Source organism: Streptomyces sp. NPDC085866, from assembly GCF_044541035.1.
Classification (GTDB): Bacteria; Actinomycetota; Actinomycetes; order Streptomycetales; family Streptomycetaceae; genus Streptomyces.
On the sequence record NZ_JBITSQ010000023.1, the window covers coordinates 57,672 to 115,157 of the forward strand.

Below are 57,486 nucleotides of genomic sequence, written 5' to 3' on the forward strand. Positions count from 1 at the left end.
GCGGGTGACAGCGCGTTCGCCACCATCTCGGCCGGGTCGTCCGACCAGTCGACGATGTCGATCTTCTCGCCGTTCAGCTCGCCCATCACGTTGCGCACCCGGCCGCCCATGGGGCCGATGCAGGCACCCTTGGCGTTCAGGCCCGCACGGGTGGACCGTACGGCGATCTTGGTGCGGTGACCGGCCTCACGGGCGATGGCCGCGATCTCGACCGACCCGTCGGCGATCTCCGGCACCTCCAGGGCGAAGAGCTTCTTCACCAGATTGGGGTGCGTGCGGGAGAGGGTCACGGACGGGCCGCGCACACCCTTGGCCACCCGGACCACGTACGAGCGCAGCCGCATGCCGTGCGGGTACGACTCGCCGGGCACCTGCTCCTGCACCGGCAGGATGGCCTCCAGTTTGCCGATGTCCACGAGCACGTTCTTCGGGTCGCGGCCCTGCTGGACCACTCCGGTGACGATGTCGCCCTCGCGCCCCGCGTACTCGCCGAGCGTGGCGTCGTCCTCGGCGTCACGCAGCCGCTGCAGGATCACCTGCTTGGCGGTGGTGGCGGCGATCCGCCCGAAGCCCGACGGGGTGTCGTCGAACTCGCGCGGCTCCTGCCCCTCCTCCAGGTCCTCGGGATCCTCCTTCGCCCACACGGTCACGTGGCCGGTCTCCCGGTTGAGCTCCACGCGCGCGTGCCGGCGGCTTCCCTCGGTGCGGTGGTACGCGATGAGGAGGGCCGACTCGATCGCCTCGACCAGCAGGTCGAAGGAGATCTCCTTCTCCCGAACCAAGCCCCGCAGGGCGCTCATGTCGATGTCCACGGCTACGCCTCCTCCTCTTCCTTCATGTCCTTCTTGTCCTTGCGGTTGAACTCGACCTGAACGCGTGCCTTGGCGATCTCGGGGAAGCCGAGCCGACGGGTGGTCGCCTTGCGGCCCTTCACCCCGGGCACCTCGACGTCGAGACCGTCCTCGTCGGCCTTCAGGATCCTGGCGACCAGCTCGTCGCCCTCGGCCAGCTGGAACTTCACGAGCCGGTCGGTGGCGCGCACGAAGTGCCGGTACTCGCTGAGCAGGCGCTCCGCGCCGGGCGTTCCGACCTCCAGGTCGTACGCGGCGTCGCCCATCGCGTTGGTCTCGTCGAGCTTCGCCGAGAGCGCGCGGCTCACATCGGCGATGGCGTCCAGATCAGCTCCGGTGTCGGAGTCGACGACCACGCGCAGCACCCGCTTGCGTCCGACGGAGTCCACGGCGATCTCCTCGAGATCCAGCCCCTGGGAGGTGACGAGCGGTTCCAGAAGCTCTCGCAGCCTCTCGCTCTGGGTGGTGCTCATCCGGGTGACTCCTCGGCCGCGTGTGCTGTTGTGGGATGGGTCGCGTGTCTGGTCAAAGGGTATCCGGTCGAGGGGAGTGTTGCCGTCCACCTGTGTACGCGCGGTGCCGGTGAGTGGCGTGCACGGGGTGCGCGGGTACCGTGATCACGGGCGTGCCGCCCTTTGGCTGTCTTCCTTTCGAAGTTGTTCCTTTCGTACGAGTTCCCCGAGGACGTCTGCAGTGCCGTACCCTCCGCCGCCGCGCACCCCCTCGGGGCCGCGCAGAAGAACCCTTTTCGCCTCGGCCGCCGGAGCCGCCCTGTTGGTGGGCTGTTCGGCCGATCCGGGCTCCGGGGACAGCGGCGACTCCCCCTCGGCGACCGAACGGGCACGCGCGCGTGCGGCCAAGGACAGCGCGGGGCTGCTGGAGCGCTACGACGCCGTGCTCGCCGCCCATCCGACGCTGGCCGGGCTACTGCGCCCGCTGCGCGCGGAAGTGGCGGCGCACGCGGAGGCGTTCGGCGGCACCGCGGCCACCAGGTCCCCCTCCCCCACGGCCACCAGGTCTCCTTCCCCGGCGGCCGCCACGGCGACGCCCGAGGCCGTGCCGGCCACCGAGAAGGGCGCCCTCGCCGATCTCGCCGCCGCCGAGCGCGGCCTCGCCGACCGGCGGACCAAGGCCCTGCTGGACGTGCCGGGCGAACTGGCCCGGCTGATGGCGTCGGTGGCGGCGGCCGGGGCGGCCCACGCGTACCTGCTGACCGAGGGGGCCAGGTGAGCGACGAGACCCGGAAGGCCGAACTGACCGCCCTGCAGGCGGCACTGGCCGCGGAGCACGCGGCGGTGTACGGCTACGGCGTCGTCGGCGGGCGGATCGACGAGCGGCGGCGGGCCGACGCCCGGGGGGCGTACGACGCGCACCGGGCCCGTCGGGACGCGCTGGTGCGCGAGGTGCGCGACCTGGGCACCCAGCCGGTCGCCGCGAGCGCCGCGTACGCGCTGCCGTTCCAGGTGCCGGACGCGGCCGCCGCGGTGCGGCTGGCCGCCGAGTTGGAGGAGCGGGTGGCCGGGGTGTACTCGGACCTGGTGCGGGCGGCGACCGGCGCGCGGCGTGCCTCGGCGGCCGCGGCGCTGCGCGAGGCAGCGGTGCGGGCGGTGCGCTGGAGCGGGGAGAGCGTAGCCTTCCCTGGGCTCGCCGAGCGGGCCGGTGACGAAGCAGGTGCGGCTGGACCCCGTACCTCGGCGTCCCCGACGACGTGATCGTGTAGCCGCCCCTACGGCAGGCCCAGGAGGAAGGGAACAACTCGCGCATGGCTTTCGAACCGCCCCAGCGGCTGGTGCGGGCACTCGGTGAGACGGCACCGGCCGGGGACGACTGGCTGACGCGGCTGCCCGGGACTGCCGAGCGGGCGGTCGCCCGGCGCGAGTTGGCCGTGGAGCGGGTCCAGGTACCCGGCGGGCGCAGCAGCCTGGTGGTGCTGGTCCGGCGGGCGGACGACAGCCCGGCGGTACTGAAGCTGGCCCCGCCCCGGGCCCGCCCCGAGAGCGAGCGGGCGGCGCTGGCGCACTGGGCCGGCCTGGGCGCGGTACAGCTCCTTGAGACGGATGCCGAGGACGCCGCCGAGGGGGTGCTGCTGCTGGAGCGGCTGCACCCGGACGTGTCGGTGCGATCGCTGCCGGAGGCGAAGGCGCTGCTGGAGGCGGCGGGGACGCTGCGGCGGCTGTGGGTGGAGCCGCCGGGCGACCACGCCTTCGAGACGGTGGCCGAGCGGACGGGTCGGCAGGCGGAGGCGATGCGGGCGACGGCGTCCGCGTACGCCGAAGTGGCGGAGCTGGTCGACGCCGCTGTGGGCGCGCGCGAGGAGTTGTCGGCGTCCGCGCCTGAGCATCGGCTGCTGCACGGCACGTTCCGGCAGAGCAAGGTGCTCGCCGGGGAGCGGATGCCGTGGCTGGCGGTGGGGCCGGATCCGGTCGTCGGTGAGTGTGCGTTCGATCTGGCTCGGCTGGTGCGGGATCGGGTGGAGGATCTGATCGCGACGCCGTCGGGGGCGGCGACCACTAGGCGGCGGATCAAGCGGCTCGCGGAGTCGTTGGACGTGGATCTGGAGCGGCTGCGGGGGTGGACGTTGTTCCGGGCTGTGGAGTCGGGGGTTCGTGCGCTTCGGGTCGGGCGGCCGAAGGATGCGGAGCTGTTGTTGGAGTTCGCGGGCTGGCTCTAGGGGCGGTGCAGGCGCTCTGTCACCCGCGGGCCGGTGGGGGCTGCTCGCGCAGTTCCCCGCGCCCCTCCGTAACGCGTCCCAGTTTGAAAGCGAGCACCGGACAGTCCGAAGCCGCCCTGCGGGCCCGTTTCACCGTGCGGGCCGGTAGTGGGTGGCCGTCGACGAGTGGGTAGCCCCACTCGTCCAGGGTGGTGTGCTCGGGGAGCAGTTCGGCGCACAAGCCCCGCGCGTGGGCGTCGAGTTCGGTGGCGAAGGCGGTCAGCGCGCTGCGGACCAGGCGGCCCGTTCCGTCGGGGTGGCGGCAGGCGCCGCCGCCCTGCCACCGGGCCCGCCCAGCGGGCGATGTCGGCACGGGTGGAGCCCCGGGGGCTCGGGGTGGCCAGGATGCGGAAGGCGACGGCGATCCGGGACAGGCCGTTGAGGCAGGGGCCGCACTGGCCGGCCGACTGGAGCCCGTCCAGCACGAGGTGGGGCGACCGCCTCAGGATGCGGTGCTTGTGGCTCGTGGGCTCGCTCTCCGCGCCGTTGGCCACGACGACGGGCGCCCGCCCGGTGCGCCGGGCCGCGTCGGCGACCGCCACGCACTTGCGGTACGCCGGGAACGCCGCTCCCCCGCGCCCGGTCATGCTCGGAGTCGTCCCGGAAGCGGTTGCACGCCGCGTCGACCACGGTGAGGTGGCGGGCCAGGAGCAGGGTGCAGGAGTCGAGCAGGGCCGGGTCCGTGACGACCATGCGGACGGTGGTGCCGAGGGCGCGCCAGTCGGCGGCGGCCGTGGTCACGACGCCCCCGAGGTGGCGTCGGCGGAGCCGGCGGTGGAGGAGGTGAGACCGTTCGAGGACTGCAGGCTCGCGGAGTCGTCGGAGCTGTTGCTCGACGCCGTGCTGCTCGACCCGCTGTCACTCGTGCCGGTGCTCGTGGTGGTGCCGGTGCTCGCCGCCGTGTCGGTCGCCGCGTGCATGGTGCCGATCAGGGCGAACATCCCGGCGGCCGCCGACAGCGTGATCGCGGCCGCGACGGTCGCCGTCCGGCGCGCTCCGCCGCGCACCGCTGCCGCGGCGCCCCGTTCCCTGGTGTCCATGACCGTTCCCCTCCCGTGGGGATCGTGACGCTGTGTCACGTCCCACGGTCGGGGAACGGGCTGGGAGAACCCTGTGAGGCGCCTGCACGCCTCGGGAGAACTACTCTGGGGGTTTCCTTTACTGCGCCGTCAGGCGGGCGATCGCGTCCTCGACGGACAGCTCCTCGCGCTCGCCCGTCTTACGGTCCTTCAGCTCCAGCACACCCTCGCCGGAGCGGCGGCCGGCCACCAGGATCTGCGGTACGCCGATCAGCTCGGCGTCGGTGAACTTCACGCCCGGGGAGACCCCGGCCCGGTCGTCCACCAGGACGCGGACGCCCGCGGCGGCCAGCTTCCCGGCGACGTCGAGCGCCAGCTCGGTCTGCAGCGCCTTGCCGGCGGCGACGACGTGCACGTCGGCCGGGGCGACCTCCTTGGGCCAGCACAGGCCCTGCTCGTCGGCGGTCTGCTCGGCGAGCGCGGCGACGGCGCGGGAGACGCCGATGCCGTAGGAGCCCATGGTGACGCGGACCGGCTTGCCGTTCTGGCCGAGGACGTCGAGCTTGAGGGCGTCGGCGTACTTGCGGCCCAGCTGGAAGATGTGGCCGATCTCGATGGCGCGGTCCAGTTTCAGGCCGGTGCCGCACTTGGGGCAGGGGTCGCCCTCCAGGACCACGACGACGTCCACGTACTCGTCGACCTCGAAGTCACGGCCGGCGACGACGTTCTTGGCGTGCGTGTGCTCCTTGTTGGCGCCGGTGATCCAGGCGGTGCCGGGGGCCACGCGCGGGTCGGCGATGTACTTCACCTTCTCGCCCAGGCCCTGCGGGCCGACGTAGCCGCGCACCAGGTCCGGACGGCCCGAGAAGTCCGCCTCGGTGACCATCTCGACGACCGCCGGGGCGAAGTGCTCCTCGACCTTGCCCAGGTCGACCTCGCGGTCGCCGGGCACGCCCACGGCGACGATCTCACCGTCAACCTTGACCAGCAGGTTCTTCAGCGTGGCGGAGGCCGGGACGCCGAGGGAGGCGGCCAGGGTCTCGATGGTCGGGGTGTCGGGGGTGGGGATCTCCTCGAGCGCGGGCACGGCCGAGCCGTCCACCGGCTTGAGCTCGTAGGTGATCGCCTCGGTGTTGGCGGCGAAGTCGCAGTTCGGGCAGTCCGCGAAGGTGTCCTCGCCGGCCTCGGCCGGAGCCAGGAACTCCTCGGACTTGGAGCCGCCCATCGCACCGGCGGTGGCGGCGACGATGCGGTAGTCGAGGCCGAGGCGCTCGAAGGTGCGCCGGTAGGCCTCGCGGTGCAGGGCGTAGGACCGGGCGAGGCCCTCGTCGTCCAGGTCGAAGGAGTAGGAGTCCTTCATCTGGAACTCGCGGCCGCGCAGGATGCCGGCGCGGGGGCGGGCCTCGTCACGGAACTTGGTCTGGATCTGGTAGAGGATCACCGGCAGGTCCTTGTAAGACGTGCACTGGTCCTTGACCAGAAGGGTGAAGATCTCCTCGTGGGTGGGGCCGAGGAGGTAGTCACCGCCCTTGCGGTCCTTGAGCCGGAACAGCTCCTGGCCGTACTCGTCCCAGCGGCCGGTCGCCTCGTACGGCTCCCGGGGCAGGAGGGCGGGCAGCAGCACCTCCTGGGCGCCGATCGCGTCCATCTCCTCGCGGACGATCCGCTCCACGTTGGAGAAGACCTTCTTGCCGAGGGGCAGCCAGCTCCAGATGCCTGCGGCGGTGCGACGGACGTAGCCGGCACGGACGAGGAGCTTGTGGCTGAGGACCTCGGCGTCCGCCGGGTCGTCGCGCAGCGTCTTCGCCATCAACTGGGACATGCGCTGGACCGGTGCGTTCGCCATGGTTCTCGTACTCCTGCCGGGTAAGGGTGATGGCATAGGAGGTTAGCCGGGCTGGCTGTTCCGGTGGAAATCGGTTAACGCCGACGCAGTGGCAGAGGTGCGCCCATCACGGCGTACGGCCGGGGAGCGCTCGGGAAGTGGACCTGGCGGGCGAGGTCGACGTAGCCGAGAGAGTGGTAGAGGCCGCGGGCCGGGCTGTCGGTGTCGATCGCGGAGAGGATCGAGCGGGGTTCGGCGGCGCCGTCGGTGATGGTGGTGATCAGACGGCGGCCGACGCCGCGGTTCTGGTGGTCGGGGTGGACGTGCAGCTCGGTGATGACGAAGGAGTCGTCCAGCCAGAGGTCGTTGTGCTGGGCGCGGAGGTAGGGCTCCACGACCGTGGACCACCAGTGGGTGCGGGAGTTGGGCATGCCGTAGACGAAGCCGACGAGCAGTCCGCCGACGGTCGCGCCGAGGGCCCTGGCGCCCGGGTACTGCATGTGACGCTGGACGATCTGGCGGCGTACGGCGACCTCGTCCGGGCCGAGTCCGAAGGCGACGGCTTGGACGGCGAGGGCCTCGTCGACGTGGGCTGAGAGGTCCAGGGGGCCGATCACGAGGTCCATGCGGGGAGCGTACAGGGGGGTTCGCGCTGTGTGCGGGGTGCGGGTGATCCGTGGGTGCTCGCGCCCACGCGGCGGAGCCGCACATCGATTCGGCCCGCGCCCCCGGGCCGGCCGCCCCCTGGATGTCTCGGAAGAGCTGGACGTCTCAGAAGAGAACGCTCATGAAGGCGCCGACCTCCTGGAAGCCCACGCGCCGGTAGGTCCGCCTCGCCGCCGTGTTGAAGTCGTTGACGTAGAGGCTCACCACCGGAGCCACGTCGGCCAGCGCGTAGCGCAGGACGGCTGCCATGCCGGGCGTCGCCAGGCCCCTGCCGCGGTACTCCGGTGCCACCCACACGCCCTGGATCTGGCAGGCCTGGGACGTCGCCGCGCCGATCTCCGCCTTGAAGACGACCTTGCCGTGTTCGTCGAGGCGGGCGAAGGAGCGGCCGGAGCCGACCAGTTCGGCGACCCGGGCCTGGTAGAGCAGACCGCCGTCGCCGGCCAGCGGCGAGACACCGACCTCCTCGGTGAACATCGCCACGCACGCCGGCATGATCGTCTCCATCTCGTCCTTGCGGATGCGGCGGACGTAGGGATCCGGGGCGATGTCGTCGGGCATGCGGTCGGTGACCATCAGGGGCTGGTGGGCGCGGACCTCGCGGGCCGGGCCCCAGTGCGGTTCCAGCAGGCGCCACAGCTGGGTGGTGGGTTCGGCGGGCCCGACGATGGAGGAGCAACGGCGGCCGGCCCTGCGGGCGCGGTCGGCGAAGGCGCGGACGGCGCGCGGGGAGGCACAGATCGGGACCAGGTTGGCGCCCGCGTAGCAGAGGGACGTGAGCATGCCGTCCTCGTACCAGCCCCACATCTCGCCGCCGAGGCGCCAGGGGTCGAGCCCGGCGATCTGCACCCGGGACGTCACGAAGGCGTTCGCGACCGGCTCGCGGTCGAGGACGGCGAGCGCGGCATCCAGGTCGCTCGGTTCGAGGACCCGGGAGGTCGTCTGGGTCAACACGGGCGGGGCCTCACACTGGGGTCTGCTGATCTCCGCACTTTACCTGCCGAATTTGTGCCGCGCTGCCTCGTCGAACTCGGCCCTGACCTACAAACGTCGCATGATCTTGACAACCGAACGCGCCGACGCCCGCAGCCGCCCCGAGGAGCAGCTCGGGGAGCTGTTCAGTGAGGGATTTCCGCAGTTCATCACGGGCGATCGGCTGGTGAAGGAGTACCTGGGCCGGGTGCGGGAGTTCTCGCGGCCCTGGATCTGATGCTCGTGGACGCGGACGGGGTGCCGGTCGCCGCCGGGTGGGGTGTGCCGGTGCGGTGGGACGGGCGGATCGACGGGCTTCCCTCGGGATACACGGACGCGCTGGTGCGGGCCGTTCAGGGGCGGGAGCAGGGAGTCGAGCCGGACATGCTGGTGACCTGCGGGGCCGTCGTCACCCCGTCGATGAAGGGGCGCGGGCTGGCGGGCCGGACACTGACCGCGCTGCGGCAGACGGCCCGGGAGGCGGGGCTGGGCCGGGTGATCGCGCCGGTGCGCCCGACGACGAAGGCGCGGTGTCCGGTGACGCCCGTCGAGACGTTCATGCGGTGGCGGCGGCCCGACGGTGCCGCCCTCGACCCGTGGATACGGACGCACGAGCGTCTCGGTGCCGAGATCCTGGTGGCGGCGCCGGAGTCGCAGACGATGACCGGCCACGGTCGCCGAGCGGGAGGGCTGGACGGGCCTCGCCCTCCCGGAGTCCGGTGCGTACGTGATCCCGGACGGGCTGAGCCTGCTGCATGTCGACCGGGACACGGACGAGGGCCTGTATCGGGAGCCGAACGTCTGGATGCGCCCCTGCTGAGAAGCCGACGGGGCGATCGGCCTCGCGGGAGGTCGACCGCCCCCGAAGCGGTACCGCGTCAGTCCGCGACCGAGACGGACGGTTCGCCGGAGGCGATGCCCTCGGCCTCCATCTGCTCGGCGAGCTTCATGGCCTCTTCGATGAGGGTCTCCACGATCTTGGACTCGGGGACGGTCTTGATGACCTCGCCCTTGACGAAGATCTGGCCCTTGCCGTTGCCGGAGGCGACGCCGAGGTCGGCCTCGCGGGCCTCGCCGGGGCCGTTGACGACACAGCCCATGACGGCGACGCGCAGCGGGACCTCCATGCCGGTCAGGCCCGCCGTGACCTCCTCGGCCAGCTTGTAGACGTCGACCTGGGCGCGGCCGCAGGACGGGCAGGAGACGATCTCCAGGCCGCGCTGCTTGAGGTTCAGCGACTCCAGGATCTGGATGCCGACCTTGACCTCCTCGGCCGGGGGCGCGGAGAGGGAGACGCGGATGGTGTCGCCGATGCCCTGGCTGAGCAGCGCGCCGAAGGCGACCGCGGACTTGATCGTGCCCTGGAAGGCGGGGCCGGCCTCGGTGACGCCCAGGTGGAGCGGGTAGTCGCACTGCTCGGCGAGCTGGCGGTAGGCCTCGATCATCACGACCGGGTCGTTGTGCTTGACCGAGATCTTGATGTCGCGGAAGTCGTGCTCCTCGAAGAGGGAGGCCTCCCACAGGGCGCTCTCGACCAGGGCCTCGGGGGTCGCCTTGCCGTACTTCTGGAGCAGGCGGCGGTCCAGGGAGCCGGCGTTGACGCCGATGCGGATCGGGGTGCCGTGCTCCTTGGCGGCCTTGGCGATCTCCTTGACCTTGTCGTCGAACTGCTTGATGTTGCCGGGGTTGACGCGGACGGCGGCGCAGCTGGCCTCGATGGCCGCGAAGACGTACTTCGGCTGGAAGTGGATGTCGGCGATGACCGGGATCTGCGACTTGCGGGCGATGGTCGCGAGGGCGTCGGCGTCGTCCTGGGTGGGGCAGGCCACGCGCACGATCTGGCAGCCGGACGCGGTCAGCTCGGCGATCTGCTGGAGGGTGGCACCGATGTCGGACGTACGGGTCGTGGTCATCGACTGGACCGAGACGGGCGCGTCTCCGCCGACCGCCACGGATCCGACCTGGATCTGCCGGCTCTTCCGGCGCTCGGCGAGCTTGGTCGGAACGGACGGCATGCCGAGAGAAATCGCAGTCATCTGCTGTGCAACCCCAAGTCGTGGATCAAGGTCCGGTCCCGTGAACGGCGGGCTCCAGGCTTCGAGATTACGGCACCGGCCCCGGGCCGAGCACATCCCACCCGGCAAACCCACTCAATGGAAGGCGGCCCGGGACACAGGGTCCCGGGCCGCCTTGAACGTCGGATGACTACGAGATTTTCACCGGGTTGACCACGTCCGCGATCAGCACCAGGATCGTGAAGCAGACGAAGATCCCGGCCACCACGTACGCCACCGGCATCAGCTTGGCCACGTCGAACGGACCGGGGTCCGGCCGGCGCAGCACCCGGGCCACGTTCCGCCTGAGCGACTCCCACAGGGCGCCCGCGATGTGCCCGCCGTCGAGCGGGAGCAGCGGGAGCATGTTGAACAGGAACAGGGAGAGGTTGAACCCGGCGACCACGAAGAGGGCCATGGCCAGCTGCTGCGAGGCCGGGATGTCCAGGGTGGCGATCTCGCCGGTGACCCGGGCCGCGCCGACGATACCCATCGGGGAGTCCGGCTCGCGCGGGCCGTTGCCGAAGGCCGCGTCCCACAGGGCCGGGATCTTGCCGGGCAGGGCGACGAGGGAGTCGACGGCGTCGCCGGCCCGGTCGGTCATCCAGGTCACGGACTGGCCGAAGTCCTGCTTGACGACACCGTGGGCCGCGCTGAAGCCGAGGAAGCCGGCCTTCACGTACTGGCCCTGGACGTAGGTGCCGCTGGAGTCCTTCTTGGCGACCTGATTGGTGGCGATCTTCGCGTGCAGGGTCAGCTCCTGGCCCTTGCGGTCGACGACGATCGCCACGTTCTTGCCCGCGCTGTCCCGGATCAGGTCCGAGAGGGTGTTCCAGTCCTTGGTCGGTACGCCGCCGAAGGAGACGATCTTGTCGCCCGCCTTCATGCCGGCGTCCGCGGCCGGGGAGGCCGGGTCGGACTTCTTGCAGCTGTCGCGGTGCTGGCTCTGCGCGATGACGCAGGGCGAGACGGACTCGACGGAGGTGGTCTCCTGCTGGATGCCGAAGCCCATCAGCACGGTCAGGAACAGGCCGATCGCGAGGATCAGGTTCATGAACGGGCCCGCGAACATGACGATGACGCGCTTCCACGGCTTGCGCGTGTAGAACATCCGCGTCTCGTCACCCGGCTTGAGCTCCTCGAAGGCCGCCGAGCGGGCGTCCTCGATCATGCCGCGCCACGGGGAGGTGGAGCGGGCGGAGACCCGGCCGGCCTCGTCGGGCGGGAACATGCCGATCATGCGGATGTAGCCGCCGAGCGGGATGGCCTTGATGCCGTACTCGGTCTCGCCCTTCGCGCGCGACCAGACGGTCGGGCCGAAGCCGACCATGTACTGCGGGACGCGGATGCCGAAGAGCTTGGCCGTGGACAGGTGCCCCAGCTCGTGCCAGGCGATCGAGACGAGCAGGCCGACCGCGAAGACCACTATGCCGAGGATGAACATCAAGGTCGTCATGCACGCGCCTCCGCGGTCCGGTCTGTCAGTTCGCGCGCCCGGGCCCGTGCCCAGGTCTCCGCTTCGAGGACGTCCGACACGGTGAGTGAGGTTCCCGTGACCGGGGTGCCGTGCTCCTCGACCACCCGTGTGACGGTCTCCATGATGCCGTTGAAGGGCAGTGCGCCGGTGCGGAAGGCCTCGACACACTCCTCGTTGGCCGCATTGAACACCGCCGGGGCGGTCCCCGCGAGCTGCCCCACGTGCCGGGCGAGGTTCACCGAGGGGAAGGCCTCGTTGTCCAGCGGGAAGAACTCCCAGGTGGAGGCCTTGCTCCAGTCGAAGGCGGGCGCCGCGTCGGGAACACGTTCGGGCCAGCCCAGACCGATGGCGATCGGCCCGCGCATGTCGGGGGGCGTCGCCTGGGCGATCGTGGATCCGTCGGTGAACTCGACCATCGAGTGAACATACGACTGGGGATGCACGACGACCTCAATGCGGTCGAAGGGAATGTCGTAGAGCAGGTGCGCCTCGATGACTTCCAGACCCTTGTTGACGAGGGTCGCGGAGTTGATCGTGATCACCGGGCCCATGGCCCAGGTGGGGTGCGCGAGGGCGTCCTCGACGGTGACGTTCGCCAGCTCGGCCTTGGTGCGGCCGCGGAAGGGGCCGCCGGAGGCGGTGACGACCAGCTTGCGCACGTCGGCGCGGGTGCCGGAGGCGAGGGCCTGGAAGAGCGCGGCGTGCTCGGAGTCGACCGGGATGATCTGCCCGGGCATGGCGAGGGCCTTGACCAGCGGGCCGCCGACGATCAGCGACTCCTTGTTGGCGAGCGCGAGGGTGCGGCCCGCCTCCAGGGCGGCCAGGGTGGGCGCGAGGCCGATGGACCCGGTGATGCCGTTGAGCACCGTGTGGCAGTCGGAGGCGGCGACCTGGGTGGCCGCCTCCGGTCCGGCGAGGATCTCGGGGAGCGGCTCCCCGGCGCCGTACCGCTCGGTCAGCGCCTCGCGCAGGGCCGGTACGGCGTCCTCGCGGGCGACCGCCACGGTCCGCACCCGCAGCCGGTGCGCCTGCTCGGCGAGCAGGGCCGTGCGGGCGCCGTTCGCGGAGAGGGCGGTGACCCGGAAGCGGTCGGGGTGGCGCAGCACGAGGTCGATGGCCTGGGTTCCGATGGACCCGGTGGAGCCGAGGATCACCACGTCCTTCGGGCCGTCTCCCGCGAGGGGGTCGTACACGAGGTGCGGGTCGGCGAGGGGTGCGGGACTGGCGGGACTGTCGGTCATCCCTCCATTGTGGCCGCTGGCCGTGGGCGGTCGGACAGGGCATCCCTCGGGCGGGTGCGTTAACAGCTTTCGTTGCCGGATGGGGTGGTTTTCCGTTTGTGAAGTCGGAGTGAAGATCATGTGATAACACTTCAGTCGGGCCGGTGGTCGACCGGTCCGGGTACGACTTCGCGGACGACATCCTGGGGGGATCTCTCCATGCGTACTGTGCGCATACGCGCCGCCCTGCCCGCCCTCGCGGGCGCGGCTCTGCTCACCGGAACCCTGCTCAGCACCCCGGCCCAGGCGGCCGGCGGCGTGCACATCCACCACGTCTGGTTCGACAGCCCGGGCCGGGACGACCGCTCCAACAAGAGCCTCAACGCCGAGTGGGTGCAGATCAAGAACAGCGGCGGCTCGGCGGTCTCGCTCAAGGGCTGGATCCTGAAGGACGCCTCGAACCACAAGTACGTCTTCCCGGACGTCAGGATCGGCGCCGGGAAGTACATGAAGATCCACACCGGCAGCGGCTCGGACACCGCGTCGAACAAGTACCAGGGCCGCCGTGCCTACGTCTGGAACAACGACAGGGACACGGCCACGCTGACCAGGGCGAGCGGCACCAAGGTCGACTCCTGCTCCTGGACGACGCGGGATCCGAGCGACACGTACTGCTGAGCTACCCGCCGTACGGGCGGCGCGCGTTCTCGCGGGTGGCGGGTCCGGGGGTCGCGTCGGCGATCCACGGGCCCTCGCCCGACGGGTCGACGATCCCTTCCTCCAGCCACTCGTAGGCCCCGCCGAGCACACCCTTGACCACCTTGCGGTCGAGGTCGTCGGTGTTGGCCCACAGCCGGTTGAAGAGTTCCTCGACACGAAGGCGGGACTGGCGGCAGAAGGCGTCGGCGAGCTGGTAGGCCTCGCGGCCGTGCTCGCCCTCGCCGCGCAGCCGCTCGGCGCGCACACAGGCCGCGCTCATCGCGAACAGCTCCGCGCCGATGTCCACGATCCGGCCGAGGAAGCCCTGCTTGGTCTCCATCCGGCCCTGCCAGCGGGACATGGCGTAGAACGTGGAGCGGGCCAGCTTGCGGGCGTGCCGCTCGACGTAGCGCAGATGCCCGGAGAGGTCCGTCTCACGCTTGAACGCGTGGTACGAGGAGGGCAGTTGACCGGGCCCGGCGACCAGCTTCGGCAGCCACTTAGCGTAGAAGACGCCCGCGTTGGCGCCCGCCCTCGCCTTGTCCGACAGGGACTTGTCGGGGTCGATGAGGTCGCCGGCGACAGAGAGGTGGGCGTCCACGGCCTCGCGGGCGATGAGCAGGTGCATGATCTCCGTCGAGCCCTCGAAGATCCGGTTGATGCGCAGGTCGCGCAGGATCTGCTCGGCCGGGACGGAGCGCTCGCCGCGCTCCTTGAGGGACTCGGCCGTCTCGTAGCCGCGGCCGCCGCGGATCTGGACCAGTTCGTCGGCCATCAGCCAGGCCATCTCGGAGCCGTAGAGCTTGGCGAGGGCGGCCTCGATGCGGATGTCGTTGCGGTCCTCGTCGGCCATCTGCGACGACAGGTCGAGAACGGCCTCCAGGGCGAAGGTCGTGGCCGCGATGAAGCTGATCTTGGATCCGACGGCCTCGTGCAGCGCGACCGGCTTGCCCCACTGCTCCCGCTCGGCGGCCCACTCGCGGGCGATCTTCAGGCACCACTTGCCGGCGCCGGCGCACATCGCCGGGAGCGACAGCCGGCCGGTGTTGAGGGTGGTGAGCGCGATCTTCAGGCCCGCACCCTCGGGGCCGATGCGGCTGGCGGCCGGGACCCGGACCTGGTGGAAGCGGGTGACGCCGTTCTCGATGCCGCGCAGGCCCATGAAGGCGTTGCGGTTCTCCACGGTGACGCCCTCGGCGGTGGCCTCCACCACGAAGGCGGTGATGCCGCCCTTGTGCCCCTCGGACTTCGGCACCCGCGCCATGACGACCAGCAGGTCGGCGACCACCCCGTTGGTGGTCCACAGCTTCACCCCGTCGAGGACGTAGTCGTCCCCGTCCGGGACGGCCGTAGTCGCGAGGCGGGCCGGGTCGGAGCCGACGTCCGGCTCGGTGAGCAGGAAGGCGGAGATGTCCGTGCGGGCGCAGCGGGGCAGGAAGGCGTCCTTCTGCTCCTGGGTGCCGAAGAGCTTCAGCGGCTGGGGTACGCCGATCGACTGGTGGGCGGAGAGCAGGGCGCCGACCGCGGGGCTCGCGGAGCCGACCAGGGCGAGGGCCTTGTTGTAGTACAGCTGGGTGAGGCCGAGACCGCCGTACTTGGGGTCGATCTTCATGCCGAGCGCGCCGAGTTCCTTCAGGCCGGCGATGACCTCGTCGGGGATGCGTGCCTCGCGCTCGATGCGGGCCGAGTCGATCGTCGCCTCGCAGAAGACGCGCAGCTTGGCGAGAAACTCCTCGCCGCGGCGCACGCTCTCGGGCTCCGGGAGCGGATGGGGATGGATGAGGTCGAGCCGGAAGCGTCCGAGGAACAGTTCCTTGGCGAAGCTGGGCTTGCGCCAGTCCTGTTCCCGGGCGGCCTCCGCCACCTGGCGCGCCTCGCGCTCAGTGACGGTTTTGCGTTGGGTGGTGGGGGCGGACATGAGGCTCACCTCGCCGCAATAGGGATGTTGAGGACCGATCCTTACCGACCAGTGCTACTGGATCGTTGGTACCCGAATCCGGCCGACCCCACCAGTCCTCGCGCGCCGTTCGGTCGACGCCGACGGACGGGTTCAGCCGATGTCGACCGAGTACGACTTCGCGTCCAGCCGCCCGGAGCCCTTGAATACCTCGGTTCCGGCCTCGATGCCGGAGACGTACTTGTCGTCGCTCAGCAGCTTGCGCCGAACGAGTGCCTGGGTGAAGTCGTCCAGGTTCAGCATGGCACCGGTGGTGCACGGCCCTTGGCGTCGGAATTGCTGTCGAAGCGCTTCGACAGCCTATGGACACCCACCCCCGCTGAAGCTACTGTCAATACACCCTCACTCGCCCTTGTCAGCAATGCGCAGTGTCGAAGCGCTTCACAAAGCTTGGAGAGCTGGATGGTCACCCTCGCCGAGGTCGCCCAGCACGCCGGAGTCTCGGCGAGCACGGTGAGCTATGTCCTCAGCGGCAAGCGGTCCATCTCCGCCACCACCCGGCAGCGGGTCGAGCAGAGCATCCGCGAGCTCGGCTACCACCCCAACGCGGGCGCGCGCGCCCTGGCGAGCAACCGGTCGAACATCATCGCGCTGATGATCCCGCTGCGCACCGACATGTACGTGCCGGTGATGATGGAGATCGCCATCGCGGTGGCCACCACGGCCCGCACACACGGGTACGACGTCCTGCTGCTCACCGGCGAGGAGGGCCCCGACGCGGTGCGCCGGGTCACCGGCAGCGGTCTCGCCGACGCGATGATCCTGATGGACGTCGAGCTGGAGGACGAGCGGCTGCCGCTGCTGCGGGAGACCGACCAGCCCTCGGTCCTGATCGGGCTGCCCGCCGACACCGCCGGTCTGACCTGCGTGGATCTGGACTGGAGTGCGACGGGCGCGCTGTGCGTGGAGCATCTGGTGGGGCTCGGGCACCGTGACATCGCTGTCATCGGCGAGGCCCCGGCCGTCTACGAGCGGCACACCGGCTTCGCCGAGCGCACCCTCGACGGGCTGCGCTCCCGAGCCCGCGAGACCGGCGTGCGGGTGCTGCACCGCCCGTGCGAGGGCGGGTACGACGCGATGGCCGTGACCCTGGCCCGGATCCTCGACGAGCGCCCGGGCACCACCGGGTTCGTCGTGCAGAACGAGTCCGCGGTGGAGCCGCTGCTCGCGCTGCTGCGCCAGCAGGGGCGGGCCGTGCCCGAGGACGTGTCCGTGGTCGCGATCTGCCCGGACCAGGTGGCGGTCCAGGCCTCGGTGCGGCTGACCTCGGTCGCCGTCCCCGCGCAGGAGATGGGCCGGCACGCCGTGGAGCACCTGGTGGCCAAGCTGGACGGGCGGGGCGGCGACGAGGTCGTGCTGATCGCGCCCGAGCTGACGGTACGGGCGAGTTCGGGACCGGCGCCCGCCGCATCCTGACGTATCTCCTCCCGGTGCGCCGGACGTCCGGGGCCCACCTCTGCCTGCTGTCCCTGTCTGCACTCCTCTTCTCAGGAGCATGCCGTGAATCAGCCTGCCGGAATTCAGCCCAAGGTCAGCCTCGCGCAGTCCTCCCCCACCGTCGGCACCTTCCGTGAGCGGGACGGGGCGCTGGAGTGGAGCGGCCGTCAGGAGACGGTGCGGATCGAGCCGTGGGGTCCGGACGCGGTCCGGGTGCGCGCCCGGCTCGGCGGCCCGGTCCTGGAAGGGCTGCCGGGTGCGCTTCCGGACGCCCCGCCGGCCACCGAGAGCACCGTCAAGGTCACCGCGGAGCAGGGGCTGTTGACGGTCGGCGCACTCACCGTCGAGGTGACCGCCGAGGGTCTGATCCGCTTCCTGCGCACCGACGACCGCGCGGAACTGCTCGCGGAGGAGCGCGCCCACTTCTGGTGGCCCGGCACGCGCCTGTACACGGCCGTCGGCAACGGCCATCACCGGCTGGAGCAGCGCTTCGCCGCCTACGAGGGCGAGAAGCTGTACGGCCTGGGCCAGCACCAGCACGGCCGGCTGGACCAGAAGGGCCTGGTGCTGGACCTGGTGCAGCGCAACGCCGAGGTGAGCGTCCCGGTGCTGGTCTCCAGCCGGGGCTACACCCTGCTGTGGAACAACCCGGCGATCGGCCGGGTGGAGCTGGCGGCCAACGGCACCCGCTGGGTGGCCGACTCGGCCCGGCAGCTCGACTACTGGATCACCGCGGGCACCCCGGCCGACGGCCAGCGCGCCTACAGCGCGGTCACCGGGCGTTCGCCGATGCTGCCGGAGTGGGCGGCGGGCTTCTGGCAGTGCAAGCTGCGCTACCGCACCCAGGACGAACTCCTCAAGGTGGCGCGGGAGTACAGGAGCCGTGGCCTGCCGCTCTCCGCGATCGTCTGCGACTTCTTCCACTGGACCCACCTCGGCGAGTGGAAGTTCGACCCGAAGGAGTGGCCCGACCCGGGCGCGATGGTCCGCGAGCTGGACGAACTGGGCGTCAAGCTGGTCGTGTCCGTGTGGCCGTCGGTGTCGCCGCTGTCCGAGAACCACCCGCTGATGGAGCAGCGCGGCTGGTTCATCGGCACCCAGTACGGCCCGATGGCGCACGCCGACTGGCCGGACAAGGAGGTCGCCTCGACCGTCCAGGTGGCCTTCTACGACGCCACCAACCCCGAGGCGCGGGAGTTCGTGTGGTCCCGCGTCCGCGACAACTACCTCGCCCCGTACGGCATCACGGCCTTCTGGCTGGACGCCTGCGAGCCGGAGCTGAAGCCGGGCTTCCCGGAGAACCTGCGCTACTGGGCGGGCCCCGGTCTGGAGGTCGGCAACCTCTACCCGCGTGAGAACTCCCGCACCTTCCACGAGGGCCTGCAGGCGGCCGGCGAGACGGACGTGGTCACGCTGAACCGCTCCGCGTGGGCGGGCAGTCAGCGCTACGGCGCCGCCCTGTGGTCCGGTGACATCGGCACCGACTTCGCGACCCTGCGCCGCCAGATCGCGGCCGGCCTCAACACGGCGCTCTCCGGCATCCCCTGGTGGAACACCGACATCGGCGGCTTCCACGGCGGCGACCCGGACGACCCGGCGTACCGCGAGGTCATGATCCGCTGGTTCCAGTTCGGCGCGCTGTCCCCGCTGATGCGTCTGCACGGCTTCCGCGACCCGGGAACGCCACTGGGCCCGGACATGACCGGCGGCCCGAACGAGGTGTGGTCGTACGGCGAGGAGGCCGGCGCGATCCTGGAGAAGTACCTGCGGCTGCGCGAGCGCCTGAAGCCGTATGTGCTCCAGGTGATGCGGGGGGCCCACGAGGAGGGTCTGCCGGTGATGCGCCCGCTGTTCCTGGAGTTCCCCGACGACCAGACGGCCTGGTCCGTCGACGACGCCTATCTCTTCGGCCGCGACCTGCTGGTCGCCCCGGTAATGACGGCGGGCGCCACGGCCCGCACGACGTACCTTCCGGCGGGCGCCCGCTGGACGGACGCCTGGACGGGTGAGACGTACGAGGGCGGTACGGCCGTGACGGTGGACGCCCCGCTGGACCGCATCCCGCTGTTCCTGCGGGACGGCGCGGAGCTGGCGATCGCCGGCTGAGCGCACGAGAGGGGCCGGTCCCGCCCGGGACCGGCCCCTTTCACGCCGCTCAGCTGCTGCTGACGCCGTAGCTGTTGGTGGTGAAGTTCAGCCCGCCGGACGACGAGGTGATCTCGTAGCCGAACTGCAGGTCACCGATGGTCACGTCGCCGAACCAGCCCTTCGTGTCCTTGATCCACTTCAGGATCGGCAGGATGTTCACCGTGCCGGAGCCGGAGTTGGAGCTGCGCACGAAGGAGAAGACGTCGTTGGAGCCGTTGTTGCCCTTGTAGACGGTCCAGGTGGAGCCGCCGAGGGTGAGGGAGCCCTGCGAGGTGCCGAGCGGGCCGACGGCTCCGGTCTTGTTGACCCAGAGCATGACCTCGTACTTGTAGCCGGTGTCCCAGATGTCGTACGACGTGTTGTACGCGCCGGACGACGGCACGGTGACGTTGTAGCTGCTGGTGAGCGAGGAGAGCGAGGTGATCGACTTGTTGATCACCTTCTTGGCGTTCGGGTAGGACTTGATGCCGCCGGTGTCGGGGTGGTCGGCCCAGACACCCCAGTTGGTGCCGGAGTTGGCCCAGACGCACTGGCTGCCCGCGCCGGAGCCCCAGATGTTGTTGTAGAGGGTGTAGCCGTTCAGCGTGGTGTTGCCCCACTGGTCGCAGGAGTTCCAGACGGCGGCGGAGGCGGGCGCCGAGGCGAGGCCGACGGTGGCGCCGAGGGCGAGCGCGGGGGTGATCAGGGCCTTGGCGACCCTGCTGAGCGTGCTTGTTGCCATGGGTGTCCCTTCCATGGGTGGGGGGAGTTACCTCGGTCACCGCGCCCCCAGGGTGAGGACGCGGTCTTCTCCGGCGACGAGGTCGAGCGGCTCCGCGCCGGAGGAAGTCCGCAGTTCGACGCGGTGGGTGCGGCCGGGCCGGACGACGGCTCGGGCACCGTCGGGGGTCCAGCTGAGGTCGATCTCCGCGCCGAACCGGGTGCGCACGCCCCTCAGTTCGCCTCGGGGGCAGCCGCCCGGGACGGCCGGCAGCAGGACGAGCCGGTCCGGGGTGGACTGCACGAGCGTCTCGATCAGCACGGCGGGGAGGGTGTGCGCGGCGTCCGCGTTGTAGACGTCCCGGTTCGGGTAGTGGGCGCTCATCAGGGACGCGTGGAAGAAGTCGCCCTCCAGGACCTGACGCAGGGCGTGCGCGACCCGGTCGGCGTCCCGCAGCCGGGCCGCGATCAGGGCGTGGTGGAGATGGCCGTGGGCCGAGTGGTTCTCCGCGCCGCGCAGTTCGAGGGCGCGGTGGGCGGCGGCGGCCAGGTCCGGGGTGTCGTAGGGGTTGATCTCGTCCAGGGGCCAGACGCCGTAGAGATGGCTGAGATGGCGGTGGTCGTAGGTGTCGTCCAGGCCGGACCAGGCCCATTCGGCGAGGGCGCCGTCGGCGTTGATCCATGCGGGGGCAGGTGGTCGGCCAACTCCCGCCACTTCGCGGCCTGTTCGGGGTGATAGCGGGCGGCGGTCAGCAGGGCGTGCCGGGCGGCGGAGAGGTCCATGGCCGCGTTGAGCGCGCCCCAGCCGGCGTTCGCGGGCCGGTTCTCGGGCGAGTAGGACGGGACGACGACGAGGTGGCCGTCGGCGTCGGTGCGGGTGAGGAAGTCCTCGTAGAACGCGGCGATCTCGGCGAGGACGGCGGCCGTGCCCGGATCCTGGGCGCCGCGGGTCTCGTCGTGGTCGACCAGCGGTGTGAGCAGCCAGTCGGCGCCGGCCGTCCACAGGTGCAGCGGGTGTTCGCGGCTGAAGTGGTACGACAGGCCGGACTCGCCGTCGGTGTGGGCGGGCGCGACGACGCCCCTCGCGCCGAAGACCGAGCGGGCGTTGTCCTGCCAGTCGGGGAGCTGACGGTGAATCAATGATGCTTGGGCTGCGGTCACTTCGGGGAGCGCTGCGGCCGCAGCCGAGGCGGTCTGGAGGTTGAGGTTGGCGTCGTTGGTGAACGCCCCGGACCAGGCCGTGTTCCAGTCGCCGGTCCACAGACCGGTCAGGCGCGGCGGGCACAGACCGCTGCTGGAGAGCAGGTGGTAGCGGCCGGCGGCGAAGAGCCGCTCCAGCAGGGCGGTGCTGCGCGGCCGCTCGAGCAGCACCGAGCCGGGCAGGGCGCGGTCTGCCGGGTCGCCGCCCAGGTCGAGGGTGACCCGCTGGTAGGCGGTGCGGCGGCGGTCCAGATGGCGGCCGAGGAGCTCGTCGTACGGCCCCTCGCGGCTGCCGAGGAGAGCACGCAGCTCCCGGCCCTCGGCGACCACGTCCAGGTCGCCGGTGTGGCGGCGCACCCGGGTCAGCAGCAGCACCGAGCGGGCGCCGGTGGCGCGGACGCCCGGCGGGACCAGTTCGGCGGTGCCGCCGAGGACCGCGGCCAGGGTCACGCCGGTGTAGGCGCGGTCGCTGTCCGGGTAGCGGGCGCGCAGGCTCAGCAGGGCGCCCTCGGGGGTGAGGAGCGCGCCGTGGCCGACATCCAGGCCGGCCGGGGCTCCCGGGAGCCGGTGGTCCAACGAGACGAGAAGGTCGCCCGCCACGACCTCGTGCACGATCACGTCGTCGGCGCGGGAGACGAAGACGCGGCTGCTCCAGTCGGCGCAGGCGGCCGTCGCCTCGCCGGTGGTGAAGTCGACGGCCCGGCGGTAGCCGCGCACGCTGCCGGCGGGCCTGCTCACCCGTATCTGGAAGGCCGGGTGGAACGGCTGCACCCACTGGAGCGGGCGGCCGTCGGTGAAGCTCTCGGCCGCCGTGCGGTCTCCGGCGAGCAACCGGTCCTGGACGGCGCGGAGTTCGGCGGCGAGGCGGGGCGGCCGGGCGCGTTCGCCACCGTTGGGGCGAACCAGGGTGTGCTGGGTGACGATGACCCGGTCATCGTTCGGATCACCGAACGCGAGGGCGCCGTGGTGGCCGTTGCCGCTCAGGAAGGCGTCCTCCCAGCGGGCGGCGGGGGCCGGTTCCCAGGTGCCCTGGACGGGGACGTGGCTCATGACCGCAGCACCGCCACGCCGTAGCGGCCGAGGGTGACCTCGCCGGTGACGGCCGTGTCGCCGAGCAGCTCGTGGTGGGTGCCCGGGACCTCGACGGCGACCGGCTCACGCCCGTGGTTGAGCAGGAACAGCAGCTCGCCGCGGCGCACCGCCTCGACTCCCGCCGGGAGCCCGTCGAGCACCGGGCGCACGCCCGCCTCGGCGGCGATCCGGGCGAGCAGCGCGCGCAGCGCGTCCGGTTCGGGGAGCGTGGAGACGTACCAGGCGCGCCCCCTGCGCAGCACGGCGGGCAGTCCGTCCAGCTCGCCGCCCTGGTACGGCACCGTCTCGACGGCACCGGGTTCCGGTTCGATCTCCTCCGACCACAGGGTGCCGCGGAAGCCGTCGCACTCCACGGTCTCCCCCGGCGCCAGCGGCCACCACTCGTGCAGCGTGCGGATGCCGAACAGCTCGCGCAGCCGGGCGTCCATCCCGCCGGGCCTGACCCGGTCGTCCTCGTCGGCGATGCCGGTGAGGAAGCCGGAGACCAGGGTGCCGCCGGCGCGGACGTAGGCGAGGAGGTCGGCGATCGCGGTGTCGGTGAGGAGGTACAGCTGGGGGATCACGACGAGCCGGTAGCGGGACAGGTCGTGCTCCGGGTGGGCGAAGTCGGTGCCGAGGTGGGACTCCCACAGGGCCCGGTGCCAGGCGTGCAGCACGTCCGGCAGGTCGACCTCGCTGGACAGCCGGCCCTCGTGGGCGCCGGCCCACCAGGAGTGCCAGTCGTGCAGGATCGCGATCTCGGCGCCGCTGTGCCGTCCGGCCACCTGGGGCCCGATCCGGGCGAGTTCGGTGCCTAGCTGTCTGACCTCCTGATACGTACGGCCCTGCTCCCCCGCGTGGCTGACCATCCCGGAGTGGAACTTCTCGGCGCCCTGCCGGGACTGGCGCCACTGGAAGAAGCAGACGGCGTCGGCGCCCCGGGCGACGGCCTGGAAGGACCAGAGCCGGTTGAGACCGCGCGGCTTGGGGTGGTTCACGCCGCGCCAGTTGACGGGTCCGGCCGCCTGCTCCATGAGCATCCAGGGGCCGCGTGCCTGTGAGCGGGTGAGGTCGTGCACCAGGGCCCCGCGCTGGGCGCCGAGCGGGTCACGGGGGTCGGGATAGAGGTCGACGGAGACGACGTCCTCCTCCTGCGCCCAGCGCCAGGCGTCCTGCCCGAACCACAGCGGCATGAAGTTGCTGGTCACCGGGAGATGCGGGGTGTGCCGACGGACGATGTCCCGCTCGGCCGTGCAGCACTCCAGCAGCATGTCGGAGGTGAAGCGGCGGAAGTCCAGCACCTGGCCGGGGTTGTGCAGGTAGTGCGCGTGACGCGGGGGCAGGATGCCGTCCCAGGTGTCGTACGCCTGGCTCCAGAAGGCCGTTCCCCAGGCGGAGTTGAGGGCGTCGAGGGTGTCGTACCTCTCCCGCAGCCAGCGACGGAAGGCGCCAGCCGCCTCGTCGCCGTAGTCGAAGGTGCAGTACTCGTTGTTGATGTGCCACATCGTGAGGGCCGGGTGCGCGGCGTAGCGGGCGGCCATGTCCTCGGTGATGGCGGCGGCGTACCGGCGGTAGGTGGCGCTGGAGTGCGAGAAGTGCTGGCGCCCGCCCCACCACTCGATCCGCCCGTCGGCGTCCCGGGGCAGGGTGTCCGGGTGCAGCCGGCCGAGCCAGGGCGGCGGGGAGCAGGTCGGGGTGGCGAGGACGACGCCGATGCCGTTGTCGTGCATCAGGTCCATCAGCCGGTCCAGCCAGCCGAACTCCCGTCGCCCCGGCTCGGGTTCGAGCTTCGACCAGGAGAAGACGCCGAGGGTCACGGAGTTGACGCCGGCGTCCCGCATCAGCCGGACGTCCTCGTGCCAGGTCTCCTCGGGCCACTGCTCCGGGTTGTAGTCACCGCCGAAGAGGACACGGCCGCGGGTGGCGTCGGCGAGGGTCGGCTTCATGCGGGCTCTCCGTACTGGATGCCCCGCCCGTCGGTGGCGAGGCAGAGGCGGTCCGGGTGGACGGGGTCCACGGCCATGGCCTCCACGCCGAGCGCGCTGAGTCCTGCTGCGACTGCCGTTCCGGCGAGGACGGTTCTGCGGCTCGGGGTGGGCATGGGTACCTCGGTGCGCGTGGGCTGGTTGGTGGTCCGGTGTCGGGGCCGGCCGGGGGTGGGTCCGCTCACCGGCACTGACCGGGTGCGGCTGCGGGGCGCATACAGCGGACGTGCGCAGCAACTCCCCAGGGGCGCGGGGCAGTGCGCGACCAGCCCCCACGCGCCCGAAGCCGAAGGACGGCCGAACCGCTGCAGGCGCCGCTCACCCTTTGACCGCCCCGGTGAGCATTCCCTTCTTGAAGTGCCTCTGGACGAACGGCGACAGCGCAGCCACCGGCACCAGCGCCAGCACCATCACCGCCATCTGAACCGCCAGCGGCGACAGCTGACCGGTGTTGATCTGCGTGGCCAGCCCCACCGGCCGTTCCTGTTTCTGCACCAGCTGGATCATGACGTTCTGCAGCGGCATCATCTTCTGGTCGGTGAGATAGATCGACGCGTTGAACCAGGCACTCCAGTACCCCACCGCGTAGAACAGGGTGATGACCGCGAGCACCGCCCGGGACAGCGGCAGCACGATCTGCCACAGGATCCGCCAGTCCCCCGCCCCGTCGATCCGTGCACTGTCGACGAGTTCGGACGAGATGCCCATGAAGAACCCGCGCAGCACCAGGATGTTGAAGACGCTCACGGCACTGGGCAGGACGAGCGCCAGGTAGGTGTCGGTCAGCCCGAGCGCCTGCACCAGCAGGTACGTCGGGATCAGCCCCGCACCGAAGAACATCGTGGCCAGCAGGGTCATCAGGATCCAGCGGTGTCCCAGTGACCCCCGGCGCGAGAGGCCGTAGGCGCACAGCACCGACACCGCCATGCTGAACAGCGTGCCCACCAGTGTCACCCCGAGGCTGACCAGGGCGGCCCGCTGTACCTGCCCGCCGCCCAGCAGTTCCCGGTAGGCGACGAAGGTGATGCCCTTCGGGATCACCACCAGGCCGCCGGTCTGGTCGATGACCTCCTTCGGGGACAGACTGGTGACGATCACGATCCACAGCGGGAAGAGGATCGCGAAGCAGGCGATGCCGAGGACCAGCCCCTTCGCGGCCAGCCCGGCCCTGGCCGGCTCCTCCTCCCACGCGGGCCGCGGCGGCGCTGCCCATCTGCCCGGCTTCTCCGCCGCCACCGGCGCCCGGTCGACCACTGCGCTCACTTCTCGTACACCCCCTGCTCGCCCATGAGGTGGGCCACCTTGTTCGCCACGAGGACGAGGGTCAGTCCGACGACGCCCTTGATCAGGCCGGCCGCCGCTGCATAGCTGAAGTCCTGGTTGCGGATGCCGTTCCACCACACGTAGGTGTCCAGCACCTCGGAGGCGTCCGGTCCCACCGCCTGTCGCTGGAGCAGGAACTGCTCGAAGCCGACGGTGAGGGCGTCGCCGACGCGCAGCACCAGCAGCAAGGCGATCACCGGGCGCAGGGCGGGCAGCGTGATGTGCCACATGCGGCCCCAGCGTCCGGCGCCGTCCATGGCGGCGGCCTCGTACAGGTCGGTGGAGACGGCGGCGAGGGCCGCGAGGAAGACGATGATGCCCCAGCCCGCGTCCTTCCAGACCATCTGGGCGGTCACCAGGTACTTGAAGACCGAGGGGTCGGTCATGATGTCGAACCCGGAGTGCCCGTGCTGCCGCAGGGTCTGCGCGATGACGCCGGCGCCGCCGAAGATCTGCTGGAAGACGGTGACGACCAGCACCCACGAGAAGAAGTGCGGCAGATACATGACCGCCTGGGCGACCGCGCGGACCCGGGGCCTGATGACGCTGTTGATGAGCAGCGCCAGCGCGATCGGGATCGGGAAGTACAGCACCAGCTGCAGGAAGAAGAGCACGAACGTGTTCTGCACCGCGTGCCAGAACTCCGAGTCCTGGAAGACCCGCTGGAACTGGTCCAGGCCCACCCAGGGGCTCTGGAACATGGCGACGAAGCCGTTGTCGCTGAGGTAGGGGTCGTAGTCCTGGAAGGCGACCACGTTGCCGAGGATCGGGACGTAGTTGAAGACCAGGAGCAGGAGGAGGACCGGCAGCGTCATGAGGATGAGCGTGCGGTCCCGTCGGAACCTGGTCCTCAGGCCGAGCCTGCCGCCGTGCCCCCGGCGTCCGGTGCCGCGGGACGCCACCGGTGCCGTCTTCCCCTCGGCCTTGCTGCGAGGAACCGTGCTGGTCACTTCGCCGAGCCGGTGTCGTCGAGCAGCTTGCGGTACCAGTCGCGCAGGTCGTCGCCGCCCTGCTTCTTCCAGTCGGACACCGCCTGCTGCACGTCGCTGACCTTCTTGCGGCCGCGCACGACGTCGTCCTCCAGCTGCTCGAAGTTGTCGGCCAGGTTGGACCAGCGGCTGGGCTCGGTGATCGTGAGGCCGTAGAAGGAGGACTTCTTGGTGAAGGCGCCCATGCGCTGCTGCCACTCGACCATGCCCCGGGTGACCTCGGGGAAGTCGGGATGGGCGACGAAGGGGGCGGGGTCGCCGGTGTAGTCGAAGGCGCCGACGACCTCGTTGACCCCCTGGGTGGTCTTGTTGGGCACGCCCTTCTTGAGGGTGAAGTCGGTGCTCTGCGCGCCGTAGTTGGTGAGCAGCCACTCCTTGGTTCCGTACGGGGAGGCGCAGAAGTCCGCGATCGCGAGGAAGTCCCTGATCTGCTGCTTGGAGGCCTTCTTGCTGATGAACGTGAAGATGTTCGAGGGCTGGACCGCCCACAGCAGCGGGTTGCCGCCGTCGTGGGTGAAGATGTCCATCGCGGCCATGTCGAAGTCGGGGTTCTGCGTGCGCTGTTCGGAGGTCTTGCCGTACCAGTCGGACAGGTCCTGGTTGTAGACGAGGAGCTTGCCGGCGGTGAACCGGTTGCTCGCCAGGTTGGTGGTCTTGCCCGCCTTGTCGTCTGGGTGGACGACCCCCGCGGCGAAGAGCTTGCGCGCCCATTCCAGGGCTTCCAGGTACTCCTCGGTCTCGACCCGGTTGATCAGCCTGCCGTCCTTCAGGTTCCACCACAGTGCCTTGTCGCTGCCGTTGAGGACACCGAAGGCGTTGAACGCGGTCCACTTCATGTCGGAGCAGGCCCACACTCCGCCCTTGGCGTCGGTGGCCTCCTTCGCCCAGGCGAGGAACTCGTCCGTGCTCCTGGGAAGTTGCCAGCCCTTCTTGTCGAAGACGTCCTTGCGGTAGAAGGGCGCGATGTTGGTGACGTAGGAGGCGGGCATCGGGATCGCACGGAGCCGGCCGCCGAAGATGGCGCGCTGCCAGGCGTCGGTGGGGACGGCAGCGAGGTTCGGGTAGTCCTTGACCTTGTCGCCGGACAGGTAGGGGCCGAGGTCGGCGAACTTGGCGTTGACGGCGCTGGGTATCTTGCCCATCAGGTTCCAGCCGGGGACGACCACGACGTCCGGGATGTCGCTGGAGGCGAGGACGGCGCCCAGCTTCTCGTCGTAGGTGTTGCCGTCCTGGTTCTGCCAGGTGACGTCGACGCCGATGGCCTCGTTCATGGCTTTGTAGTACGGGTTGCGGTTGTCCGGCGGGGTGCCCCACAGCGGGGCCATGATCTTCAGCTTGCCGCCGCTGCCCAGCTTCTTGGGGACCGAGGTCTTCAGCTGGTCCATGGCGATGGCCCGGGTGAAGCCGGCCGCCGAGCCGTTCTTCGCCGGGACGTCCGGGGCCACCACGCTGGAGGCGACGTACGCCGGGAGGATCTTCTGTGCCGCCTTGCCCGAGGTGGTGCCTTCCTTGCGGCCCTCCTGCCCGCCGCCGCAGGCGGTGAGCAGCGGCATCCCTCCGGTCACCGCCGCGGCGGCGACCGCGGTGGAGGCGAGGAAGCTTCTCCGGCTGGGGGAGCTTCTGCGGCTGGGCGCGGAGGATGCGGGGGCGGCGTTCGGCGTCATTGCGTCAACCCTTCATGGCGCACCAGGACACCCGGCGGTGGGCCGTCGGCTGCGGTGTCTCGAGTGGATCTGGCTGAGCTGAAGCGTTCGCTGTGCGGGGGCCGGTGAGTCGAAGCGCTTCGATGTTGCTGCGAGGTTAAGTGAAGCCCTAGGGGCGCACAAGGGTCGCCCCCAAGATTCCTCCGATGAGCCACCTGCCCCATGAACCATCCATCCCCCTTGCCCTGCAGGTGAGAAGTCGACCTGTTTCGGCACAGCGCCTTGACACCTCACGGGTGGTCGAATGAGCATCGAAGCGCTTCGAAAGCTCCTCGTCGTTCATCGCAAGGGGAACCGTCCGTGACCGATCACTCGCCGAACACGCCGCCCTTCCGCGATCCGCAGCTGCCGATCGCGAAGCGCATCGACGACCTGCTGGCGCGGCTCACCCCGGACGAGAAGGTCTCCTTCCTGCACCAGTTCGCGCCCGCCGTCGAACGTCTGGGCATCGCCGCGTTCCGCACCGGTCAGGAGGCGCTGCACGGAGTGGCCTGGATGGGCCCGGCGACGGTGTTCCCGCAGGCCGTGGGCCTCGGCGCGACCTGGAACCCGGACCTCGTACGACGGGTCGGCGAGGCGGTTTCCCGGGAGGCCCGGGCGATGCGCGCCCACGACGAGCGGGTAGGCCTCAACGTCTGGTCCCCGACGGTCAACCTGCTGCGCCACCCCCTGTGGGGCCGCAACGAGGAGGGCTACTCGGAGGACCCGAGGCTGACCTCGGCGATCGCCACGGCGTACACGCACGGTCTGCGTGGCGACCACCCGACGTACTGGCGCACCGCCCCCGTCCTCAAGCACTGGCTGGCCCACAACAACGAGACGGACCGGGCCACTTCGTCCGCGTCGGTCCGGCCGCGCGTGCTGCACGAGTACGACCTGCGCGCCTTCAGGGAGACGGTCGAGGCGGGCGCGGTGGCCGGGGTGATGCCCGCCTACAACCTGGTCAACGGCCGTCCCAACCACGTCTCCCCGTACCTGCGCGCCCAGCTGCGCGCCTGGACCGAGGAGGACCTGCTGGTCTGCTCGGACGCGGGCGCACCCTCCAACCTGGTCGACGCCGAGCACTACTTCGACACCCACGAGGAGGCGACCGCGGCCGCTCTGCTGGCCGGCGTGGACAGCTTCACCGACCACGGCACGGACGCCACGCGGATCACCGCACGGGTCAGGGGCGCGCTCGAACAGGGCCTGTTGACCGAGGCGGACATCGACACCGCGGTCCGCCGCCAGCTCTCGGTCCGCTTCCGCCTCGGCGAGTTCGACCCGCACTACGACCCGCACCGGGGCACCGGCGAGTTCGACACCCCGGCCCACCGCGCCCTCGCCCAGGAGGCCGCCGAACAGGCCGTGGTCCTCCTGAAGAACGACGACGACCTGCTGCCCCTCGCGCCGGACACCCGCATCGCCGTGGTCGGCCTGCTCGCCGACGAGTGCAAGCTCGACTGGTACAGCGGCAGCCTCCTGCACCGGTCCACCCCCCTGGAGGGTCTGTACGAGCGTTTCGGCGCGGAGCGGGTGGAGTTCGCGGAGGGCGTGGACCGCGTCCGGCTGCGCACCAGCGCCGGCGCCTTCCTCCAGGTGCCGCCCACGGACGCCCCCGACGAGGCGCGCGGCTCCACGGGCGCCCTCGACCCGGCCCTGCTGTCCGGCCGTACCGACCTGCCCCCGCTCACCACGGACGCCACCGGCACCGAGTTCGCGCTGGTCGACTGGGGCGAGGGCGTGCTGACCCTGCGTGCGCCCGACGGCCGCTATCTGTCCGTCGCCGAGGACGGCCGTGTCCGCGCCTCGGCGGACCAGCCCGGCGGCTGGGTGGTCCAGGAGACGTTCCGCCTGGAACCCCACCACAACGGTCACCTCCTCACGCATCTGGGCACGGGTCGCCATGTCTCGGTCGCCGCCGACGGAGTGAAGGTTGCCGAGACCGGTGACGTCTTCGAGGTGATCACGGTCGAGCGGGGCGAGGCGGCGGTGGCCCGGGCGGCCGAGCGGGCGGACGTGGTCCTCGTGATCGCGGGCAACGACCCGCACATCAACGGCCGCGAGACGGAGGACCGTACGACCCTGGACCTCCCCGCCCACCAGCAGCGGCTGCTGCGCGCCGCACGCGCCGCGAACCCGCGCACGGCACTGGTCCTGACGTCGGCGTACCCGTACGCGGTGGAGGCGTCCCGGCTGCCGGCCGTCCTCTGGACCGCACACGGCGGCCAGGCCGCGGGCACGGCCCTGGCGCGGGTGCTGGCCGGTGACGTCTCCCCGGCGGGCCGTCTCCCGCAGACCTGGTACGAGTCCGACGCCGACCTGCCGGACCTGCTCGACTACGACGTGATCGGCGGCCGGCAGACCTACCTCTACTTCGAGGGCACCCCGCTGTTCCCCTTCGGCCACGGCCTTTCGTACGCGTCCTTCGCCTACGCCGACCTGTCGGCCCGGGTGCAGGACGGCGCGGTCCATGTCGCCTGCGCGCTCACGAACACGGGCGACCGCACGGCCGACGAGGTCGCCCAGCTCTACACCCGGGCGACGGACCCTTCCGTGCCCCGGCCGCGCCGCGAGCTGCTCGCCCACCGCCGGGTGACGCTCGCACCCGGCGAGCGGACGGAACTCCACTTCGAAGTCCCGCTGTCCGCCTTCGAGTTCTGGGACGTGGCACGGGGCGGATGGCGCCTGGAGCAGGGTCCGTACGACCTGCTGCTCGGCGCGTCCAGCGAGGACGTGCGCCTGCGCACGACCGTCACCCTGGACGGCGAGCCCCCGGCGCCCCGCGCGGTCGTCCGTCGGGGCCTGGAGGCGGCGGACTTCGACGAGCAGTCCGGCATCGTGATCGTCGACCGTACGAGGACGGCGGGCGACGCGGTGACCCCGGCGGAGGGCGGCACGGCCGAACTGGTCTACCGGGCCTGCGACTTCGGCGAGGGCGTGATCGAGGTGACGGCGCAACTGGCGGGCGAGGGCGTCCTGGAGCTGTCCCTGGACGGCGGCCCGCCACTGGCCGCCCTGGCCCTCTCCGCCCCCACCGCGGACGCCTACACCTACACCACCCTGGACGCCGGAATCGTCACCGGGGGCGTGCACGACGTCCACCTCAGGCTGCGCGGCCCGCTGCGGCTCGCGCATGTCGGCTTCTCCGGTTGAGGGTCCGGAGAAGCCCGACACCGGGAAGGGGCCCGGCACCGGAAGGCAGCGGTGCCGGGCCCCTTCTCGGACGCCGGGCCGCGAGAGTGGCGGGCGCCGGCGCCGGCCGTCCCTAGTGTGTCAACGCGCCCCAGGTCTGCGGGCCGACGACACCGTCGACCGTGAGGGCCAGGCGGCGCTGGAACTCACGGACTCGACCGTCCGTGAGGGGACCGAACACCCCGTCGACCGCGAGCCGGTGGAGGTCCGGCACATGGCCGTTCAGCAGCCGCTGGAGCTTGCGGACCGCCGGACCGTGAGAGCCGCTGCTCAGCACGGGCGTCCCGGCCGCGGCCTCCTGCGCCTGTTCGCCGCCGGTGAGCATGCCCCAGGTCTGCGGGCCCACGACACCGTCGACGGTGACCTCGACCCGGCGCTGGTACTCGCGCACCCGGCCGTCCGTGACGGGACCGAAGACTCCGTCGACCGCGAGGGAAGGCAGGTCGGGCACATGGGCGTTGAGCAGCCGCTGGAGCTTCTCCACCGCCGGACCCCGGGCGCCCGTGCTCAGTGTGGGCGTGCCGATCGCGTCGCCGTGCGGGGCGACGGCCACGGGCTGGACGTCCAGGTAGAGCCCGTACACCCCGGGATCTCCCGCGTCGTCCGTGCCGCTGAGGACGATCACGTCGGTGAACTGCAGCGTGCGCGGGTCGTCGGGCCGCTGGAGGGTCTTGCGCCGGGTGTCGGCGTCCAGCAGCCGGTCCTTGGGCAGGAAGGCGGCCGACGGGTTGTACACGTCGTTGCCGATTCCCAGGACGTCGTCGGCGACGAAGTCGACCAGGGCGCCGGACAGGAGATCGATCAGCGGCTCGGCCGCGGCGCCCGCGCCGTCGGTGAAGGCGGCGAGCGCCGTGGTCGCCGCCTGGGCGACCGCGTCCGAGACGACCTGCTTCTCCTTCTCCACGTCACCGGAGTCGTATTCGACCAGGGTGGCGGAGACGCTGATGTCCTTGGCGGGCCCGGAGTACAACAGGCGCTGCGCGCTGAAGATGCGCTCGTTCGGAGGCCCGAACTCCAGCGTCCCGCTGTCCGGGAACTTCACCACCGGTTGCGGATCCATTCCGGTGATCAGCTGGATCGTGCCGTAGATCTCGTCTTCCTTCTCCTGCCGGATACGGCACTCCAGCCCTGTCCACACGACTCTCACGTCGGTCATGGCTATCGGATCCCTGAGTTCACGGCCGGCGCCGCGGCTTCCCCCCGGCGGGCCGTGACGGGCCGGTCTGCGGAACGCCCCTCACTCAAATGTAAGCGCTGCGGCGCCCCGTGTCCTGCGCAGTGCACCCTCCTCGGGACACACCGGCCCGCCACGCCCAAACCGGTGCGGCCGCCGGGCGGTTGGGCGCTGGCGGGCGCCCGTGATCAATACACCTGGGGCCTGTCCTGCCCGGCGCCGACCGGCAGGAGAGCCAGGAGCTGCTTCGCGTGGCCGGGCAGCTCCACCTCTGCGAGGCCTGCGACGAGGCTCCTGAGCGGCACGGGCTCATCGACCAGGAGTGTGCCGTTGGACAGGAGCAGGGTGGGCACCGGTGTGTCGAGTTCGGCCTCACTCAGCATCGGTCCGCCGAGTGCGCAGAGGGCGTCCGCCTGGATGCGGATGCGGTCCCGCAGTCCCGCGTTGCCGCCGGCGAGCGCGATGACGCGTTCGAGGGTCCAGGTGTCCTGCGCGAGCCGGTTGTCGTACGTCGTCACCGCCCCCGAGGCGACCGAGGAGACGGCGGTGATGGTGGCGGCACCGACGAGGGCGACGTGCGCCAGGATCTGGTCGGCGTTCCATTCGCCGGCCGGCGGGACGGGGCTCGCGTCGCCGGAGTCGGCCACCGTGGCGGCGGCGTCCAGCAGGCTGCGGTAGGCGTCCCGGAGCGGGGTGGTGTCCATGATGTCCTCTCCCTACTGCGGACGGGCCGTCTCAGCTGTGCGCGCGATGCATCTCCCAGGGGGCCTGCGGGAGGATGTCGCCGGTCTCCAGCAGCGACTTGAGGTTCGCCAGCACGGCCGGCCATCCCTGCGAAATCCCCTTGAGCATGGCCTCGTTGGCGAGGTTCTCGTGGGTCACGGTGAGGCGGACGATGTCCTCGTACGGCTCGACGAGGAAGGTGACGACCGACGGTTCCCTGGGCGGCACGGTGTCAGGGGCGTCCTCGAACGTGATGACCAGGCTCGTCGGGGGTTCGGCCTTGAGCACCTTGCCGACGACGTCGACCTGGCCCGATCCGTCGACGCGCCGATGCTCCCAGGACGAGCCCGGCTGCCAGTCCGAGACGTTGGCGTGGCCCCAGTAGCGCGCCGTCAGGTCCGCGTCCGTCAGGGCCTGCCACACCTGCTCGGCGCCGGCGCGGATGTAGGTGACGTAGACGTAGGTCGGTACGGATGTGGGTGCGTCGGTCATGGCGTACTCCTCTGCCTGGTTCCTGATGGCACTGATCGCTTGCAGGCGGGGCTTGTCGAACTCCGAGATCCAGCGCTCCTCGATCTCGTGGATGGGGGCCGGATTGAGGTAGTGGAGCCGCTCCCGCCCGCGCCGTACGACGGTCACGAGGTTGGCCTGCTCGAGCAGGTCGAGATGCTGCGTCGCGGACTGCCGCGTCATGTCGAGGCGCTCGCACAGCTCACGCAGCGTCTGACCGTTCTGCTCGCGCAGACGGTCGAGCAGGAGTCGTCGGGTGGGGTCGGCCAGTGCTTTGAAGACCGAGTCCATCGCTCTCGCTTCGTGGCTCACCCTTCGATTATGCAGGTATCTGCCTGCATAATGTCAACGACGATATCCGAGCCCAGGGCACGCCACATAGCTGGAACCGTTCTGACCTGCGGTGATGTCGTTCAGTACAGCTGGAGACCGACGCCGGTGCGCGGGGCCGTCAGCGCAGTGCGGCCTCGCCCGCCTGGACGGCGCGCAGGGCGCGCTCGACGGTCGCCCGGTTCTCGCCGACCGGCGCCACGTAGTCGATGACGTCGCGGGCCGCGTCCTCGCCGAGCATTCGGGCGATCACCCACGCGGCCAGATACTGCGACGCCAGACAGCCGCCCGCCGTGGCGATGTTCCCCTCGGCGTGGAACGGCGCGTCCAGCACGGTGACGTCGCAGGCCTCGACGAAGGGCCGGCTCTTCCGGTCCGTGCAGGCGGGCATGGCGTCCAGCAGGCCGAGCCGGGCGAGCACCAGCGCGCCGGAGCACTGCGCACCGATCAGCTGTCGCGCAGGGTCGAGCGGCAGCCTGGAGATCAGCCGGTCGTCGGCGACCACGTCCCGCGTCTTCACGCCGCTGCCGATCAGCACGACGTCGGCCTCGGTCACGAACTCCATCGGGCACTGACCGGTCACCTCGACGCCGTTCATGGACGTCACCACCGGCGTCGGTGTCGTGATGAACGCTTCCAGGCCGTCGTTGCGGCACCGGTTGATCAGCGCGGAGGCGATGAAGCTGTCGAGCTCGTTGAATCCGTCAAAGGTGACCACGGCTACCTGCATGGCGTCTCCTCGCAGCACGGCACGGGAGGCACAGTCTCTCAGGCGCGCCGGACCCGGGTCGCGGGCCGATCGGCGACCAGTGGCCCACGGACGGACGAACGGCCCGGGCGCAGAACCCGGGCCGTCGAGAGGGCATCGGAAGCCCCGTTGCAGATGTGTCGCGTCAGCTGTGGTGGCTCGCCTCGGCGAGGGCGGTCACGAAGCGGAGGGCGTTCACGGTGCCCACGCCGGTGGCCATGTCGTAGCCCTTGACGGCCTTGTAGCCGGTGACACCCTGGTAGCTGTTGTCGGTGCCGTCGTTGACGTCGACGACGCCGGTGTTCCTGAGCTTGGCCAGCTTGTACAGCGCCGCGTTGATGTTGCCGAGCCGGTGGCCCGCCGCCTGGTCGGCGAGGGCGACGATGCCCGAGAAGAGCGGGCTGGCCTCGCTGGTGCCGCCGGTGACGTCCCAGCCGGTGGCGGTCGGGTCGTAGCTGGAGTAGATCCAGGCGCCGCCGTTGACCGCGGCGGCCATCGACACGTCCGGCGTGCCGCGGCGGGTGCCGACGATGTTCTTCACGCCGTCCTGGAAGCCCGGACGGGAGAAGACGTGCGACTGGCCGCCGCCGCCCGCACCGTAGTCGTTGTAGACGCTGTCCGGCTTGACGCGCTCACCCTTGTCGTTCAGGTGGAGCTGGGTGCCGCCGATGGAGGTGACCAACGGGTCCGAGGACGGCCAGGAGTTGACGCGCTTGTTGTAGTAGTGCTTGCCGTCCGCCTTCATGTCGGTGGCACCACCGTCGCCGGAGGAGGCGAGGACGGTCACGTGCTTCCGGTTCGCGGCCTGGAAGGCGTAGCGCAGCTTCTTGATGCTGGAGAAGTCGCCCCGGTTGAAGCCGGGGAACGTGTTCTCCGTGGCGCCGAAGCTCTGGGTGATGACGTCGCCGACGCCCTGGTCGATCAGGTGCTTCTCGGCGGACATCATCTCCGGGAGACCGGTGGTGCCCTCGGTCTCGGAGACGGCCGTCTCCACCAGGACGATCTTGGCTCCGGGCGCCACGGCGTGGGCCATCTCGACGTCCAGGGTGGTCTCGCCGGCCCACCCGGTCATGTCGGAGTTCTTCGGGTCGAAGGCGGGCACGTGGCCCCACTTGACGACCTTGACCTTGGTGCTCGGCAGACCGAACTGCCTGCTGTAGACGTCCAGGTCGTGCTGGACCGTCGGAGAGCCGAACGAGTCCACGATGACGATGGTGCGCCCCTTGCCCGTGATGCCCTTGCGGTACAGCGGGTTGAGGTTGTACGCGGTGCGGTACTGCAGCGGGTTGTAGCAGTTGATGTGCCACTTGGCCTGGCACTGCGCGCTCGGGAGCGGGCTGGCCACGCCATGGACCAGGGTGTGCCCTGCGATGGCCGGAACCGCCTTGGTGTGCGGTACGGCGGCGGGCGCGGCGGTGGTGACGCCGGCCTGCGAGGTGGTCGCCAGCGCGGCGGCGACGAGGGCAGCGGTGGCGGCCGCGGAAGTCGCGACGCCGCGCCCGGTACGGGCTATGTGCATGAATTCCCCTGAGTGGTCCGTGAGTCGGACGAAGTGGTCGACTCGCATCCCATCTAGTGAGTCATGCACAGAACAAGACTATTGAACGGACGATGCCGAATCCTTTACCTGTCAATAGGAACGGCAAAAGGAACGGCCGCAGCCCCCGCACAGTGGGCTGCGGCCGTTCCGTCCGACCTGTCCGTGGCAGGTCAGAGCGCGAGACCGGTGAGAACCAGAACGCGCTCGTATGTGTAGTCCTCCATCGCGAACTTCACGCCCTCGCGACCCACGCCGGACTGCTTGGCACCGCCGTACGGCATCTGGTCGGCGCGGTAGGACGGGACGTCGCCGATGACCACGCCACCGACCTCCAGCGCACGGTGGGCGCGGAAGGCGACCTGGAGGTCGTGGGTGAACACGCCCGCCTGGAGGCCGTACTTGGAGGAGTTGACGGCGGCGAAGGCCTCGGCCTCGCCGTCCACCTTCTGCACGGTGAGGACCGGCCCGAAGACCTCCTCGCACGCGATCGTGGTGTCCGCCGGTACGTCGGTGAGGACGGTCGGCGCGTAGGAGGCGCCGTCGCGGTCGCCGCCCGTGAGGAGGGTGGCGCCGGCCTCGACGGCCTCCTTCACCCAGGACTCCACGCGCTTGGCCGCGTCCTCGCTGACCAGCGGGCCGACGTCGGTCTTGTCGTCGCTCGGGTCACCGGTGGCCTGGGCCTCGACGGCGGCGACGATGCGCGGCAGCAGACGGTCGTAGACGGAGGCGTCCGCGATCACGCGCTGCACGGAGATGCAGGACTGGCCGCCCTGGTAGTTCGAGAAGGTCGCGATGCGGGTCGCGGCCCAGTCGAGGTCGGCGTCGGAGGCGAAGTCGCCGAGCACGACCGCGGCACCGTTGCCGCCCAGCTCCAGGGTGCAGTGCTTGCGCGGCACCGAGTCCATGATCGCGTAGCCGACCTTCTCGGAACCGGTGAAGGAGATGACCGGCAGGCGCTCGTCCTGGACCAGCGCGGGCATCTTGTCGTTGGCGACCGGGAGGATCGACCAGGAGCCGGCGGGCAGGTCGGTCTCGGCGAGCAGGTCGCCGATGATCAGGCCGGAGAGCGGGGTGGCCGGGGCCGGCTTGAGGATGATCGGGGCACCGGCGGCGATCGCCGGGGCGACCTTGTGCGCGCACAGGTTCAGCGGGAAGTTGAACGGCGCGATACCGAGGACGACGCCCTTCGGGAAGCGACGGGTCAGCGCCAGGCGGCCCTGGCCGCCGAGGTCGGTGTCGAGCCGCTGGGCCTCGCCGCCGTTGAACCGCCGGGCCTCCTCGGCCGCGAAGCGGAACACGGACACCGCGCGGCCGACCTCGCCGCGGGCCCACTTGATCGGCTTGCCGTTCTCGGCGGAGATCAGCTGGGCGATCTCCTCGGTGCGCTCGACCAGGCGCTTGCTGACGTGGTCGAGGGCGGCGGCACGGACGTGCGCCGGGGTGGCGGCGAACTCGTCCCGCACGGCGTACGCGGCGGCCACGGCCTCCTCGACCTGGGCGTCGGTCGGCACGCTGACCTTGCCTACGAGACCGCCGTCCCACGGGGAGGTGACGTCGAAGGTGTCCTCGCCGGTGACCTGGCGACCGGCGAGCCAGAAGGCGTGGGTGGCCCCCACAATGTTGTTCTGGGGCATGTGAGTCCCGGCCCTTCCGCGTTGGGGGTGTGCGTGTTCTTTCGTGGTCCACGGTAGGGCGGAGGCGGGCGGGGGTCGCTTGTCCGAGTCGTACTGGTGGGGGCGGGCGATGCTCCGGTTTGGCGTGGTGGGGGCTGGATTCCCGGCTCTTTCGCCCCCGCCGCCCCTACCCGTCCCATCCCCAGGGGCTACGCCTCTTCACCCCCGCCAGGGTGCGGAGCCCCGGTACGGCTACTCCGGTGACGTCGCCTTCAGAGCGAGCCACAGCTCCATCCGGACATCGGGGTCGTCCAGGGAGCGCCCCAGGATCTCCTCCACCCGCCGCATCCGGTACCGCAACGTATGCCGATGCACCCCGAGATCCGCCGCCGCCGCGTCCCACTGACCGTGCCGGGACAGCCACGCCCGCAGCGAGGCGACCAGGTCCCCCCGCCCTGTCGCGTCGTGCTCGTGCAGCGCCCGCAGCAGCCCGTCCGCAAACGCCTTCACCGCATCGTCAGCCAGCAACGGCAGCACGGACCCCGCAGCCAGCTGCTCGTGCTCCACCAGCACCCGCCCCCGCCGCCGCGCGACGGACAGCGCCTGCTCGGCCTGCTTGTAGGCCGCCGCCGCGGCGATCGGTCCGACCGGGGCCGACAGCCCGACGACCAGCTCCACCTCGTCCCCGGCCGCCTGCTCGGGCACGGCCCGCCCCGCCTCCAGCGCCGCCGCGTACGCCGCACACGCGGCCACCGCCGCACCCCCGTCCGCGGCCAGCACCACCAGCCGCTCCCCCTCGGGCACGACCAGCACGGCCTCCCCGGCGCGCGCGGCCGCCGACTCCACGGCTTCCACGATCTCGCCCAGCGCGTCGGCGTCCGCCTCCGTGTGCGCCCGCGCGGCCGAACCGGACGCCGACTCGGCGACGATCATCCGGAAGGGCGCGTCGAGGAGCCCGCCGTACAGGTCACCGGCGACGGCCCGGGCATGATCCGGCTCCCCGGCCAGCAGCATGCGCAGTACGGCCGCGCCGACCCGCTGCTCGGCCGCGTGCAGCGAGCTGGACCGTTCGGTGGTGAGGGTGAGCAGCGCGATCGCGGAGTGGACGGCGTACCGCTCGGCGGTCCCGAGGGCGGCGGCGGTACCCACGGCGAGCGCGGCGCGGGGCCGCCGGCCCGTGCCCAGGGAGTGCAGCTCCACCCGGTCCTCGTTGTCGGGACCGCCGACCACCGAGGAGGCCGGAGCGGACCGCTCCCGCAGCCGTTCGACCTCCGCGGTGAGCCGGCCGGCCCGGCGGCCGGCCCACTCGGGTGCGGTGGCGACGACGGCGCCCGAGGCGTCGTACAGCGCCGCCCACCCGTCGACCTGCGTGGCGAGCGCGCCGAGCAGCCCCTCGGGTCCGGCGTTCAGGGCCTGCTTGGTCAGCTCCCGCTGGGCGGCGAAGCCCGCCGTGACGGCCCGGTACTGGTCGGCGGCGATCGCGGCGGAGACGGCCTTGCTGATGGCGAGGAAGGGAGTGCGGCGCGGCACCTCCAGCAGGGGCAGCCCCTCCTCCTCGGCGGCGTCGACCAGGGCCTTGGGGATCTCGTCGTAGTTCACCCCGACCGCGAAGCCGAGCCCTACGACGCCCGCGCCGACCAGCCGCTTCACATACCTGCGCATCGCCTCCGGATCCTCCGCGTCCAGTTTGAGCGCGGTGATCAGCAGCAGCTCACCGCCCTCCATGTAGGGCACGGGGTCGGCCAGCTCGCTCACGTGCGCCCAGCGGACGGGCACGTCGAGCCGGTCCTCGCCCGCGCGGACGGTCAGCTTGAGCGCGGAATGGTGGACGAGCGAGGCGAGGGTCGGGGGCATGAGGCCTTCAGAGAGGGGAGAACCGAGGAACGGGCAGCGGGTGGGGAGATCCGGTGATCACTGTGATCAATTGGCCGCCGCGTATGAACAGCCTATGCCGATTCTGCCGCACCGTACGGTCCTCGGGTGCCGCCTTCCCTCAGCCCCGCAGATCCACCAGCAACGGCGGAGCGTGCTCCCCCTGCACGGTGGTCAGCGACAGCACCGCATGCCCCGGCGGCACCCCGTGCGCCAGTTCGGAGGCGGACCAGCGCTCGCGCTCCACCTGGCGAACCGTGACGGCCCGGGCGGTGGGTGCCTGTCCGGTGATGACCCGGCGCAGCATGTGCACGGCCTTGCCGGCCGGGGTCTCGGCGATGATCTGCCGGTCGGTGACGTCCCGGGTCTCGGTCCACTCCTTGCCCCACACCTCGGCGAAGTCCTGCCCGTCCCAGGGGGTGAGCCCGGACAGCGCCATCCGGCAGCCGGTGGCACCGAGCAGCGGTCCGCGCAGCGGCCGGGGTACGTCGTCCAGGGTGCGCAGCGTCAGCACGGTGCCCGCGTGGGCCGAGCGCAGCCGCTGGATGCCGCGCACGGACTCCGGGGTGATCACACCGGAGGCGTCGTCCAGCAGCAGGCAGGCGAAGAGCGAGCGGTCCTCCCGTACCGTCACGCTGGCCGTGAACTGGGCGAGGACCAGCCGGGCGAGGATCCGGGAGGCGTCGGCGTGCCCGCGCTGGGGCAGGTCGATGCGGACCCGGACCGGGTGGTCGAGGGCCTTGAGGGAGAACGGCCGGGACTGCCCGGAGGTGTCGAAGAAGGCGGCGAAGGCGGGCCGGTCGAGCAGCGCGATCCGGTCGGCGAGCACCGCGCCGACATCGCCGGGGTGGGCCATCTGCCGCTCCCGCGCGTCCAGTTCCCTGAGCAGCGACTCCTGCCCGGTGTCGGTCAGCGCCTTGCGGAGTGCGGCGAGCGGTCCGGGCGTGCCGTCGAGGAGCTGGCGCAGCTCGGGGACCGAGGGGAAGCGGTCGTGGACGGCGCGGAAGGGGCCGAGCAGCTGGGCGAGGACGGTGGTGGAGCGGCGGCTGTCGCCACCGGGGTGCGGGTCGGCGAGGTCGCCGACGAGGGCCTCGGCGAGTATGGCGGCGGCCTCGTCCGGATCGGTCGTGCCGCCGTACAGGTCGAGGTCGTAGACGGATTCGGGATGCCCGATCCGCACGACGACGTCGTACGCCTCGGTCGGGCCGAGCCCCGCGCCCGCAGCGCCGACGGCCACGACGGCGGCCCGTCCGGCGAGGGCGTGCAGGCACAGCGACTCGGCGAGCGGCCGGATGACCGCGCCGGTCTTGCCGGAGCCGGCCGGGCCGACGGCGAGCAACGAGGTGCCGAGCAGCTCGGGGCCGAGGGCGAGTCCGGAGCCGCGGTAGTGGTACGGGTTGCGGGGGTCGTCGGCGGTGGTGCCGAGCCGCACCTGCCCGGTGAGCAGGTCGTGCCGGGCCTGGCGGGCGGGCAGGTCGCGCTCGCCGGACGGGTGCATACAGGCGGCCGAGCCGTCCTTGAGCACGGCGCCCGTGAAGGAGGCGAGCGTGTGCGTGCCGGACCGTACGCCCTGCCAGGCCCGGCTGATCCGGGCGTGGTCGACGTCCCGCATGAGCCCGGCCTTCGCCTCGGCGGCCAGCCGCTCGGCGGCCTCATGGGCTCCGGCGTGCCGCAGCTGAGGCCATTCGGCGGGGTCCTGCTCGGGGGCGGGCGCGGGCTCGGCGGCGGGTACGGCCTCCCGCCAGGCGGGCGGGCCGAAGCGGCGCCAGACCTCGCCCCAGCGGCCGAGGCGGCCGACGACGAGCATGATGCACACGGCGATGAGGGTGTAGTACGAGTACCAGAGGAGCGCGTTGCCGACCTGGTCGTTGCTCTGGCGCCAGGAGTCCGGGGTGAACAGTTCCAGGGGCAGCACCCACCAGCCACCGAGGTAGCCGTTCCACAGCAGGGACCACACCAGCCAGCCCACGAGGAAGGCGATCAGTGCGCCGCTCAGCAGCTGCCGGGTCGGGATCCGCTCGGGCTCCTGTTCGGGCCGGGGCCGGTACCCGAACCGCCACACGCCCGGCGCCGCCTCCGGCCGGGACGCCCGCAGCCAGGCCAGGAAGGCCGAGCCGTCCGGCCTGGGCGGAACCCCGGGTGGCCCCGCGGGCATGGGCGGCACGGCGGAACCCTCCCGGGGCACCGCCGGGCGCGGCACAGGATTCGCATGCGTACCACGCGCGTCCCGCGTCCCGTCGCTCTCCATCGCCCTTGCCCCCTGACCAGCCGTTCCGTCCACCATCAGCGAGCCAATCTAACGCCCCGACAAAGGGAGTTCACCGTTTACGCGGCCGAGAGGACGCACCGATCGGGCGCGCCCCTCCCCCAGTGCTATGTCCACGACGGACAACCAATCTTCCCGACAACGCCCACATGGAGCATGCCCACCCTCCACTTCCGGCCCTAGCCTGCGAAGAAAGAGACAAGCGTCCGAAAAACGCACCGTCCGGTACCGCCCGGGAACACCCGGTACGCAAGATCATCAGGGAGCCCTCATGACCGCACTTCCGCAGGAGCGCCGCGTCGTCACCGCCATCCCCGGCCCGAAGTCGCAGGAGCTGCAGGCCCGCCGCCTCGCCGCGGTCGCGCAGGGCGTGGGCTCCGTGCTGCCCGTGTTCACGACGCGCGTGGACGGCGGCATCATCGAGGACGTCGACGGCAACCGTCTGATCGACTTCGGTTCCGGCATCGCCGTGACCTCGGTCGGCGGCTCCGCCGAGGCCGTCGTACGCCGCGCGAGCGCCCAGCTGGCCGACTTCACCCACACCTGTTTCATGGTCACGCCGTACGAGGGCTACGTGGCTGTCGCCGAGGCGCTGGCCGAGCTCACGCCGGGTGACCACGCCAAGAAGTCCGCGCTGTTCAACTCGGGCGCCGAGGCCGTCGAGAACGCCGTCAAGATCGCCCGCGCGTACACCAAGCGCCAGGCCGTCGTCGTCTTCGACCACGGCTACCACGGCCGTACCAACCTGACGATGGCGCTGACGGCCAAGAACATGCCGTACAAGCACGGCTTCGGCCCGTTCGCGCCCGAGGTCTACCGTGTCCCCGTCGCGTACGGCTACCGCTGGCTGACCGGCCCGGAGAACTGTGGCCCGGAGGCCGCGAAGCAGGCCATCGACCAGATCACCAAGCAGATCGGCGCCGAGAACGTGGCCGCGATCATCATCGAGCCGGTGCTCGGTGAGGGCGGCTTCATCGAGCCGGCCAAGGGCTTCCTGCCCGCGATCAGCGAGTTCGCCAAGGACAACGGCATCGTCTTCGTCGCGGACGAGATCCAGTCCGGCTTCTGCCGCACCGGCCAGTGGTTCGCCTGCGAGGACGAGGGCATCGTCCCGGACCTGATCACCACCGCCAAGGGCATCGCCGGCGGTCTTCCGCTGGCCGCCGTCACCGGCCGCGCCGAGATCATGGACGCCGCGCACGCGGGCGGCCTCGGTGGCACCTACGGCGGCAACCCGGTGGCCTGCGCCGGTGCGCTCGGCGCCATCGAGACGATGAAGGAGCTGGACCTCAACGCCAAGGCGAAGAACATCGAGGCGATCATGAAGGCGCGCCTCACCGCCATGGCCGAGAAGTTCGACATCATCGGCGACGTCCGTGGCCGTGGCGCCATGATCGCCATCGAGCTGGTCAAGGACCGCGCCACCAAGGAGCCGAACCCGGAGGCGACCGCCGCCCTCGCCAAGGCCTGCCACCAGGAGGGCCTGCTGGTCCTCACCTGTGGCACCTACGGCAACGTGCTGCGCTTCCTGCCCCCGCTGGTGATCGGCGAGGAGCTCCTGAACGAGGGTCTCGACATCATCGAGCAGGCGTTCGCGCGCATCTGAGCGGCTTGTTCGCACCTCTGAAGGGTGCCTACGGCAGGCCGTGTGAAGAAGGTGTGCGGGGTGGATGGCGGGACGCGATTCCGTCTGCCCAAGCGCCTCGGGCTGCCGTAGGTTCTACCCAGATGAGAGATACACCCCGCCCACAGGGGACTGTGGGCGATCTCAGGCCGAGGCCTCCCCAGCTTCGACCTGGTCGTGCCCTCGCGCACACAACCGGGGCCTGACGGCTCCGGGATCTCCTCACCGATCGGACGGTCGCCGCCCCAAACCCCCCGGGGCGCGCGACGTCCCGATCCGGACGGCCGCCTCGGAACCACCCCCCCTGTTCCGGGGCGGCCGACCTCCTTCCTCCCCCGCCGGGTCTGAGAAGCTGGGCCGCGTGTCGACGTCACCGGATCCGCGCCCGAAGTACGCGCTCCTGGCCCTGCCCACGCTCCTGCTCGCCCTGATCATCTGGCAGGTCGTCGCCCACGGCCCGCTCCTGCGCCTCGACGCGCGGTTGAGCCGGCAGCTCGTCCACCCGGACCGGTTCTCCGAACTCCTCTCCGATCTCGGCGACATCCAGGTCGCCGTCCCGGTTCTCGTCCTCGCCCTGGCGTACTCCGCCTGGCGCGGCCGCGCGACGGGTGCGGACCGCTGGTGGCTGCCGCCCGCCGCGGCGGCCGTACTGATGGCGCTGGTCCCGGCGTTCGTCGTCCCGCTGAAGGACTGGACCGCCCGGCCGGGGACCCCGCTGATGCCCCCGGGGGTCGGCTACTTCCCCTCCGGTCATACGGCGACCGCGGCGATCGGGTACGGTTCCGCGACCCTGCTCCTGCTCCCCTGGCTGGGCTCGCCCGCCGCCCGCCAGGCGCTCGTCGGCGTCTGCGCGGCCCTCGTGCTCGGCGTCTCCTACGGCCTGGTCCGCCGGGGCTGGCACTGGCCGCTGGACGTGGTGGCCAGCTGGTGCCTGGGCACGGTGCTGCTGACCACCCTGTCCCTGCTGATCAGCCGAAGTAGGCGTCGAAGTTCTTCTGGAACTCCCAGCCGGAGTAGCGGTCCCAGTTCACCGACCACGTCATCAGACCCCGAAGAGCGGGCCAGGTCCCGTGGGTCGGATACGAGCCGCAGTTCGTCTTCTTCGTCAGGCAGTCCAGGGTCCTGGTGACCTCGGACGGGGCCACGTACCCGTTGCCCGCGTTCGTCGAGGCCGGCATGCCGATCGCCACCTGGTCCGGGCGCAGCGGCGGGAAGACGTTGTTCGCGTCGCCCGCGACCGGGAAGCCGGTGAGCAGCATGTCGGTCATGGCGATGTGGAAGTCGGCGCCGCCCATGGAGTGGTACTGGTTGTCGAGGCCCATGATCGGGCCCGAGTTGTAGTCCTGGACGTGGAGCAGGGTGAGATCGTCGCGCAGGGCGTGGATCACCGGGAGGTACGCCCCGCAGCGCGGGTCCTGGCCGCCCCACTTGCCGGTGCCGTAGTACTGGTAGCCCATCTGGACGAAGAAGGTCTCCGGAGCCATCGTCAGTACGAACTTCGAACCGTACTTGGCCTTCAGGGTCTTCAGGGCCGAGATGAGGTTGACGATCACGGGCGTGGTCGGGTTCTTGAAGTCCGTGTCGTTCGCGTTCAGGGACAGCGAGTGGCCCTCGAAGTCGATGTCCAGGCCGTCGAGACCGTAGGTGTCGATGATGTTCGAGACCGAGGAGACGAAGGTGTCGCGGGCCGCCGTGGTCGTCAGCTGGACCTGGCCGTTCTGGCCGCCGATCGAGATCAGGACCTTCTTGCCGGCCGCCTGCTTGGCCTTGATCGCCGCCTTGAAGTCGGCGTCGCTCTCGACGTTCGGGCACTCGGTGACCGGGCAGCGGCTGAAGCGGATGTCGCCGGAAGTGGCAGAGGTGGGCTCGCCGAAGGCGAGGTCGATGACGTCCCAGCTGTCGGGCACGTCGGCCATGCGGGTGTAGCCGGAGCCGTTGGCGAAGCTGGCGTGGAGGTAGCCGACCAGGGCGTGGGCGGGCAGGTCGGTCGAGCCGCCGCCGGTGCCTGCCGTGGTCGTCGCGGTCACCGCGGCCGACTTGGCGGACTCGCCGGCGTCGTTGCTCGCGGTGACCTGGAAGCTGTACGCCGTCGAGGGCGCGAGTCCGGAGACGGTGGCCGAAGTGCCGCTCGCCGTCTGGACCTTGACCCCGTCGCGGTAGACCGCGTAACTGGTGGCGCCGGTCGCCGCCGACCAGGACAGGGCGACGGATGAGGAGGTGACCGTGCCGGTTCTGAGGCCGGCCGGCGCGGCGGGCGGCTGTCCGGTGCTCGCACCCGGGCCGACCAGCGAGATGTCGTCGGCGTAGTAGGCGCCGGTGCCGTACCAGCCGTGTGTGTAGACGGTGACCTTCGTCGTGGTGGCGCCGGTGGTGAAGGTAGTGGTCAGCTTCTGCCAGTCGGGGGCGGACTGGGTCCAGGTGGAGACGTCGGTGGTGCCGGTGCCGTTCGCGCCGAGGTAGACGTAGGAGCCGCGGACGTAACCGGACAGCGTGTACTGGGCGTTGGGCTGGACGGTCACGGTCTGCGCGCACTGGGCGTTGTCGCTGCCGGCCGGGGTCGCCTGCAGCGCTGAACTCCCGCCGTGCACGGGTGAGTCGACTGTCGTTCCGGCCGTGCAGGTCCAGCTGTCGAGGCCGGACTCGAAGCCGCCGTTCTTCGCGAGGTCCGCGTCGGCCGCACGGGCGGCCGACGAGAGCGCGGTGATCCCGGGTACGGCCAGCAGCGCGGCCGTGAGCAGGGCGAGGACGGATCTGGGGCGTCTGACGCGTCGGACACGGTCCACAAGGGCCTCCGGCGAAGGGGGAGTTGGAGGGGTGGAGCGCACTCAACTTGGTCCAGACCAATCCTGTTGTCAAGGTGTCCGGGCGTCACCCCTCTCCCCTGGCCGGCCCGGCCGCCGCCTCGTGCATCGCCAGTTCCAGCAGCGCCGGGTCGGTCAGCATGCCGGAGCCGTCCGGCGGCACCAGCCAGCGCACACCCCGTGTCGCCCGGCCCGGGTACGGCACGACGATCCAGGTACCGGCTCCGGCGGTGCGGATGCCGGTGCCGAGCCAGCGGGCCGCGGTGCCCGGCGGCACGAAGAAGCCGACCCGGTTGTCACCGAAGTCGACCAGGACCGGGCCGGGTCGATCGAGCACCCGGGTGAGCACATCAAGTGTGGGATAGCCGAGTCCACCAGGCAGGATCAGTACGTCCCAGGCCTTGCCCGCGGGGAGCAGCGCGACCCCGAGAGGGTTGCGCTCCCATTCCCAGCGGCAGGCCTCGGGGTCCGGCGCGACGGACACCAGCCACTCGACCGCCGCCTTCGCCCCTGTCATGAGAATGCCTCCCTCTTCCTCGTCGACGCCGTCGCGTCACGAGGAAGAGGGAGGCCCTGCGGCGGTCATTACGCGGATTCCGGCTCCACTTTGGAGTGACCTGAGTCACATTGCGTGTGGGGCATCACCCACTGGGGGCGTCGGAAAGGGCTCAGCTGTCGAAGCCCAGCCCCAGCCGGTCCATCGTCCGCAGCCACAGGTTGCGGCGGCCGCCGTGCGCGTCCGCGCGGGCGAGCGACCACTTCGTCAGGGCGATACCGGTCCAGGCGAAGGGCTCCGGCGGGAACGGCAGCGGCTTCCTGCGGACCATCTCCAGCTCGGTCCGCTCGGTGCGCTCCCCGTCCAGCAGGTCCAGCATCACGTCGGCGCCGAAGCGGGTGGCGCCGACACCGAGGCCGGTGTAACCCGCCGCGTACGCCACCTTCCCGTGGTGGGCCGTGCCGAAGAACGCCGAGAAGCGGGAGCAGGTGTCGATCGCGCCGCCCCAGGCGTGGGTGAAGCGGACCCCCTCCAGCTGCGGGAAGCAGGAGAAGAAGTGCCCCGCGAGCTTGGCGTACGTCTCCGGGCGGTCGTCGTACTCGGCGCGCACCCGGCCGCCGTAGTGGTGGATCGCGTCGTAGCCGCCCCACAGGATCCGGTTGTCGGCGGACAGCCGGAAGTAGTGGAACTGGTTCGCCGAGTCCCCGAGGCCCTGCCGGTTCTTCCAGCCGATCGAGGCCAACTGGTCGGCGCTCAGCGGCTCGGTCATCAGCGCGTAGTCGTAGACCGGGACGGTGTACGAGCGCACGCGCCGCAGCAGGCTCGGGAAGATGTTCGTGCCGAGCGCGACCCTGCGGGCCCGGACGGAGCCGTACGGCGTCCGTACGGCCATGCCGGCGCCGTACGGCTTCAGGGAGAGCGCGGGCGTGTGCTCGTACACGCGCACCCCGAGCCTGACGCACGCCTCCTTCAGGCCCCAGGCCAGCTTGGCCGGGTGCAGCATGGCCACGCCCCGGCGGTCCCACAGGCCGGCCTCGAAGGTGGGCGAGTTCACCTGCTCGCGCACGGCGTCGGCGTCGAGGAACTCGATGCCGTCGGCGAGGCCCTTCTCCTCCAGCTGCCGGTGCCAGTCGCGCAGCTCCCAGGCCTGGTAGGTCTCGGTGGCCACGTCGATCTCGCCGGTGCGCTCGAAGTCGCAGTCGATGCCGTGCCGGGCGACCGCCGCCTCGATCTCGTCGAGGTTGCGCCGGCCCAGCTCCTCCAGCCGGCCGATCTCGTCCGGCCAGCGGGCAAGGCCGTTGGGCAGGCCGTGCGTGAGGGAGGCGGCGCAGAAGCCTCCGTTGCGACCGGAGGCGGCCCAGCCCACCTCGCGGCCTTCCAGCAGCACCACATCGCGTTGCGGGTCGCGCTCCTTGGCGTTGAGCGCGGTCCACAGTCCGCTGTAGCCGCCGCCGACGACCAGCAGGTCGCAGGTCTCGGTGCCGGTGAGGGCGGGCTCGGCGTGTGGCTTGCCTGGGTCTTCCAGCCAGTACGGGACCGGCTGGGCTTCGGAAAGAGATGCGATCCAGTTGTCTGTACCACGACTCATGGCGCTTGGGGCCATGATTTCAACTCCCTACAGAGCTCTATGCCTTTTGCTTACGGCGGTTGGTGACGAGCATCGAGACCAGGACGAACAGCACGGCGACCAGGAACATGGACGTACCGATGACGTTGATCTGAACGGGGGTTCCGCGCTGCGCCGAACCCCACACGAACATGGGGAAGGTGACGGTCGAGCCCGCGTTGAAATTGGTGATGATGAAATCGTCGAAGGAGAGCGCGAAGGACAGCAGCGCGCCCGCGGCGATTCCGGGTGCCGCGATCGGCAGGGTGACCCGCAGGAAGGTCTGCGCCGGCCCGGCGTACAGGTCCCGGGCGGCCTCCTCCAGACGCGGGTCCATCGACATCACACGCGCCTTGACCGCGGTGACGACGAAGCTCAGGCAGAACATGATGTGCGCGATCAGGATCGTCATGAAGCCGAGCTGGGCGCCCATGTTGAGGAACAGGGTGAGCAGCGAGGCCGCCATGACGACCTCGGGCATCGCCATCGGCAGGAAGATCAGCGAGTTGACGGCGCCGCGGGCGCGGAAGCGGTAGCGGACCAGCGCGAAGGCGATCATCGTGCCGAGGACCGAGGCGCCGATCGTCGCCCAGACGGCGATCTGAAGGCTGATGGACAGCGAGCCGCACATGTCGGCGACGCCGCACGGGTCCTTCCAGGCGTCCGTGGAGAACTGCTGCCACTCGTAGTTGAAGCGCCCCTTCGGCTTGTTGAAGGAGAACACCGTCACGATGATGTTCGGCAGCAGCAGATAGGAAAGCGTCAGCAGTCCCGCGATGACGACGAGATGGCGCTTGAGCCAGGTGACGAAGGACATTTAGACCAGATCCTCCGTCCCGGAGCGGCGGATGTAGACCGTGACCATGAACAGGATCGCGGCCATGAGGATGAAGGACAGGGCGGCCGCCGTCGGATAGTCCAGAATCCGCAGGAACTGCGTCTGGATGACGTTGCCGATCATGCGGGTGTCGGTCGAGCCGAGGAGTTCGGCGTTGACGTAGTCACCGGCCGCCGGGATGAAGGTCAGCAGCGTGCCGGAGACCACGCCCGGCATCGACAGCGGGAAGGTCACCTTGCGGAAGGTGGTCCACGGCTTGGCGTACAGGTCGCCGGCCGCCTCGTGCAGCCGCCCGTCGATCCGCTCCAGCGAGGTGTAGAGCGGAAGGATCATGAACGGCAGGAAGTTGTACGTCAGACCGCACACCACCGCGAGTGGTGTGGCGAGGACGCGGTCGCCGGCCGTCCAGCCGAGGAAGTTGGTGAGGTCCAGGATGTGCAGCGAGTTCAGGGTGTGCACGACCGGGCCGTTGTCCGCGAGGATCGTCTTCCAGGCCAGGGTCCGGATCAGGAAGCTGGTGAAGAACGGCGCGATCACCAGGATCATGATCAGGTTGCGCCAGCGGCCCGCGCGGAAGGCGATCAGATACGCCAGCGGGTAGCCGAGCAGCAGGCACAGGACGGTCGCCGCGGCCGCGTAGAACACGGACCGCAGGAACTGCGGCCAGTACTCGGCCAGGGCGTCCCAGTAGGTCGCGAAGTGCCAGGTGACCTTGTAGCCCTCCTCCAGGGAGCCCGTCTGCACGGACGTGGAGGCCTGGTAGATCATCGGCAGCGCGAAGAAGACGACCAGCCACAGGATGCCGGGGAGCAGCAGCCAGTACGGCGTGAACCGGCCGCGCTTGCGCGGGGCCTGCTTCGCCGCCTCGGCGGGAGCGAGAGGCGGGGGTGCCTCGGTGAGCGTCGACATGTCTACGCGGCCTCTTCCTCGACGGACTCCACGCCGGCGTCGATGTCCTGGGCCGCGTCCAGGCCGAAGGTATGGGCCGGGCTCCAGTGCAGGACGACGTCGGCACCGGGGACGAGCCGTCCGTCGCGCTCCACGTTCTGGACGTAGACCGCGAACTCGTCGCAGACCGGGGTGTCGATCACGTACTGCGTGGAGACGCCGATGAAGCTGGCGTCGGCAATCTTGCCGGTGATGCGGTTGCGGCCCTCGGGTATGGAGCCGGCGTCGTCGGCGTGCGTGAGCGCGATCTTCTCGGGGCGGACGCCGACCAGCACCTTGCCGCCGGTCGTCGCCCGCGCGGAACAGCGCGCCCCGGGCAGCACCAGCTTGCCGCCGCCCGCCTTCAGCACGATGTCGTCGCCGTTCTTCGTGTCGATCTCGGCCTCGATCAGGTTCGAGGTGCCGAGGAAGTTCGCGACGAAGGTGGTCTGCGGGTTCTCGTACAGGTCGTTGGGCGAGCCGAGCTGCTCGACGCGGCCCGCGTTCATCACGGCGACCGTGTCGGCCATGGTCATGGCCTCCTCCTGGTCGTGCGTGACGTGGATGAACGTGATGCCGACCTCGGTCTGGATGCGCTTGAGCTCCAGCTGCATCTGGCGGCGCAGCTTCAGGTCGAGGGCGCCGAGCGGCTCGTCGAGCAGCAGCACCTTCGGGTGGTTGATCAGCGCCCGGGCCACCGCGACACGCTGCTGCTGGCCACCGGAGAGCTGGTGCGGCTTCTTGCGCGCCTGCTCGCCGAGCTGGACCAGCTCCAGCATCTCCTCCACCTGCTTCTTCACGCTCTTGATGCCGCGCCGGCGCAGGCCGAAGGCGACGTTCTCGAAGATGTCGAGGTGCGGGAAGAGTGCGTAGGACTGGAAGACCGTGTTGACCGGCCGTTTGTACGGCGGCAGGTGGGTGACCTCCTGGTCACCGAGGTGCACGGTGCCGCTGGTCGGCTCCTCCAGACCCGCGATCATGCGCAGGGTGGTCGTCTTGCCGCAGCCGGAGGCGCCGAGCAGGGCGAAGAAGGAGCCCTGTGGCACGGTCAGGTCCAGCGGGTGTACGGCGGTGAAGCCGTTGTCGTAGGTCTTGCCGATACCGGTGAGGCGGACGTCGCCGCTGCTGTCTGTCGTCGTCTTCATCGTCGTCACGCCCCTGTGAGCTTTGCGAACTTCTCTTCGTAGGCCGTCTCTTCCTTCTGGCTCAGGGAGCGGAAGGCGTGGGACTTTGCCTGCATGGCCTTGTCGGGAACGATCAGCGGGTTGTCCGCCGCAGCCTTGTCGATCTTCGCAAGGTAGGGCTTCACCCCGTCGACCGGACTCACGTAGTTGATGTAGGCGGCGAGCGCGGCGGCCTGTTCCGGCTCGTAGTAGAAGTCGATCAGCCGCTCGGCGTTCGTCTTGTGGCGCGCCTTGTTGGGGATCAACATGTTGTCCGACGACGTCATGTAGCCGCTGTCGGGGATCACGAAGTCCACGTCCGGGCTGTCCGCCTTGAGCTGGACCACGTCTCCGGCCCATGCGATGCAGGCGGCGAAGTCGCCCTTGGTGAGGTCGGACGTGTAGTCGTTGCCGGTGAAGCGGCGGATCTGACCCTTGTCGACGGCCTTCTGCAGCCGGGCGATCACCGCGTCGAAGTCGTCGTCGGTGAAGTTCGCCGGGTCCTTGCCCATGTCGAGCAGGGTCATGCCGATGCTGTCGCGCATCTCCGACAGGAAGCCGACACGCCCCTTCAGCTTGGGGTTGTCGAGCAGGTCGGAGACCGACTTCACCTCGATGCCGTCGAGCGCCTTCTTGTTGTAGGCGATGACCGTCGAGATGCCCTGCCAGGGGTATGAGTACGCCCGTCCCGGGTCCCAGTCCGGGTCGCGGAACTGGGCCGACAGGTTGGTGTAGGCGTGCGGCAGGTTGGACGGGTCCAGTTTCTGGACCCAGCCGAGGCGGATGAGCCGGGCCGCCAGCCAGTCGGTGAGGACGATGATGTCGCGGCCGGTGTCCTGGCCCGCGGCAAGCTGCGGCTTGATCTTGCCGAAGAACTCGTTGTTGTCGTTGATGTCCTCGGTGTACTTGACCGCGATGCCGGTCCGCTTCTGGAAGGTGTCGAGCGTCGGGTGGCGCTTGCCGCTGTCGTCGACGTCGATGTACTCGGTCCAGTTGGAGAAGTTCACGACCTTCTCCGCTGCCGAGTGGTCCTGTGCGGACGTGCCGCCCTGCGTCTTGCCCGCCGCGGGGATCCCGCAGGCGCTCAGCGCGCCGAGTCCGCCGACCGTGAGCGCGCCGCCCGCGGAGGCGCGCAGCAACGACCGGCGGGTCATCGCTGCCCTGCCGTTGCGCAGGCTGCGCCGCATGGCGGCCACTTGGGCCGGGGTCAGGCGTTCGGGCTCGTACTGCTCCATGCGCGTGGTGCCCTTTCGGGAGGGGTCGGCCTGGTCTGTGGCCTGGTCGGTCTCTAGCGGTCCCCGAAGATGGTGCGGTGCCAGTCCTTCCTGGCTACCGCGGTGTTGTCGAACATTACGTGTTTGACCTGGGTGTACTCATCGAACGAGTACGCCGACATGTCCTTGCCGAAGCCGGACGCCTTGTAGCCGCCGTGCGGCATCTCGCTGATGATCGGGATGTGGTCGTTGATCCACACACAGCCCGCCTTGATCTCGCGGGTGGCGCGGTTGGCCCGGTAGACATTGCTGCTCCAGGCGGAGGCGGCAAGGCCGTACGGGGTGTCGTTGGCCAGCCGGATGCCCTCATCATCACTGTCGAACGGCAGAACGACCAATACCGGACCGAAGATCTCGGACTGGACGATCTCGCTGTCCTGGGCCACGTCGGCGACGAGGGTGGGCCGGTAGTAGGCGCCGTCCTTGAGGTCTCCCTGCGGTGCCTCGCCCCCGGCCACCACGCGTGCGTAGGCACGCGCCCGGTCCACGAAGCCGGCCACCCGGTCACGCTGGGTGTGCGAGATGAGGGGGCCGAGGTCGGTGCCGGGGGCGAACGGGTCCCCGAGCCGTACGGTCCTCATCAGCGCGGCCGTCTGCTCCACGAAGGCCTCGTAGAGCGGTCGCTGCACGTACGCGCGCGTGGCGGCCGTGCAGTCCTGCCCGGTGTTGATGAGCGCGCCCGCGACCGCGCCGTTGACGGCGGCCTCCAGGTCGGCGTCGTCGAAGACCACGAAGGGGGCCTTGCCGCCCAGCTCCAGGTGGAGGCGCTTGACGGTGGCGGTGGCGATCTCGGCGACCCGCTTGCCGACGGCGGTGGACCCGGTGAAGGAGGTCATGGCCACGTCGGGATGCCCGACGAGGTGCTCACCGGCCTCCTTGCCGGCTCCCGTGACGATGTTGATGACACCGTCCGGGATGCCCGCGTCCGTGGCGGCCTGGGCGAACATCAGCGAGGTCAGCGGGGTCAGCTCGGCGGGCTTGAGCACGATGGTGTTGCCCGCGGCGATCGCCGGAAGGATCTTCCAGGCGGCCATCTGGAGGGGGTAGTTCCAGGGCGCGATCGACCCGACGACACCGATGGGCTCGCGCCGGATGTACGAGGTGTGGTCGCCCGAGTACTCACCGGCCGACTGCCCCTGCAGATGCCGGGCGGCGCCCGCGAAGAACGCGGTGTTGTCGATGGTCCCCGGTACGTCGAACTCGCGGGTCAGCTTCAGCGGCTTGCCGCACTGCAGGGATTCGGCCCGCGCGAAGTCCTCGGCCCGCTCGGCGAGCACGGCGGCGAACCGGTGCAGGGCGTCGGAGCGCTCGCCCGGGGTGGTGGCGGCCCAGCCCGGGAACGCCTCGCGCGCGGCGGCGACGGCGGCGTCGACGTCGTCGGTGCCGGCCAGCTCGTAGGTGTACACCTCCTCGCCGGTGGCCGGGTCGACCACCGCGTGGGTACGGCCCGAGGTGCCCTTCGTCAGGCGGCCCGCGATGAACTGCGCGCCTTCCGCGAAGCGCTCCTGCGCGGGGAATCGTTCCGGGGTGCCGGTGCCCGGGTTGTGCATGTCGCTCTCCTCCGCCGTTCGCCCCGTCCCGGGGGGTGGGTGGCGTAGCTCCAGCTCGATTTGAGTGCCGATCCTGACAGAGCAATAGGACTCCAACAAGTGATTCCGTTGTTGCCTTTTGGTTACGCGACGGAATCTGTCGACCAGGTGTCGAGTCGCCACGGAAAAGGACGGACGGAGTGTCAGTGGTGCGTGCCACACTCGCGTGCATGGGGAAGATCGACGGGGTGGAAGCCCTGATCAGGGAAGTCAGGGCAGGGGCCGGGATCAAGTACCTCCATTTCTGGGGGCACCGTCCGCGGCAGGACGGCCGGCTCGGGGTGAGCTGCCTCAGCCAGTGGTGGCCGTCACCCTTCGTGGTGGACGGTGTGGAATACGCGACGGCCGAGCACTGGATGATGGCCGGCAAGGCGCGGCTGTTCGGCGACCCGGAGGCGGAGCGCCGGGTGCTGGCCGCGGGGCATCCCGCCGAGGCCAAGAAGGCGGGACGGCTGGTCCGCGAGTTCGACGAGGCGATATGGGAGCGGGAGCGCTTCCGGATCGTGGTCGAGGGCAGCGTCCACAAGTTCGGGTCGGACGAAGACCTCCGGACGTTCCTGCTGAACACCGGCGACCGCGTCCTGGTGGAGGCGAGCCCCGTGGACCGCGTATGGGGCATCGGCCTCGCCGCGGACGACGAGGCGGCCTCGGACCCCGAGCGCTGGCGTGGGCCGAACCTGCTGGGCTTCGCGCTGATGGAGACGCGGGAGCGGTTGAAGGGGGTGTGACTCCGCGGGGCTTCGGCGGGGGGTGAGTGGGCCGGGGCGGCAGCGCGGTCGTCGGGCGGTCAGCGGTTGTAGACCGCGATGAAGAATGCGAAGAGGCCCAGCACCAGGACGATGCCGGCGGCACCGCAGATGATCCCGGCCAGGGCCACGCCCGGGTTGGTGGCCTCGCCCCGGCGGGCCTTGCCGCGGCCCAGGGCACCCAGGATCACGGCCACGACACCCATCACCAGGGCCAGCGGCCACGCGCAGAAGCCGACCGTCGCCAGGATGCCCAGCACCAGGGAGGCCGTACCCATGCCGTTGTTCGGCTGCGGCTGCAGGCCCGGCCAGCCGTAGCCGCCCGCCGCGGGGTAGGACGGGATGCCGGGGGCGCCGTAGCCCGGCTGCGGCTGTTGGGCCGGGTAGCCGTACGGCACCTGTCCGGGGCCGTCGGGGGACATGGGCGGCGGGGGTACGGGGACCGTCTCCTGGGGCTGGTGCGGGGATGCCATGGGCGGCCCGTACGGGTTGCCGAGGGCGGCCGGAGGGGCGTAGGGGGTCGCCGGGTTGCCGGCCGAGGGAGCGGCAGCGGGCGGAGCGAACGGGTTCGCCGGGGGTGCGAACGGGTTCGCCGGGGCTCCGGTGGGCGGCACGGCGGCCGGGGGTGCGTACGGATCGGCCGGCCTGGCCCACGCCGGGGGGACCGCGTCGGCAGGGGCGTCCGGGGTGGGGAGGGAGACGACCGTCTGCTGGTCGTGGACCGAAGGGTGCGGTGGCTGTTCCGGGGTGCCCGGCTCACCGAAGAGGACCGTGTCACCGGCTCCCTGCCCGCTCACCGGAGACGCGGACGGACCTGTGTTCGCGGGCCGCACCGCTCCCGGCTGCGCGTCGGCCGGCTCCGCTTCCGCCGCCGGCCCGGGCGCCCCTGGCTCCCCGCTCCCCTTGTTCAGGGAAACCCGAGGCGACTCAGCCCCGTCCCCGGCGCCGTGCTCCCGTGGCGTCGGCTGTGGCACCTCGTCGGACATCGCTCAGGCCCCCCCTGTGATCGTCGTCCCATCATGTTACGGCGCGGGTCCGGCCGCTGCGGGCCGGGGCCTACGATGATCCCGAGTCATCGATCAGCCGATCACCCGCGCCCGGACGACGGACCTCGCTCCACGGGCGCCGTTCCCGGGGAGGAACCCTTGACCGACCGCGATCTGCACGCCTTCATCGCCGGACTGCCCAAGGCCGAACTGCACGTGCACCACGTCGGCTCCGCCTCCCCCCGCATCGTCTCGGAACTGGCCGCCCGCCACCCCGACTCCAAGGTCCCCACCGACCCCGAGGCGCTGGTCGACTACTTCACGTTCACGGACTTCGCGCACTTCATCGACGTGTACCTGTCCGTCGTGGACCTGATCCGCACCCCGGAGGACGTCCGGCTGCTGACCTTCGAGGTGGCCCGCGACCTGGCCCGCCAGCAGGTGCGCTACGCCGAGCTGACCATCACCCCGTTCTCCTCGACCCGGCGCGGCATCGACGAGCTGGCCTTCATGGCCGCGATCGAGGACGCGCGCAAGGCGGCCGAGGCCGAGTTCGGCACCGTGCTGCGTTGGTGCTTCGACATCCCCGGCGAGGCCGGTCTGCAGTCCGCCGAGGAGACCGCCCGCCTCGCCACCGACGACCGGATCCGCCCGGAGGGCCTGGTGTCGTTCGGGCTCGGTGGGCCCGAGATCGGTGTGCCCCGGCCGCAGTTCAAGCCGTTCTTCGACCAGGCCATCGCCGCCGGCCTGCACTCCGTCCCGCACGCCGGGGAGACGACCGGCCCGGAGACGGTGTGGGACGCCCTGACCGATCTGCGCGCCGAGCGGATCGGTCACGGCACCAGCTCGGCGCAGGACCCCGAGCTGCTGGCCCACCTCGCCGAGCACCGCATCGCGCTGGAGGTCTGCCCGACCTCCAACATCGCCACCCGCGCGGTCCGCACCCTGGACGAGCACCCGATCAAGGAGTTCACCCGGGCCGGCGTGCTGGTCACGATCAACTCCGACGACCCGCCGATGTTCGGCACCGACCTCAACAACGAGTACGCGGTGGCGGCCCGACTCCTCGACCTCGACGAGCAGGGCCTCGCCGACCTCGCCAAGAACGCCGTGGAGGCGTCCTTCCTGGACGAGGCGGGCAAGGCCCGGATCGCGGCGGAGATCGACACGTACACCACCACGTGGCTCGCCCCCTGATCCCTGCGCGGTGATCCTCGCGCGATGGTCACAATGGGGGCCATGCAGACCGTGACCGCCGTGGCCCACCGCGGCGCCCCCTACCGTTTCCGCGAGAACACCCTCGACTCGCTGCGTTCCGCGCTCGACCTGGGCGCGGACGCGGTCGAGATCGACGTACGCCTCACCCGCGACGGCGTCCCCGTGCTGCTGCACGACGAGACGCTGAAGCGGCTGTGGGAACACGACCGGCCCCTGCACTCGCTGTCGGCGGACGAGGTGCGCGGGCTCACGGCGGGCGGGGT

At 70.8% G+C, this 57,486-nt stretch carries 46 protein-coding genes and 4 pseudogenes (2 of these 50 running past the window's edge); 13 read left to right on the forward strand and 37 right to left on the reverse strand.

Features of this window, described 5'->3' with window-relative positions:
- Positions 1-812: the 5' portion of a transcription termination factor NusA gene (gene nusA, locus ACIF83_RS40725; protein ID WP_393483565.1), read on the reverse strand. Its footprint begins 187 nt before the window's first position; 812 of the gene's 999 nt are visible here — the first part of the coding sequence; the start codon lies at positions 810-812; the stop codon falls past the left edge of the window.
- A 2-nt stretch (positions 813-814) separates the two neighbouring features.
- Positions 815-1,324 (reverse strand): ribosome maturation factor RimP, encoded by a 510-nt coding sequence (rimP, locus tag ACIF83_RS40730; protein ID WP_393483563.1) that lies wholly within the window; start codon positions 1,322-1,324, stop codon positions 815-817.
- 220 nt (positions 1,325-1,544) lie between these two features.
- Between rimP and ACIF83_RS40735 the strand changes: the two genes are divergently transcribed.
- Genes ACIF83_RS40735 through ACIF83_RS40745 form a run of 3 tightly spaced genes read left to right on the forward strand, consistent with a single transcriptional unit; the run spans position 1,545 to position 3,522 of the window.
- On the forward strand, positions 1,545-2,081 hold the full coding sequence (locus tag ACIF83_RS40735; RefSeq protein ID WP_393483560.1) for a hypothetical protein: 537 nt from the start codon (positions 1,545-1,547) through the stop codon (positions 2,079-2,081).
- The gene (locus ACIF83_RS40740; RefSeq protein WP_393483557.1) at positions 2,078-2,563 is read left to right on the forward strand and encodes a ferritin-like domain-containing protein; all 486 of its coding nucleotides are present in this window, start codon (positions 2,078-2,080) and stop codon (positions 2,561-2,563) included. The genes ACIF83_RS40735 and ACIF83_RS40740 overlap by 4 nt, the downstream gene beginning before the upstream one ends.
- Before the next feature lie 50 nt (positions 2,564-2,613).
- Positions 2,614-3,522, forward strand: coding sequence for an aminoglycoside phosphotransferase family protein (locus tag ACIF83_RS40745; RefSeq protein WP_398141145.1), 909 nt, complete (start codon positions 2,614-2,616; stop codon positions 3,520-3,522).
- Between the two features lie 19 nt (positions 3,523-3,541).
- Here the strand turns inward: ACIF83_RS40745 and ACIF83_RS40750 are convergent, their stop codons facing one another.
- The 5 genes and pseudogenes from ACIF83_RS40750 to ACIF83_RS40770 all read right to left on the reverse strand — a co-directional run bounded on the left by ACIF83_RS40750 (position 3,542) and on the right by ACIF83_RS40770 (position 8,025).
- Positions 3,542-3,874, reverse strand: a complete 333-nt coding sequence (locus ACIF83_RS40750) for a ferredoxin (protein WP_399735027.1) — start codon at positions 3,872-3,874, stop codon at positions 3,542-3,544.
- 142 nt (positions 3,875-4,016) lie between these two features.
- A pseudogene (locus ACIF83_RS40755) lies at positions 4,017-4,148 on the reverse strand (NADH-quinone oxidoreductase subunit E); the annotation flags it as partial.
- A gap of 571 nt (positions 4,149-4,719) precedes the next feature.
- Positions 4,720-6,426, reverse strand: a complete 1,707-nt coding sequence (locus tag ACIF83_RS40760; RefSeq protein WP_393483548.1) for a proline--tRNA ligase — start codon at positions 6,424-6,426, stop codon at positions 4,720-4,722.
- A 74-nt stretch (positions 6,427-6,500) separates the two neighbouring features.
- Positions 6,501-7,031, reverse strand: a complete 531-nt coding sequence (locus ACIF83_RS40765; protein ID WP_393483545.1) for a GNAT family N-acetyltransferase — start codon at positions 7,029-7,031, stop codon at positions 6,501-6,503.
- A gap of 145 nt (positions 7,032-7,176) precedes the next feature.
- On the reverse strand, positions 7,177-8,025 hold the full coding sequence (locus tag ACIF83_RS40770) for a GNAT family N-acetyltransferase (protein WP_393483542.1): 849 nt from the start codon (positions 8,023-8,025) through the stop codon (positions 7,177-7,179).
- Between the two features lie 100 nt (positions 8,026-8,125).
- Here ACIF83_RS40770 and ACIF83_RS40775 point away from each other — a divergent pair, with 100 nt between their 5' ends.
- On the forward strand, positions 8,126-8,281 hold the full coding sequence (locus tag ACIF83_RS40775; protein WP_393483540.1) for a hypothetical protein: 156 nt from the start codon (positions 8,126-8,128) through the stop codon (positions 8,279-8,281).
- A gap of 115 nt (positions 8,282-8,396) precedes the next feature.
- Here the strand turns inward: ACIF83_RS40775 and ACIF83_RS40780 are convergent, their stop codons facing one another.
- The 4 genes from ACIF83_RS40780 to dxr form a co-directional block, all read right to left on the reverse strand.
- On the reverse strand, positions 8,397-8,603 hold the full coding sequence (locus ACIF83_RS40780; protein ID WP_398141140.1) for a hypothetical protein: 207 nt from the start codon (positions 8,601-8,603) through the stop codon (positions 8,397-8,399).
- Positions 8,604-8,921: 318 nt separating this feature from the next.
- Positions 8,922-10,079, reverse strand: coding sequence for a flavodoxin-dependent (E)-4-hydroxy-3-methylbut-2-enyl-diphosphate synthase (gene ispG / locus ACIF83_RS40785; RefSeq protein WP_399735033.1), 1,158 nt, complete (start codon positions 10,077-10,079; stop codon positions 8,922-8,924).
- 169 nt (positions 10,080-10,248) lie between these two features.
- Positions 10,249-11,553, reverse strand: a complete 1,305-nt coding sequence (locus ACIF83_RS40790; RefSeq protein WP_393483531.1) for a M50 family metallopeptidase — start codon at positions 11,551-11,553, stop codon at positions 10,249-10,251.
- On the reverse strand, positions 11,550-12,815 hold the full coding sequence (dxr, locus tag ACIF83_RS40795; RefSeq protein WP_399735037.1) for a 1-deoxy-D-xylulose-5-phosphate reductoisomerase: 1,266 nt from the start codon (positions 12,813-12,815) through the stop codon (positions 11,550-11,552). Before dxr ends, ACIF83_RS40790 begins: the two co-directional genes overlap by 4 nt.
- Positions 12,816-13,013: 198 nt before the next feature.
- Between dxr and ACIF83_RS40800 the strand changes: the two genes are divergently transcribed.
- Positions 13,014-13,472, forward strand: a complete 459-nt coding sequence (locus ACIF83_RS40800; protein WP_393483525.1) for a lamin tail domain-containing protein — start codon at positions 13,014-13,016, stop codon at positions 13,470-13,472.
- A 1-nt stretch (position 13,473) separates the two neighbouring features.
- Here ACIF83_RS40800 and ACIF83_RS40805 read toward each other — a convergent pair whose 3' ends face one another.
- Together ACIF83_RS40805 and ACIF83_RS40810 are read right to left on the reverse strand one after the other, a co-directional pair.
- Positions 13,474-15,411, reverse strand: a complete 1,938-nt coding sequence (locus ACIF83_RS40805; protein WP_398141138.1) for an acyl-CoA dehydrogenase family protein — start codon at positions 15,409-15,411, stop codon at positions 13,474-13,476.
- Between the two features lie 132 nt (positions 15,412-15,543).
- Positions 15,544-15,693, reverse strand: a complete 150-nt coding sequence (locus ACIF83_RS40810) for a hypothetical protein (protein ID WP_398141137.1) — start codon at positions 15,691-15,693, stop codon at positions 15,544-15,546.
- A 159-nt stretch (positions 15,694-15,852) separates the two neighbouring features.
- Here ACIF83_RS40810 and ACIF83_RS40815 point away from each other — a divergent pair, with 159 nt between their 5' ends.
- On the forward strand, positions 15,853-16,866 hold the full coding sequence (locus tag ACIF83_RS40815; protein ID WP_393483516.1) for a LacI family DNA-binding transcriptional regulator: 1,014 nt from the start codon (positions 15,853-15,855) through the stop codon (positions 16,864-16,866).
- A gap of 84 nt (positions 16,867-16,950) precedes the next feature.
- The gene (locus tag ACIF83_RS40820) at positions 16,951-18,993 is read left to right on the forward strand and encodes a TIM-barrel domain-containing protein (RefSeq protein WP_399735042.1); all 2,043 of its coding nucleotides are present in this window, start codon (positions 16,951-16,953) and stop codon (positions 18,991-18,993) included.
- A 49-nt stretch (positions 18,994-19,042) separates the two neighbouring features.
- Here the strand turns inward: ACIF83_RS40820 and ACIF83_RS40825 are convergent, their stop codons facing one another.
- From ACIF83_RS40825 to ACIF83_RS40855, 7 genes and pseudogenes are all read right to left on the reverse strand, one after another.
- Complete coding sequence (locus ACIF83_RS40825) at positions 19,043-19,756, reverse strand: hypothetical protein (protein ID WP_399735045.1); 714 nt, start codon at positions 19,754-19,756, stop codon at positions 19,043-19,045.
- A gap of 36 nt (positions 19,757-19,792) precedes the next feature.
- Positions 19,793-21,984 (reverse strand): annotated as a pseudogene (locus ACIF83_RS40830) (glycosyl hydrolase family 95 catalytic domain-containing protein).
- Positions 21,981-23,951, reverse strand: a complete 1,971-nt coding sequence (locus ACIF83_RS40835; protein ID WP_399735048.1) for a beta-galactosidase — start codon at positions 23,949-23,951, stop codon at positions 21,981-21,983. Before ACIF83_RS40835 ends, ACIF83_RS40830 begins: the two are co-directional and overlap by 4 nt.
- Positions 23,948-24,106 (reverse strand): twin-arginine translocation signal domain-containing protein, encoded by a 159-nt coding sequence (locus ACIF83_RS40840; protein WP_393483501.1) that lies wholly within the window; start codon positions 24,104-24,106, stop codon positions 23,948-23,950. The genes ACIF83_RS40835 and ACIF83_RS40840 overlap by 4 nt, the downstream gene beginning before the upstream one ends.
- A gap of 202 nt (positions 24,107-24,308) precedes the next feature.
- Entirely contained in the window at positions 24,309-25,253 is a 945-nt protein-coding gene (locus ACIF83_RS40845) for a carbohydrate ABC transporter permease (protein ID WP_399735051.1), read from the reverse strand.
- Complete coding sequence (locus tag ACIF83_RS40850; RefSeq protein ID WP_393483495.1) at positions 25,250-26,263, reverse strand: ABC transporter permease; 1,014 nt, start codon at positions 26,261-26,263, stop codon at positions 25,250-25,252. The genes ACIF83_RS40845 and ACIF83_RS40850 overlap by 4 nt, the downstream gene beginning before the upstream one ends.
- A complete protein-coding gene (locus tag ACIF83_RS40855; RefSeq protein WP_399735055.1) occupies positions 26,260-27,966 on the reverse strand; it encodes an extracellular solute-binding protein in 1,707 nt (568 codons plus the stop codon). The genes ACIF83_RS40850 and ACIF83_RS40855 overlap by 4 nt, the downstream gene beginning before the upstream one ends.
- Positions 27,967-28,305: 339 nt before the next feature.
- Here ACIF83_RS40855 and ACIF83_RS40860 point away from each other — a divergent pair, with 339 nt between their 5' ends.
- Complete coding sequence (locus tag ACIF83_RS40860) at positions 28,306-31,140, forward strand: glycoside hydrolase family 3 C-terminal domain-containing protein (RefSeq protein ID WP_399735058.1); 2,835 nt, start codon at positions 28,306-28,308, stop codon at positions 31,138-31,140.
- Between the two features lie 112 nt (positions 31,141-31,252).
- On the opposite strand, the gene ACIF83_RS40865 is transcribed toward ACIF83_RS40860, so the two are convergent.
- The 8 genes from ACIF83_RS40865 to ACIF83_RS40900 form a co-directional block, all read right to left on the reverse strand.
- Positions 31,253-32,335, reverse strand: coding sequence for a peptidoglycan-binding protein (locus tag ACIF83_RS40865; protein ID WP_393483486.1), 1,083 nt, complete (start codon positions 32,333-32,335; stop codon positions 31,253-31,255).
- Positions 32,336-32,541: 206 nt separating this feature from the next.
- Complete coding sequence (locus ACIF83_RS40870) at positions 32,542-33,057, reverse strand: hypothetical protein (RefSeq protein WP_399735063.1); 516 nt, start codon at positions 33,055-33,057, stop codon at positions 32,542-32,544.
- A 31-nt stretch (positions 33,058-33,088) separates the two neighbouring features.
- Positions 33,089-33,877, reverse strand: a complete 789-nt coding sequence (locus ACIF83_RS40875; RefSeq protein WP_399735108.1) for an ArsR/SmtB family transcription factor — start codon at positions 33,875-33,877, stop codon at positions 33,089-33,091.
- A 160-nt stretch (positions 33,878-34,037) separates the two neighbouring features.
- Positions 34,038-34,646 carry an AraC family transcriptional regulator gene (locus tag ACIF83_RS40880; protein ID WP_399735065.1) on the reverse strand — a complete coding sequence of 203 codons (609 nt, stop codon included), beginning with the start codon at positions 34,644-34,646 and terminating at the stop codon, positions 34,038-34,040.
- Positions 34,647-34,809: 163 nt separating this feature from the next.
- On the reverse strand, positions 34,810-36,183 hold the full coding sequence (locus ACIF83_RS40885; RefSeq protein ID WP_393483478.1) for a S8 family serine peptidase: 1,374 nt from the start codon (positions 36,181-36,183) through the stop codon (positions 34,810-34,812).
- Positions 36,184-36,374: 191 nt separating this feature from the next.
- A complete protein-coding gene (locus ACIF83_RS40890) occupies positions 36,375-37,820 on the reverse strand; it encodes an aldehyde dehydrogenase family protein (RefSeq protein WP_399735111.1) in 1,446 nt (481 codons plus the stop codon).
- Positions 37,821-38,069: 249 nt separating this feature from the next.
- Positions 38,070-39,671 carry a PucR family transcriptional regulator gene (locus ACIF83_RS40895; protein WP_393483475.1) on the reverse strand — a complete coding sequence of 534 codons (1,602 nt, stop codon included), beginning with the start codon at positions 39,669-39,671 and terminating at the stop codon, positions 38,070-38,072.
- Between the two features lie 139 nt (positions 39,672-39,810).
- On the reverse strand, positions 39,811-41,937 hold the full coding sequence (locus ACIF83_RS40900) for an ATP-binding protein (protein ID WP_393483472.1): 2,127 nt from the start codon (positions 41,935-41,937) through the stop codon (positions 39,811-39,813).
- Positions 41,938-42,226: 289 nt separating this feature from the next.
- Here ACIF83_RS40900 and gabT point away from each other — a divergent pair, with 289 nt between their 5' ends.
- On the forward strand, positions 42,227-43,561 hold the full coding sequence (gene gabT, locus ACIF83_RS40905) for a 4-aminobutyrate--2-oxoglutarate transaminase (RefSeq protein ID WP_399735070.1): 1,335 nt from the start codon (positions 42,227-42,229) through the stop codon (positions 43,559-43,561).
- Between the two features lie 736 nt (positions 43,562-44,297).
- A pseudogene (locus tag ACIF83_RS40910) lies at positions 44,298-44,495 on the forward strand (phosphatase PAP2 family protein); the annotation flags it as partial.
- A gap of 52 nt (positions 44,496-44,547) precedes the next feature.
- On the opposite strand, the gene ACIF83_RS40915 reads toward ACIF83_RS40910, so the two are convergent.
- The 8 genes from ACIF83_RS40915 to ACIF83_RS40950 all read right to left on the reverse strand — a co-directional run bounded on the left by ACIF83_RS40915 (position 44,548) and on the right by ACIF83_RS40950 (position 54,234).
- Positions 44,548-46,362 (reverse strand): chitinase, encoded by a 1,815-nt coding sequence (locus ACIF83_RS40915; RefSeq protein WP_399735073.1) that lies wholly within the window; start codon positions 46,360-46,362, stop codon positions 44,548-44,550.
- Between the two features lie 85 nt (positions 46,363-46,447).
- Entirely contained in the window at positions 46,448-46,897 is a 450-nt protein-coding gene (locus ACIF83_RS40920; protein WP_399735076.1) for a hypothetical protein, read from the reverse strand.
- Positions 46,898-47,048: 151 nt separating this feature from the next.
- Positions 47,049-48,479, reverse strand: a complete 1,431-nt coding sequence (locus tag ACIF83_RS40925) for an NAD(P)/FAD-dependent oxidoreductase (protein ID WP_399735077.1) — start codon at positions 48,477-48,479, stop codon at positions 47,049-47,051.
- Between the two features lie 22 nt (positions 48,480-48,501).
- A complete protein-coding gene (locus ACIF83_RS40930) occupies positions 48,502-49,299 on the reverse strand; it encodes an ABC transporter permease (RefSeq protein ID WP_393483457.1) in 798 nt (265 codons plus the stop codon).
- A complete protein-coding gene (locus tag ACIF83_RS40935) occupies positions 49,300-50,229 on the reverse strand; it encodes an ABC transporter permease (protein ID WP_393483455.1) in 930 nt (309 codons plus the stop codon). It abuts the gene before it with no gap.
- Between the two features lie 2 nt (positions 50,230-50,231).
- On the reverse strand, positions 50,232-51,401 hold the full coding sequence (locus tag ACIF83_RS40940; RefSeq protein WP_393483452.1) for an ABC transporter ATP-binding protein: 1,170 nt from the start codon (positions 51,399-51,401) through the stop codon (positions 50,232-50,234).
- Entirely contained in the window at positions 51,398-52,645 is a 1,248-nt protein-coding gene (locus ACIF83_RS40945) for a PotD/PotF family extracellular solute-binding protein (RefSeq protein ID WP_398141120.1), read from the reverse strand. Before ACIF83_RS40945 ends, ACIF83_RS40940 begins: the two co-directional genes overlap by 4 nt.
- A 53-nt stretch (positions 52,646-52,698) precedes the next feature.
- Positions 52,699-54,234: a gamma-aminobutyraldehyde dehydrogenase gene (locus ACIF83_RS40950; RefSeq protein ID WP_399735081.1), complete on the reverse strand. Its 1,536-nt coding sequence runs from the start codon at positions 54,232-54,234 to the stop codon at positions 52,699-52,701.
- 209 nt (positions 54,235-54,443) lie between these two features.
- On the opposite strand from ACIF83_RS40950, the gene ACIF83_RS40955 reads away from it, so the two are divergent.
- On the forward strand, positions 54,444-55,001 hold the full coding sequence (locus ACIF83_RS40955) for an NADAR family protein (RefSeq protein WP_399735084.1): 558 nt from the start codon (positions 54,444-54,446) through the stop codon (positions 54,999-55,001).
- A gap of 59 nt (positions 55,002-55,060) precedes the next feature.
- Here the strand turns inward: ACIF83_RS40955 and ACIF83_RS40960 are convergent, their stop codons facing one another.
- Positions 55,061-55,816, reverse strand: coding sequence for a DUF4190 domain-containing protein (locus ACIF83_RS40960; RefSeq protein WP_399735087.1), 756 nt, complete (start codon positions 55,814-55,816; stop codon positions 55,061-55,063).
- A 245-nt stretch (positions 55,817-56,061) separates the two neighbouring features.
- Here ACIF83_RS40960 and ACIF83_RS40965 point away from each other — a divergent pair.
- Positions 56,062-57,202, forward strand: a pseudogene (locus tag ACIF83_RS40965) (adenosine deaminase).
- A 42-nt stretch (positions 57,203-57,244) separates the two neighbouring features.
- Positions 57,245-57,486, forward strand: the start of a protein-coding gene (locus ACIF83_RS40970) for a glycerophosphodiester phosphodiesterase (protein WP_399735090.1). It continues 460 nt past the right edge of the window; only the first 242 of its 702 coding nucleotides appear in the window; the start codon lies at positions 57,245-57,247; its stop codon lies beyond the right edge, outside the window.

Bases quoted from the DNA above. Each gene is read 5' to 3' on its own strand.
- rimP (WP_393483563.1), bottom strand. From the start codon at position 1,324: ATGAGCACCACCCAGAGCGAGAGGCTGCGAGAGCTTCTGGAACCGCTC.
- ACIF83_RS40745 (WP_398141145.1), top strand. From the start codon at position 2,614: ATGGCTTTCGAACCGCCCCAGCGGCTGGTGCGGGCACTCGGTGAGACG.
- ACIF83_RS40760 (WP_393483548.1), bottom strand. From the start codon at position 6,426: ATGGCGAACGCACCGGTCCAGCGCATGTCCCAGTTGATGGCGAAGACG.
- ACIF83_RS40765 (WP_393483545.1), bottom strand. From the start codon at position 7,031: ATGGACCTCGTGATCGGCCCCCTGGACCTCTCAGCCCACGTCGACGAG.
- ACIF83_RS40775 (WP_393483540.1), top strand. From the start codon at position 8,126: ATGATCTTGACAACCGAACGCGCCGACGCCCGCAGCCGCCCCGAGGAG.
- ACIF83_RS40780 (WP_398141140.1), bottom strand. From the start codon at position 8,603: ATGAACGTCTCGACGGGCGTCACCGGACACCGCGCCTTCGTCGTCGGG.
- ispG (WP_399735033.1), bottom strand. From the start codon at position 10,079: ATGACTGCGATTTCTCTCGGCATGCCGTCCGTTCCGACCAAGCTCGCC.
- ACIF83_RS40790 (WP_393483531.1), bottom strand. From the start codon at position 11,553: ATGACGACCTTGATGTTCATCCTCGGCATAGTGGTCTTCGCGGTCGGC.
- dxr (WP_399735037.1), bottom strand. From the start codon at position 12,815: ATGACCGACAGTCCCGCCAGTCCCGCACCCCTCGCCGACCCGCACCTC.
- ACIF83_RS40800 (WP_393483525.1), top strand. From the start codon at position 13,014: ATGCGTACTGTGCGCATACGCGCCGCCCTGCCCGCCCTCGCGGGCGCG.
- ACIF83_RS40805 (WP_398141138.1), bottom strand. From the start codon at position 15,411: ATGTCCGCCCCCACCACCCAACGCAAAACCGTCACTGAGCGCGAGGCG.
- ACIF83_RS40810 (WP_398141137.1), bottom strand. From the start codon at position 15,693: ATGCTGAACCTGGACGACTTCACCCAGGCACTCGTTCGGCGCAAGCTG.
- ACIF83_RS40815 (WP_393483516.1), top strand. From the start codon at position 15,853: ATGGTCACCCTCGCCGAGGTCGCCCAGCACGCCGGAGTCTCGGCGAGC.
- ACIF83_RS40825 (WP_399735045.1), bottom strand. From the start codon at position 19,756: ATGGCAACAAGCACGCTCAGCAGGGTCGCCAAGGCCCTGATCACCCCC.
- ACIF83_RS40835 (WP_399735048.1), bottom strand. From the start codon at position 23,951: ATGAAGCCGACCCTCGCCGACGCCACCCGCGGCCGTGTCCTCTTCGGC.
- ACIF83_RS40840 (WP_393483501.1), bottom strand. From the start codon at position 24,106: ATGCCCACCCCGAGCCGCAGAACCGTCCTCGCCGGAACGGCAGTCGCA.
- ACIF83_RS40855 (WP_399735055.1), bottom strand. From the start codon at position 27,966: ATGACGCCGAACGCCGCCCCCGCATCCTCCGCGCCCAGCCGCAGAAGC.
- ACIF83_RS40865 (WP_393483486.1), bottom strand. From the start codon at position 32,335: ATGACCGACGTGAGAGTCGTGTGGACAGGGCTGGAGTGCCGTATCCGG.
- ACIF83_RS40870 (WP_399735063.1), bottom strand. From the start codon at position 33,057: ATGGACACCACCCCGCTCCGGGACGCCTACCGCAGCCTGCTGGACGCC.
- ACIF83_RS40875 (WP_399735108.1), bottom strand. From the start codon at position 33,877: ATGGACTCGGTCTTCAAAGCACTGGCCGACCCCACCCGACGACTCCTG.
- ACIF83_RS40880 (WP_399735065.1), bottom strand. From the start codon at position 34,646: ATGCAGGTAGCCGTGGTCACCTTTGACGGATTCAACGAGCTCGACAGC.
- ACIF83_RS40885 (WP_393483478.1), bottom strand. From the start codon at position 36,183: ATGCACATAGCCCGTACCGGGCGCGGCGTCGCGACTTCCGCGGCCGCC.
- ACIF83_RS40895 (WP_393483475.1), bottom strand. From the start codon at position 39,671: ATGCCCCCGACCCTCGCCTCGCTCGTCCACCATTCCGCGCTCAAGCTG.
- ACIF83_RS40900 (WP_393483472.1), bottom strand. From the start codon at position 41,937: ATGGAGAGCGACGGGACGCGGGACGCGCGTGGTACGCATGCGAATCCT.
- gabT (WP_399735070.1), top strand. From the start codon at position 42,227: ATGACCGCACTTCCGCAGGAGCGCCGCGTCGTCACCGCCATCCCCGGC.
- ACIF83_RS40920 (WP_399735076.1), bottom strand. From the start codon at position 46,897: ATGACAGGGGCGAAGGCGGCGGTCGAGTGGCTGGTGTCCGTCGCGCCG.
- ACIF83_RS40925 (WP_399735077.1), bottom strand. From the start codon at position 48,479: ATGGCCCCAAGCGCCATGAGTCGTGGTACAGACAACTGGATCGCATCT.
- ACIF83_RS40930 (WP_393483457.1), bottom strand. From the start codon at position 49,299: ATGTCCTTCGTCACCTGGCTCAAGCGCCATCTCGTCGTCATCGCGGGA.
- ACIF83_RS40935 (WP_393483455.1), bottom strand. From the start codon at position 50,229: ATGTCGACGCTCACCGAGGCACCCCCGCCTCTCGCTCCCGCCGAGGCG.
- ACIF83_RS40945 (WP_398141120.1), bottom strand. From the start codon at position 52,645: ATGGAGCAGTACGAGCCCGAACGCCTGACCCCGGCCCAAGTGGCCGCC.
- ACIF83_RS40950 (WP_399735081.1), bottom strand. From the start codon at position 54,234: ATGCACAACCCGGGCACCGGCACCCCGGAACGATTCCCCGCGCAGGAG.
- ACIF83_RS40955 (WP_399735084.1), top strand. From the start codon at position 54,444: ATGGGGAAGATCGACGGGGTGGAAGCCCTGATCAGGGAAGTCAGGGCA.